The organism is Pseudoselenomonas caprae, assembly GCF_008271345.1.
GTDB lineage: Bacteria > Bacillota > Negativicutes > Selenomonadales > Selenomonadaceae > Selenomonas_A > Selenomonas_A caprae.
Window position 1 is genome coordinate 1 of the sequence record NZ_VTOZ01000016.1, and the last position, 57,671, is coordinate 57,671.

Sequence of the window (57,671 nt, forward strand, 5' to 3'; positions counted from 1 at the left end):
ACTGTTGTCCCCATCTTTGCGGCAGGTTGTCTACGCGTTACTCACCCGTTTGCCACTCGACTCATTTTCAACACTCAATGCTCAATCATCCTGCATCCCTAAGTTAATCACTTATTATAAGTGTGGTGATGGCTTCGCCATCACGACGCTCAAAAAGATACATCATTAAGCATTCAGTGTTGAAAACTCGTCTCGTTCGACTTGCATGTGTTAAGCACGCCGCCAGCGTTCGTCCTGAGCCAGGATCAAACTCTCCAATAAATTATATTGAAGAACTCAATCAAGCTCTCAATTATTCTATGGTTCACAAATTACTGAAGTAATTTGCGTAAGCGACTCACAAGCAATTAAAATTGCTGTTCGCTGCTTAAAAGAAATTGCCGATTGCTATGTTGTTCATACCAATCGATGTTTTTTATTATGAAACCGAAGTTTCATCAAACATCTGGCTTGAATCATTTTGCATGATTCATTCTGCATTGTTTAGTTTTCAGAGAACAATCTTGTCATCTTTCGTTCCAGCAATAAGTGCTGTGCGCTGATGACTTGTATTATATTACACGTCTTCAGCGCACTTGTCAACACCTATTTTAAACTTTTTATATATTTTTTTAGTTTTACCAGATTTCTTTCATCAGCGGGCGATATGCCTCATTAAGGAAGTTGATCAACACATCAAACATACCGTAGATTTCATCACCCAAACCGGCAAAATCGTCACCCGGCGTCAACAGGCAAACGTCAAGGATCAATGAACCCGCTGCATCAAAATACAATTTGAATGGTTTGTATTTGAGATTCTGCTCATTAGCCAAACGCAAAACAGCCAGTTCATTCTCTTCCGTTCTTGCCTGCGGCGAGATCTGCACGCGGATCATCGAAAAGACACTGTCATCTAAAAGCACCAGTGTCGGCAGCTGCTGCCCCTCGATCAGGACATGCGAACGGAATACCACCGTATGCTGAGCATCCTCTTTGACTTCTTCCACCTGGAACACTGCCTGTTTGTTCTCATCCTCTGCCAAGTACTGTTTAAAAGCTTCTGCCTTCTTATTCATCTTATCCTCCTTCATTTCAATCCTGAAAAATATTCTGCTTCACACACTATACTAGAATTCTTCATAAATGCCCATACTCCTTTTTTTCTCTTGGCAGGAATTTTCTCCCGCCATCGCGAATTCTATCTCGAATCACTAAGTACGCTTTTGTCTATTGTCTGTTTTCATACTTTCAGGTGGTACATAATGATAGATAAGAATCGACGAACACTTTCCCATAGTCTCATGCTTTGTTTGTTCTGCTTGTTCACTACACTGGTCATCCAAGCAGCGACGACCTATGCCTTATACCGGAGCGCACTTTCCTTTCAGCAGGCCTATATCCAGCACACAGTCGACAACATCCTGCTGAATATCGACGTCCTGCGTGACAACATCAAAAAACGCCACGCAGCAAAGAACCAGCCTGTTACCGATGAGGAAATCCGTAACGAGGTGGAAGATATCCTGCGCAGCGTATTCTACGAAGCCAGCAATGAAGACGGCAGCTATGTCTGGATCAACGAGGTCATCGATTACGCTGGCGGCGACAACTACGCCCGCCGCTTGATACATCCAAACCTGCGCGACACCGAGGGCATATGGCTCTCCACCAAGACGCCCGATGCCGAGGGGAATCTCCCCTACCTCACCGAGCTCGAGGGCGTCCGCGACCACGGTTCGCTGTTCTACAGCTACTATTTCAAAGATCTCGGTGCCGATACGATATCGCAGAAGCTCAGCTATGCCCGGCTATATCCTGACTACAACTGGATCGTCTGCATGGGGATTCCCTATCATGCAGTCTGGGAAAACATCTACACAGGCTCTACCAAGCTGAAGATCATCATGCTCTGCGGCTATCTGTTTTCCCTCTTCGGCATCATCGCCACCGCACTTTATGCCCTGCGTCTCTATCGCCAGCAGCATCGTCTCCAGCAGGATGAACTCAATATCTTGCAGCATGCTATTGCCACCGATAGCCTCACCCAGGCCCGCAGCCGTCATTACGGAGCCGAACGTTTGAAAGAACTTTTCTCTATCTACCACCACAACGGATCAAATACGATAATCGCAATGTTCGATATCGATCATTTCAAGACCGTCAACGATACCTACGGCCATGACTTTGGCGACATCGTCCTGCGCGATACCGTCCAGCAGATCAAGCAAAACGTCCGGCAAGAGGATTGTCTCATCCGCTGGGGCGGCGATGAATTTATCCTGATCCTTTCAATGATGACACATACGGAACTTGAGCATCATCTGCAACGTCTCAACACCTGCATACGCACACATAGTTTCATCACGCCTGACGGTGCAAAGCATCCAGTCACGATTTCGCTGGGCGCAACCTGTTTCCAGAAAGATGACACCTCTTCCGATGATGTGATAAAGCGCGTAGACCACGCACTCTATCAAGCAAAAAAGATCCGCGATACCTTTTGTATCAGCGATTCCTTTTGAATATCCGTTTTCATGATAAAAACAGCCGGGCAGCTGCAAAAGCACTGTCCGGCTGTTTCTTCATTCTATCATTCAACTTTGACTTGCAGCCACAAACTCGTATATAGCTTGTCGAGCTCTTTCCCCAAATAGCTATAAGTTTCCTGTCCATGGTAGACTTCCTCCGGCGGAAATGCCACCTCCAGGTATCCTTCCATGTCTTCGTTTTCTTCTTCCTGTTCCCGTACCGCAAGATTTGGTGTGGAATAGCCCAAGCTCTCAAAATTCTTGGCCGCAATATCCGGACGGCAGATGAAATCAATGAACTTGTGAGCATTTTCCACATGCCGCGCATTCTTGGGGATGACCCAGGAATCGATGAAGAGGTTCGTCCCCTCTTTGGGTGCCGGGCAGAACCGCAGATCCGGATTGGCTTTCATCAGATTGATGGCCTCCCCCGAGAAAATGACCCCGAGAGCCGCCTCCCCGGAGCTCAGCTTGTCACGGATATCATCGACACCATACGCCTGCACCAGCGGTTTCTGCGCGATAAGCATATCCCGCGCTGCCTGCAGCTGCTGCGGATCCTTCGTATTCATCGAATGCCCCTGCAAGCGCAGCGGAATCATGAACGCGTCGCGGGCAGAATCCTGCATGAGTATCTCGCCCTTGTACTTGGGATTCCAAAGGATCGACCAGCTGTCAACGGGTTCATCGACCATGCGGATATTGTACATGATGCCGACAGTTCCCCAGCAATAGGGAACATTATGGATATGTCCCTTATCGAAGGCCTCCGACTGGCGGAAGAAATCCTCGCCTATATACTCCGTGGCATTCGGCAGCTGGCTGAAATCCAAAGGCTGCAGCAGATTGTTCTCGATAAGCTTCTGGATCATATAATCCGACGGACAGAGCACATCGTAGTTCTCTGCCCCCTCAGCTACCCGCGGATACATGCTCTCATTCGTGTCGAACTCATCGAGGATCACATGGATCCCCGTCTCCTCCTCGAACTGCTCCAGCACCTCCGGCGAGAGATAGTCGCCCCAGCTGTATACATAGAGGACATCATCGCCCTCCTCCTGCTCCTCGGCAAACATGTCACAGCCAGCCAGAAGCATGCTTGCGCCAAACAGCGCGACCAGCAGCAGGCTGCGCCAATACTTCGTCATACGCCCGCCTCCCTTTTCTCAGCCTTGCGATACCGGCGGATCATGCGGTAATTGAACAACAGCAAGGTAACCAGCACGATGACCGCCACAAAGAACAAGGTCGACAGGGCATACATCTCCGGATGGATGCCGAGCTTGATCTCCGCATAGATTTCCGTCGTCAATGTTTCGATGCCCGCTCCCTTGGTGAAATACGTGACGATGAAGTCGTCCGCCGACATCGCAAAGGACAGCAGGAAAGCCGCCATGATGCCAGGCCTCAACTCCGGCAGGATGACCTTGCGGAAAGCCTGCAGCGGTGTAGCTCCCAGATCCAGAGCCGCCTCATAACAAACACGATCCATGCTGAGTACCTGCGGCAGGATGCAGAGCATCGCATAAGGAAGATTGATGACCACATGCGCCATGAGTATCGTATCATAGCCAAGGCGCAGGCCAAGGCCCAAGAACAACAACATGAGGGATATACCCGTGACGATATCCGCATTGAGCAGCGGGATGTTTGCCAGCCCGCGGAAGAAAATACGGCCGTGGCTCCCCATGCGGCGCAGGCCCAAAGCTGTCACCAAAGCCAGCAGGGTGGCCAGCGACGCCGACAGCACACCGATGGACAGGGTATTCAAGAAGGCATTCACGATGTCCTTGTTCGCAAATAGGGCGATATACCAATCCCAGGTAAAGCCTGTCCAATGGCCACGATAGCGGCTGGCGTTGAAGGACTGGGCGATCAGCACGGCAATCGGCGCATACATGAACAGGACAACCAGTCCCAGATAGAGCTTCTTCCCTTTCGCCATCATGCCTTCACCTTCTTTCGCTGGTCTTCCGTATCCGTAAAGGCCTCAAGCAGGATATTCAGGATGATGAAGACCATCAGGACCATCGACAGTGCACTGCCGAGCTGCCAATCGTAAGCAGCCGTGAACTCCTGCTCGATGATATTGCCCACGAGCAGGATCTTGTTGCCGCCCAGCAAGGCACTTATCACAAACGTCGTAAGCGCAGGGATGAATACCATCGTACAGCCGCTCACGATTCCCGGCATAGATAACGGCAGCATGACATGACGGAATGTCTGCCAGCGATTTGCGCCCAAATCCCAAGCCGCTTCAATGACGCTGTGATCAATGCGCGAAATCGCCACATAGAGCGGCAGCACCATGTACGGCAGGAAATTGTAGACCATGCCGATGACAATGGCCAGCGGCGTATTGATAATCGTCATATCGGGCAGGCCGCAGAAACGCAAAAACATATTGAGAATCCCGTTCTTTTCAAGGATGGTCTGCCAGGCCATCGTCGTCAGCAGGGAATTCATCCACAGGGGCAGCAGGAACAGCAGGAAGATCATGATTCCCTTCATCCGCCGCAATTGCTGCAAGATCAAGCAAAGCGGATAAGCCATGACCAGGCAGATCACCGTGCTGATCAAGGCCAGCTCCGCCGATAAGCCCAGCGCCTTCAGATATTCCCACTGCAAGACCACCTGCAGATTCGCCAGCGTGAAAACACCCGCCTCATCCGTCAGTCCATGCCAGAGCACGAAAAAGAGTGGCAGGATGATGAACAGCGCCGCCCAGATGCCAAACGGCACAGTGAACAAACGCTGCAAGGATTTGGAATTATTCATCAGACACGGCCTCCTCATCTTCCGAGGCCGGTTTCGCCATGATCTGGATATTAGCCGGAGCCAAGCGGATGCCGACCTCCGCCCCCTGCTCGTGACCGGTGATGGTCTGCACGAGCCAGGAGAAGCCGCCCGCCTCGATCGTGATGTCGTAGACAGTGCCCTTGAACACCACCTGGCGGATGATTCCGCGGAACTGCCCGTCTGCCGGTGCACAGATCTGGATGTCCTCCGGACGGATCTGCACATCGACCGGCACATTCTCGCCAAAGCCCGTATTGATGCAGGGGATATCCTTGCCGAGCAGATGCACGAGCTTATCGCGCACCATGACACCGTCGATGATATTGCTGTCACCGATGAAGTCCGCCACAAAGGCGTTCTCCGGCTCGTTGTAGACGCTCTCCGGCGTACCGATCTGCTGGATCCAGCCCTGGTTCATGACCACGACAGTATCGGACATCGACAAAGCCTCCTGCTGGTCGTGCGTGACAAAGATGAACGTGATGCCGAGCTCTTTCTTGAGCTTGACGATCTCACGCTGCATATTCTGGCGCAGCTTGAGATCGAGCGCAGAAAACGGCTCATCCAGCAAAAGCACCTTCGGCTCGTTGACCACAGCCCGCGCTATGGCAATGCGCTGCTGCTGGCCCCCTGACATCTGCGTGACCCGCGCGTGCTCATAGCCGTCAAGATTGACAAGTTTCAGTGCGTATTTTATCTTATCCTTGATGTAGCTGGCACTCTTGCCCTTGAGCTTGAGGCCGAAGGCGATATTTTCCGCTACATCCATATGGGAAAACAGCGAATACTTCTGAAAGACCGTGTTGACCTGACGCTTCTCCGGCTGCAGCCGCGTGATGTCCTGTCCATCGAACAGGATGCGGCCACTGTCCGGCGTCTCAAAGCCGCCGATCATGCGCAGGATTGTCGTCTTGCCACAGCCTGACGGCCCCAACAAGGTAAGGAATTCGTTCTCATGTACCGTGAGATTGAGATCTTCCAGGATCTGCCGGTCTTCATAAGATTTATTGATATGTTCAAGTTTCAGTAATTCTCTTGCCAATTCTTCTCATTTACCCTCCTGTACTGCCAAAAGTGAACGCCTTCTATTTTATCACGAAACCGTTCAATACAAAAGAATCTTTTCCGACGAAAAAAATCCCGTCCGTATCCACGATACGAACGGGATTCTATGCTTGACCGGTCAAAAGGTTTGACCCGTCAGATTACTCAACCGTAACCGATTTTGCAAGGTTGCGCGGTTTATCAACATCACAGCCGCGCGTAATAGCGGCATAATAAGCCAGGAGCTGCAGCGGTACGACCGTGAGGATCGGGATCAGGAGCTCATCCGTCTCCGGAACCTTCATGACATGATCGACATACTTCTCGAGCTCCTCGTCCCCCTCGGCAGCGATACCGATGACGACAGCATCACGGGCTTTGACCTCTTTGATGTTCGACAGCGTCTTCTCATAAACGCTCTTCTGCGTAGCCAGCGCAATGACCGGTACACCTTCGACAATCAGGGCCAGCGTGCCGTGCTTGAGCTCACCAGCTGCATAAGCCTCGGCATGGATGTAGGAGATTTCCTTGAGCTTCAGCGACCCCTCGAGGGCTACATCGTAGTCAAGGGAACGGCCGATATAGAAGACATCTTCGTTGAAGCCATACTGTTTCGCAAAGGTCTTGATTGGCTCGACATCCTCCAGCGTGCGGCTGACCTGCGTCGGAATCTGATGGAGCATATCGATGAGTTCAGCTACGCGCTCCGGCTTCAGCGTCTGTTTGATCTGGGCCATGTAAAGCGCCAGCATGAAGAACAGGACGATCTGCGTCGTATAAGCCTTGGTCGAAGCAACGGCGATCTCCGGGCCAGCCCAGGTGTAGAGCACCTGATCTGCCTCGCGGGCAATCGACGAACCGACAACATTCGTAAGTGCCAGCGTCTTCGCCCCCAAGCGTTTGGATTCCTTCATAGCAGCGAGCGTATCGCTCGTCTCGCCCGACTGAGAAACTGCAATGAACAGCGTGTTCTCATCGACGATCGGCTCACGATAACGGAACTCCGAAGCCACATCGACTTCGACAACCGTACGGGCAAGTTTCTCGATATAATATTTACCTACCAGGCCAGCATGATAAGCCGTGCCGCAGGCAACGATATAAATCTTGTTGAACGAGTTCAGATAGTCAGCGTCCCATTTGAGCTCATCCATGATGATGCTCTTGCCGTCTTTGGCAATGCGCTGGCTCATGGTGTCACGGACAGCCTTCGGCTGCTCGTGGATCTCCTTGAGCATGAAGTGCTCATAGCCGCCCTTCTCAGCAGCTTCGGCATTCCAGTTGACCTCGAAGACTTTCTTGGTCACCGGCTCACCCTGACGGTTGGAGATCTTGATGGAATCCTTCGTGAGGACAGCCATCTCACCGTCGTTGAGGATGTAAGTACGGCGCGTGTACTGGATGATAGCCGGGATATCCGAAGCGATGAAGTTCTCGCCCTCGCCCAGACCGATAACCAGCGGGTTATCCTGCTTGGCGCAGATCAGCATCCCCGGATGCTTGCTGCTCATGAATACGAGGGAGTACGAACCCTCGATGCGGCGCAGTACCTCGCGTACAGACGAAACGAAGTCGCCATTATAGACCTCTTCGATGAGATGCGCAACGACTTCCGTATCCGTCTCGGACTTGAAGACATGGCCCTTCTCGATAAGATCTTCCTTGAGTGTCAGGTAGTTCTCGATGATGCCGTTATGGACGACAACGAAATCACCCGAGCAGTCCGTATGCGGATGGGAGTTGCGATCCGACGGACGGCCATGGGTAGCCCAACGGGTATGACCGATACCCATAACGCCCTGCGGCATATCGTCCTTGATCTTGTCCTTCAAGGACGCCAGGCGGCCGACGCTCTTCTCGACACGGATGCTCTCGCCATTGAACACAGCGATGCCAGCCGAGTCGTAACCACGATACTCCAGCTTGGCAAGACCATCGAGCAAGAAGCTTGCTGCCTGCTTGTCACCGACATAACCTACGATACCACACATAATAGTACCTCCTATGAAATTGTACTATTCCTGTTGTGTCCTCCATCCGCTCTTCCCCCAGGCTCACACCTGGGCTTTAACAGATCTCTATCGACCGGACCGGCCGGAAGGCATCCGCTGACTGTTCGACAACCTTCTCCTCGTCTTCTCCTAAGCAAACCGTCCGCTTAGGAGAACTTGCGCTAGGAATCATTTTCCTTTCATTACACCAGAACAACAGGATATTCTTTTCTGGATTTTCCTCTATTTTTGTGCATCGATGAATTTATCAATGCTCGCTTATTATAACCAATCCGCCTATATAAGTCAATACTTTGCCCCGAGTACTTCCGCAAGGATGTCCCTTTGGGCAAGGGACATCCCTTGAGAAGTCATTCAGGTCGCCAGCACTACCTGGTCTTTTTCGTTATGCTTCGCTGCATACAGCGCTTTATCCAACCGCTGATAGAAATCCTGGAAATCATCCTCTGTAAAGATCTGACCGGCACCAATGCTGACTGTTATGCAGCCACTATCTGGCAGTACAGGCGTCTGTTGCAGGGACGCCCGGATGCGATTCCCTACCTGCACGGCATAATCCGCCTCAGCATCAGGCAGCAAGACCAGGAATTCATCACCACCCCAGCGTCCGACGAAATCATGGCCGCGCACGCAGCCCCGCAATACCTCTGCCAGGCTTACCAGCACATGATCACCCACATCATGACCATACGAATCATTGATTTTCTTGAAATTATCGATATCGAGCAGAAGGCCGGAAAAAACGCGCTGCCGCTTCGTCCAGTGCTGAACCAGTTCCTGCAGATGATGTTCCACTTCCCCGCGATTCAGCAGCTGTGTAAGCCGATCCATGCTGGCAAGCGCCTGCAGTTTCTTGTTCGCCGTAGCAAGTTTCGCATTGGCCTCAGCCAACTGAGCCGCCAGTCTTTCCTGCTCCTGTGAACTTACGGTGACAAAATGGGCCAGGCGATGAACCATCGACAAATACTCCTGGAAATCCTGATTTTCCAGGGCATCAACAGCAGGAGTCTCTGCCTGCACAGACCGATTGCCTTCACGGAAGGCCACAGCCACAAACGTGATGGTCAGCGTATTGATATTGCTGCCCTGCCGCAGATATTCGCCATAGGTATAACAGACAGATACCGGAGCAATTTTCCGATACCATTCTATTTCTGGTTTCTCCGCCTCTCCGACATAGAAATGGCGGCCAATACAGCTGATCAACACGATTCCTTCCGGCTGGAACGATTGGATCTTGCGGCTCATGTGCAGCGCCTGATTGATGATTGTTTGCGGATCGCCGTAGGAAAGGCGCACCTTCTCCCCTGCCTGCAGGTCAGCCGCAAAAGTCAGGGCATCATCTTCGGTCCGCCCCATCGGCGGCCGTGCCAGCAGGTTGCCATCCCGCTCGACCAGCAGTGGGAACTCTGAAACATTGAAACTCCGAAACTCCTCACGAGTAACACCCAAATATTTCTCATAAACCAGCGCCGCAGGCTTATGATCAAGCTCAGCTATGGTGTAGTCATCGATCATCTTCGTGATCGTCATCGTCTTCCCCAACGGCCGCCAGCCCATACTGTCAGCCACCAGCAGCTGGAGCCGACAGCTGCTGAAAGCAACCACTAAGATTCCCTGACTGACAATGCCATCAGCAGAAAAGATAAATGGCACTTCTCCTTTCACTGCTGCATATGCACCACCGCCAAAAACAGGCACATCATGGACTTTATGCGCCAGCGCCTTCAAAAAGGGACGAACGTCTACAGAACGTGCTGTAATCAACAGTTCCAATCCTGCCAGATGCTGCGTTTCCTGGCAGCATTCGGCAAGCTCCAGCCCCACCTTCCGCTGCCACGCATGCTCCACCTCCTGCTCACCTCGCGAAAATGCATGGATCTTTACCTGCGTGTCTTGAAACACCATGATGCAGAGCTGGGTTCTCCGCTTTTCCCATTCCTCAATGAGTGGCAGCTCCGACGTAACCGTCCCCACCACTTTTGCCAGCGGGATAGCAGCTGAAATCTGCTCCACCATGGAACTGACGATAGACTGCTCACTGATACAAGTAAACACCTGTACCAAGATATCCGAATACTTCTGCGGGCATTTCGCCTGAAAATCCTTTAAGGCCTCATCAAGGCCTGTCAGGCCATGAAAATCATACGAAAACTGTTTCATACAAGCACCTTCTTCCTATTGCGTAATCTATGAGTCATCTCTATTATAACTTTTTGGCAAAAAGAAAAACAGACTATGAATCACATTAATCCATAGTCTGTTCCCTATCAAATCACATATACACGCTGTGATCTATATTACATCATGCCTGGCATCCCCATGCCCGGTGCAGCTGCCGGAGCAGCCGGTTTCTCTTCCGGTTTGTCAGCGACGAGAGTCTCCGTCGTGAGGACCATGGAAGCAATCGAAGCAGCATTCTGCAGAGCAGAACGCGTAACCTTAGCCGGATCGACAATACCAGCTTTGATCATGTCAACATACTCGTTCTTCAGTGCGTTGAAACCGATGCCGTCGCCAGCTTTCTTGACGTTCTCGACAACGACCGAGCCCTCGAGGCCTGCGTTGTTGGCAATCTGGCGAACCGGCTCTTCGATGGCACGGCGAACGATGTTCACGCCGACTTTCTCATCACCCTCGACCTGGATCTTATCCAGTGCCGGCAGGATATCGATGAAGGTCGTGCCGCCACCTGCGACGATACCTTCCTCAACTGCAGCGCGCGTAGCGTTGAGTGCATCCTCGATGCGGTATTTCTGGTCTTTCATCTCAACTTCCGTTGCAGCGCCGATTTCGATGACAGCTACGCCGCCAGCGAGTTTAGCCAGACGCTCCTGGAGTTTCTCTTTATCGAAGTCAGACGTCGTCTCAGCAATCTGTTTCTTGATCTGAGCAACGCGAGCAGCGATAGCATCCTTATCGCCAACGCCATCAACAATCGTCGTCTCCTCTTTCGTGGAGCGGATCTGACGAGCACGGCCCAGGTCCTCAAGCGTAACGCTGTCGAGCTTGCGGCCGAGTTCCTCGCTGATGACATTACCGCCCGTCAGGATAGCGATATCCTCGAGCATAGCCTTGCGGCGGTCACCAAAGCCCGGAGCTTTGACAGCCAGTGCTTTGAACGTGCCGCGGAGCTTATTGACAACAATCGTCGTCAGAGCTTCACCGTCAACATCCTCAGCGATGATAGCAAGCTGTTTGCCCTGTTTCACAACCTGCTCGAGAATCGGCAGGATATCAGCGATAGCGGAAATCTTGCGGTCCGTGATGAGGATATACGGATCGTCAAGGATTGCTTCCATCTTGTCCGTATCCGTTACGAGGTACGGGGAGATATAGCCGCGGTCGAACTGCATGCCCTCAACAACGGAAAGGTTCGTCGTCATGGACTTGGACTCCTCAACCGTGATAACGCCGTCCTTGCCGACCTTCTCCATAGCCTCAGCAATCAGCTCGCCCGTCTCTTCGTTAGCCGAAGAAATGGAAGCGACCTGAGCGATATCAGCCTTGCCATCAACCTTCTTAGCCTTCGTCTTGATTTCCTCGACGAGAGCTTTGACCGCCGTATCGATACCCTTCTTGATGATCATCGGGTTAGCACCTGCAACAACGTTGCGCATGCCTTCCTGAATCATAGCCTGAGCCAACAGCGTTGCCGTCGTCGTACCATCACCAGCGATATCGTTGGTCTTCGTAGCAACTTCTTTGACAAGCTGTGCGCCCATGTTCTCGAACGGATCCTCGAGCTCGATGTCGCGGGCAATCGTCACACCATCGTTCGTAATCGTCGGTGCGCCAAATTTTTTCTGCAGAACAACGTTGCGGCCTTTCGGTCCAAGCGTAACTTTTACGGCGTTAGCCAGTGCATCAACACCGCGGCCCAGTGCGCGGCGTGCATCTTCATCAAACAGAATCTGTTTAGCCATTTATATTACCTCCAAAAAGTCTATCTTACAGTACAGCCAGGATGTCGCTCTCGCGGACAATCAGGTACTCTTTGTCGTCAACCTTGACTTCCGAGCCGGAATATTTGGAGAAGACAACAACGTCGCCAGCTTTGACTTCCATAGCAGCGCGCTCACCATTCTCGAGCAGCTTGCCAGTGCCTACAGCAACAACCGTTCCCTTCTGCGGCTTCTCTTTGGCCGTATCCGGCAGTACAATGCCGCTGGCGGTCTTTACATCGCCCTCAGAAACTTCAATGACAACTCTTTCGCCCAATGGCTTAATCATAGGTATCTTCCTCCTATATAATGGAATAACAAAGTTATCTTGTTAGCACTCACTAAACCCGAGTGCTAACTACAATTCTTATAGTAACCGTTCTTAGTCAAAATGTCAATAAGCAAACGAAAAATAGTCAAAAAATCAAAAAGGCCTTCCCGCTTGGAAAGGCCTTTGATTTCCCTTAGAATCCTGCCGTTTTGTTCTCCACCATGCGGAAGAGTTCCGAGTTCTCCGGGATTTCGGTATAGTTATGGATGGCGCGGTGCAGTCCCTCGCGCTGGATGCCCTGCTGTACTTCCTGCGCCTCCTTATCGCCCTCATAGTCAAAATGGAAGGCTGCGCCGATGACCGTCGCCAAGGCCGAGGGTTTCTGCCCCTGCGCTAAAAGCTGCGACGCCGGGCTCACAAGACGATCCTTGGCGCCGAGCTTGCGCTTGGGCCCGCGGGCAACCCGCGTGACCTCGTCAGAAAGATGAGGATTGCGGAAACGCCGCTCCGTTGTCTCGATATACTGCTTATGCGTTTCAGGATTGAACCCAAACTTCTTGATGAGCAGGCTGCCGGTCTCTGCCCATACCTGACGGGCCATGTCGACGATGCTCTTATCCTGCATGGCCGTGTAGATATCCTTGATGCCTTTGCGATAAGCAAGATATGCAATCGATGCATGCCCCGTGTTGACTGTGAACAGCTTGCGCTCGATATAGGCCTCGAGATTCTCCACCCAGGTAAGCCCCTCAATCGCCGGCGGTTCTCCCTTGGCCTGGGTCACATCGGCATCCCATTCGGCATAGGGCTCGACCTTCACAAGCAACGGATCTTCATTTTTCTGCAAGGGGACGATGCGATCGACAGCAGCATCCGGAAAGCCGATCCAGGCATCACACATCGCCCGTTCCTCCGGCGTAAGGTGCTCGTAGACATAGCTTTTGAGCAGCGACGAACCGCCCACCATATTCTCACAGGCAATGATATTGAGTGGTGCCTGGGTGCGTTTCAAGCGGCGTGCCAAGCCCTTGGCCAGATTCGGCGCAATGAATTTCAGGATATTGGGCCCGATGGCTGTCGTGATGATATCGGCCTGCTCGATAGCCTGCATGAGTTCCTCAGGGTTTTCTGCGCTGTTGATAGCCCGCACATGCTCCACATGAATCTTCTGCGGCTCATCCCCGACGATTTCGATATCATATCCTCGGCGCTCATTGATAAGGTCAACGAGCTCTTTGTTCACATCGACAAATGCCACCTCATAACCAGAACGGACCAGCAGCTCGCCGATAAATCCTCTGCCGATATTGCCAGCGCCAAAATGTACTGCCTGTTTCATCTTGAATTCCTCCATAAAAAAAGTCCCCTCTCCGTCAGCAGAAAAGCCATGGGCTTTCCAAGCTGACGAAAAAGGGACATGTCAGTGTTCGTATTTATTTATGCCAGCGCAAAGCGCTCATAAAGAACTTTAGGGTCTTTCGTATGATAGAGTGTATCGAGCTCAGCCTCCGAGCACTCATCCAGCGTTGCGGCAATGTTTGCCAGGATGGATAAGTGGTCGTTGTCCTTGCCAGCGATGCCGACCAGCAGATAGGCCGTATCCTTGCCGAACTTGATGCCTTGGGGATACTGCAGGACGACGATGCCTGACTCGCGGATCGAATCCTTGACACTGTTCTCGCCATGCGGGATGGCGATGCCGCGCCCGACGTAGGTGCTGATGTCCTTCTCGCGGTTCAGCATGCCTTCGATGTAGGGCTCATCGACATAACCAGCAGCAGCCAATGCCTCGCCGGCCTGCCGGATAGCCTCTTCCTTGGTAACGCTGGTGAGCCCGAGCTGGATGTTCGTCATATCGAGGATATGGCGCTCCTTGGCACCATGCTGCCCAGCTACCATCACGCCAGCTGATACTGCACTCTGCGCCTTTTTTTCCGTCAGGCGGGCCATTACTTGCTCAAACACATCATTCTGGGTGAAGTTGCGGACAAAGATATGCTCTGCCTGCGGCGAATCCTCCACGGCCCGCTGTGCCAGTTTCTCATGCGTGACCACAAGCTGCGCATCCTTCGGGATGCTGCCAATGGCGGCGTTGGTAACCGAGATATTATCATAGCCGGCCTTGCGGAGTTTCTTGCGCAGGCTGGCTGCCCCCAGGGCACTAGACCCCATGCCGGCATCGCAGGCATAGACGATGGTGCGCAGCTCAGCGCCGCTTACCTTGACCTCCGTTACCAGGCCGCGATTCTTCAAAGCGGCCATACCAGCCTTTGCCTCTTCGAGGGAATCATCGCTCTCTTCGCTGGCCGAAGCCTTGACGAATACCGATGCCACCGCACAGGATACCGTCGTGGCTACCAGGAAGTCAGCGATATTCGCCAGGAATGCCCCCTTCGGCGTCATGGCCAGCACTGCAAGGATCGAGCCCGGCGATGCCGGTGCAATGAGGCCGCCGCCCAGGAACTGCAGCGTGGCGACACCGGCCATGCCGCCAGCGATGACTGCCAGCAGCAGCACAGGTTTCATCAGCACATACGGGAAATAGATCTCATGGATGCCGCCCAGTACATGGATGATGATAGCACCCGGCGTCGAATCCTTGGCCATCCCCTTGCCGAAGAACCAGTAAGCCAGCAGGACACCAAGGCCTGGGCCAGGATTAGCCTCCAGCAGGAAGAACATCGACTTGCCGAACTCCTCAGCCTGCTGAATGCCCAGCGGCGACAGGACACCGTGATTGATGGCATTGTTGAGGAACAGGATCTTCGCCGGTTCGATGATGATCGATGCCAGCGGCAACAGTCCCACAGCGACAATGCCCTCAACACCTGCACGCAGGACGCCATTGGCAGCCAGCACCACTGGTCCGACACCGACGAAGGCCAGTACCGCAAGAATACCGCCGATGATGCCGGCTGAGAAGTTGTTCACCAGCATCTCAAAGCCCGTAGGAATCTGATCCTCGATTGCCTTGTCGAACTTCTTGATGACGAAACCACCGAGCGGTCCCATGATCATGGCCCCAAGGAACATCGGAATGTCCGCACCCGCGATGACTCCCGATGTAGCAATGGCGCCGAGAACGCCACCGCGATGACCATAGACCGCCGCACCACCGCTATAACCGAGCAGCAGTGGGATGAGCCACTTGCTCATGGGGCCGCCCACCTGGGCAAGGTATTCATTCGGCAGCCAGCCGGTCGGAATGAACAGGGCTGTCAATAAGCCCCAGGCAATGAATGCTCCGATATTCGGCAACACCATCCCCGATAGGAAACGTCCGAATTTCTGCATGACTTCTTGGAAGCCATGTTTTGAGCTCTTGTTATTGCTCATGGATTATCCCCCCAATAATTCCCGATATTTCTTTGCATGGAACTCACGGAATATATGCGTGAGCTCGTCTTTTATCAGTTGCTGATTCCCTTCGTGCAGGACCTCGATAAGACCCCAGCGCTCCAAAAGGATCGACGATATATGACCGATGGTCTCGAGTTCATAGCAGCTGCCCTGCTCCGGCGCCAGCATGACGATTGCCGTCCTTATCTTCTCCGTCGGGTCAGCCGGATACAGGAACCAGCTGCCGAGATGGACGATACCGAACTGCAAATGCGTGACAACAGCACTGCGGCAATGCAGCAGGATCATGTTACTGCCAGTAATCGCGGTACTCCCCTGATCTTCGCGAGTCAGCAGTGCCCTGCAGATGCCATCAGCCTGGCGCTCATCGCGCCCCACCATCCTGCCGATATCAGCAGCCACCTCCTGGACAGTCATTGACTTGTCATCTTCCCAGAAAAAGAAGTTGTCCAGCAGGCTGAGGATAGCAGCATCGTAGGCCTGCATGATGCGCAGCGCCGCCGCAAAATCCGGCTTAGCCTTGTCCTTGCCAGCTGCCCGCGATTCCACCTGGGCCTCCTCGCATTGCAGCAGCATCTGGTCCACCCTTTGCTGATCCTCTTTAGATAGCAGAGCACTTACCACAGCCACGGGCAGCGGCACGTGCGGGATTGGCACAGTGGCCACGATGAATTCCGCCTCATGACTGGCAAAATACTCAGGCGTCAGCTGCAGCGTCGACACCTGGTCGGCAATGACCAGATTGTCATACTGTTGCCGCAGGCGGCTGGCCAGCAGCCGACTCGTGCCCATCCCCGTCGGGCAGGCAACGATGACCGTATGCTCCAGCTTCTGCAGCATATTGCTGTCAGTAAGTGCCGCGCTAAGATGCATGGCGATAAAAGCGATCTCAGATTCGGGAAAGGTAAGCTCCAGCTCCTTTTCCACCTCGTGCACGCTTTTTTTCGCCAGCTGCATGAGCTCAGGAAACTTCATCTTCATCTCATCAAGCAGCGGATTGCGGATATCCATCTGCATCTGCAGACGGCTTATCGACGGGCCAAGATGATTGACAAGACCAGTGAGCAGCTCCGGATTGCGGTACAGGCTCGTGCCTGTCTCCTCCTCAGCGGCCTTCATGATGGCCTTGGCCAGACGCACCAGATGAAAGTTATCCAGTACAGCCCCTGCCGCCTCATTTTCCCGATAGCGGCTGCGCGCCCCTAAAAGATGCATCGTGATGTACCCGATCTCATCTTCGGTGATTGGCAGCTCAAACTCCTTGGCGATCTCGGCCGCAATATGCCCGGCCGTCCTGAATTCCTGTTTCTGCTTCAGCTCCGCCAGGAATCCCGGCCGGATATGGATGCGCTCCTGCTTGCGGATGCGCTGGACAGCCAGCGCCAGATGCACCGTCAGGCCGATGAAGGCCTGATCGGACATCCTTGTCCCGAGCTCTTTTTCCGCCTGACGGATCAAGCGCTCCAGACGATGGATGATTTCCTTGTCCACCAAGTCCAGCAGATAGCCTGCTGCCTGATTGACTTTTTCCTGCTCGTCCGCGAGATTCGCATGGACCAGCGTCAACAACTCATTTTCTTCAATATTGTCATAAATGTATGCGACGATTGCCTGCCGGATACTCTGCTCCTCGCCCTCGACGTAGACACCCAGCCCCGGCTTGCGTACAAGCTGCAGCCCATGTCCCTTAAACCAGCCTTCCAGCTTGTCCAGGTCGTTGCTGATGGTACTGTCTGTCACTCCGAGAAGTGATGATAAGGCAAAGAGCTTTACCGGCTCATGACTTGGCAGCAGACGGCTCACGATAATCGATTGCCGCTCCTGCGGTGTATAATTGTGGTCATTCACCTGCCCCAAAGATTCCTTCAAAGACGCAATGGCATCCTCGGCACCAGCGATGGCAAATCCTGCCCCTTTCTTCTTGTTCAAGGCAAGGCCATATTTCTCCAACGCACCTGCCACCCCCGGCAGTTCGCGCGAAATGGTCTTCGCACTGACCCCGAGATTCTCCGCCAGCTCTCCTGCTGTCGTGAACGGACGCTGTCCATCCACGAGCAGCTTGAGGATTGCCGCGGTACGTTCTTTTACATTCATCCTGCTGCCTCCTATGATCACTCAGAAGCGAGTAGACTCCGAAACAAGATTTTCTTTTTTCTTGTTTCGATGGTTTTATTATAACGTTCGACTGCATGCCGCACAAGTCAAAGACATTCACCGTTGTCCAATACAAAACGAGACAAAAATGGAGAGCCTTGTCTATCAGGCTCTCCACAAACATTCCTATAAAAAATTTTATGCTTTTATACCTTGCCGCCAGCTGCCTTGACAATCGCCTCAGCCACTTCCTTGATGCTCAGGCGCTTCATCATCGCATAGCGCTGGATCCGCCGATAGGCTTCCTGCTCCCCGAGCTTATGAGCTGCCATCAGGATGCCTTTGGCACGGTCGACCAGCTTGCGCGTCTCCAGCGAGTCCTTGAGCTTGCCAAGCTCCAGCTCCATGCCCTGCATCTCCTCCCAGCGGGAGAGCGCGATCTCGATGGCAGGAAAAAGATTGCTCTCCTGCACCGGCTTGACCAGGTAGCCAAGCACGCCCGAGTCCTTGGCCTTCTCGACGATATCCGCCTGGCTGAACGCCGTGAGCAGCAGCACCGGCGCCAATTTCTCATCGGCAATCTTGCGGGCCGCCGTGATGCCATCCATCTCTGGCATCTTGATATCCATGATGACAAGATCCGGACGATGCATGCGCGTGAGTTCCACGGCCTTGCGCCCATTGATGGCCTCCCCGACCACCTCATGCCCTGCATCTTCGAGCATCTCTCTAAGGTCCAGACGAATAATCGACTCATTGTCGGCAACGACAAGCCGCAGTGACTTCTTTTTCATTCCTATCATTCCTCCAGGCTTTGTACTACATCACTTGTAATTTCCTGCTCCGGCTTGGGCAGGCGGATATAGGCATGCGTACCATAGCCGCTGCCCCGTTCATCATTTTCCAAGGCAAAAGTCCCCTCAAGGTCACCCTCGACCAGCGTGCGGACAATCGACAAGCCGAGTGACCGCGTGCGCTGCGGGCGGAAATCTTCTGGCAGGCCACAGCCATCGTCATAGAGATCTAAGTGCCAGTGGTCGTCATCCTCGCGGACGGAAAGACCGATAAGCCCGGAACTGCGTCCTGCAAAAGCATGCTCCATCGCATTGAGCACCAGCTCATTGAGCACGAGAGCCAGAGAGCTCGCGTATTTCGACGGCAGTACGACATCAGGCCCCGTATACTCGGTGCGGATCAAGAACTCGCTGTCGGCCATATTGCGGCCGACCAGATCAAAGATCTGCTGCATGACCTGCTGGACATGGATGGCCTCCTCGCCCTGCTGGGACAAGAATTCATGCACGACCGAAATCGACAGCACGCGATTGACACTCTCCTGCAAGGCCTGCCTGACTTCCTCCGACTGACTGCGCCGGGCCTGCAAGCGCAACAGGCTCGCAATGGTCTGCAAGTTGTTCTTGACCCGATGATGGATTTCCTGGATGACCGCTGACTTGATGCGGATTTCCTTGTCCTTGGCCCGCGTCTCAGTCACGTCAGACAAAATGACGATGCGCCTTACGAGCTGGCCTCCCTCCTGCAGATCGATCTGCCGCCGGATCAGCGTGAGATCGCCAGCGACAAGTTCCTTCTGCCAAGGCCGCTCGCGCTCCATCGTTTCCCGCCGGACATGACGCGTCAGCTGGCGGTCAAACAAGTGGCAGCCCCGCAGGCTGCCGACCCCCAGCACGCGATAGATGCGCTGGGCCGCTGCATTGGCAAATACGATGCGGCTGTACTGATCCGTGATCAAGATGCCATCGCTTGATGACAAAGGCTGATATTGCTGGGCCTCTACGCTCTTGCGCGCATTGTTGAGGACATCGACAGCTGTCGCCAGCAAGCAGGGATAACCATCGATCTGCAGCTGGTCGCCATCGACTTCAAAGCTTATCACGCCAATGACTTTCGTGCCATCGTGGATCGCATAGGTGTACATATCAATGAGCGAACCATACGTCCACTCCCGCTTCCCCTTGCCCGGCATCCCCGTGGCCAGGGTATCCTGCACCAGCGGTTCCTCGATGGCTGGCTGCAGCCGCCCATACTCCGAGTCACGCTTGGACATGTAGATCGTATGCGGCCGCTCCTGCGCGATAATCACAAGCTTGCCCGCCACCTTGGCCGGCACATAGACCTTGAGTTGTCCATGCGCCAGATCTGCCAGAAAGGGAAACACCGTCCGCATGCACTCCAACCGTCCGATCTCACGCGTCGAAAGATCCGTATACTGCCGGCAAAGCTCTGCCATGTTCATCCATCAACGACCTCCATCCTTGTCTCTCCTGAACAGTCCTTCTGCTGAAAGTCCATAGAAAAAAAGAGACTGCTCCCGCGTTCATCTCTCCGTTGAGCAATCTCTTTTCTTATTATACACTTATTCTTCTTTATCTTCCAGTCCCAATCCTGGCACAGCATTAAGATACAGATCGCTGAAGCGTCCCGACAGCGACTGGTAATAGCCGCGGCAGCCGATCATGGCCGCGTTGTCCGTGCAAAGGATCTTGCTCGGATACAGGAATCTCACGCCGCGCTTGGCCGCCTCTTCACGCAGCCTGGCCTCCAGGCCGCTGTTGGCAGCCACGCCGCCTGCAAGCACCAGCGTATCACGGCCGGCTTCTTCGACGGCCTGGAACGCCTTGGCCACCAGCACTTCGATGACCGAACGCTGGAAGGAAGCCGCAATATCCGGCTTATTGAGCTCATGCCCCTTCATCTTCTCACTGTTGATGTAATTGAGCACGGCAGACTTGAGACCGCTGAAGCTGAACTCATAATTGCCTTTCTCGTTGAGAGCCTGCGGGAAATCGATAGCCAGCGGATTTCCCTCCTTCGCCAACGCGTCGATGCGCGGGCCACCCGGATACGGCAGCCCCATGACACGGGCGATCTTGTCAAACGCCTCGCCAGCCGCATCATCCCGCGTCTGTCCCATCATATGGAAATGATTGTAGCCACGGACATCCACAAGAGCCGTATGGCCGCCTGAGACGACCAAGGCCATGAACGGCGGCTCCAAGTCTGGCGTCGACAGGAAATTGGCAAAGATATGCCCTTCCAGATGGTTGACCCCAATGAGCGGTACCCCCAGCGAGAACGCCAGCGATTTAGCCGCCGATACGCCGACCAGCAGCGCACCAACCAATCCCGGCCCATAGGTGACAGCCACCTGATCGATATCCGCAAGCTTCACGCCTGCCTTCTGCAAGCACTCATCGATGACTGGCATGATGTTGACGATATGCTTGCGCGATGCGATTTCCGGCACGACCCCGCCAAACTTCTGATGGACGGGGATCTGTGTCGAGATGATATTGGAAAGTATCGTGCGGCCGCCGCGAAGTACAGCTGCCGATGTCTCATCGCAGCTCGACTCGATAGCCAGCGTCAACAATTCTTCTTTGTTTTCCTTCTCCATACATACTCTCCATCCATCAAAGTTTCGTATTCCACATGATGATCGCATCTTCGCCATCATCTTGGTAATAATGGGGACGCCGCCCGGCATCCTTGAACCCATAGCGTGCATAAAGCGCTCTTGCAGGGGCATTAGACGGACGGACTTCCAGCGTCATCGCGGTCACGCCCTTTGCCTTGACCGCCTCGATGATGGCACCGAACAATTTCGTCCCAATGCCCTGCCCGCGGTATTCCGGCAGGATAGCTACGTTGGTGATCTGGCACTCCTCAAAGGAGATCCAGCAGCCAGCATAGCCAATGACCCTCTCGCCGTCAAGTGCCAGCAGATACAGCGTATTCTCATTGGCCGCTTCTTTCCAGAACGAATCGCGCGACCACGGAATCGAGAAGCAGGCCTTCTCCACGACTTCTACAGCGTCGGCATCCTCTGGTGCCATCTCGCGAAAATCCAGCTCTTTCACTTCCATCACATGGCCTCCGTCGGCAAAGTCTTCTGCGCCTCTTCCGGATGACGTTTCTCCCAAAGCACCTCAGCCTCACTGCGGCGGATATAGACAGGCTCCAGATTCATGACATTATCGGTATGGCCTGCGGCCAGTTCATCAAGGCCAAGCATCGCCACACAGGCAGCGCGTGGCATCAGCAGATGTGCTGGTGCCACCGTCACACCTGCCGGCAGATCCACTTTGCCGGCAATCTTCTTCTGCACAGCATCGCCCAGCAGGACTACCGGCTCATCCATACGGCCGCACCACTCGATGATCTCGCTGATCGGTGCTACCCGTACCGCATCAACAGTCTGCAGTTTCCCCTGCTCCCAACGGTAAGTCTCTGCGTACGCATTGCCCTTCTGGGCATCCAGCAGGCAGACGATGCGGACACCTGCCACCGGATAGTGATATGCCAGAGCCGCCAGCGTCGAAACGCCGACCAATGGCACATCCAGTGCATACGACATCGCCTTGGCAGCCGCCAGGCCAATGCGCAGTCCCGTAAACGAGCCCGGCCCGATGCTTACGGCAATCCCCTCGATTTTATCCTTGGGCACGGCGGCCATCTTCAGCACCTGCTCGATATGCGGCATAAGCGTCTCCGAATGGGTAAGCTTTGCCTGCATCGTCAACTCTGCCGACAGTCTCCCCGGTGATGCCACCGCTACACTTGATACCTGCGTAGCCGTATCAATGGCTAGTATGGACAAATGATTCCAACTCCTTTATGAATTCCTGATTCCTCTCACCGACACACGAGAACGTCAAGCGACGTCCCTCTTCCGTAACGCCGGTCCGCTGAATGCATACCTTCACATAATCCTCTGGCAATGACTCTGGGAATTTATCTGGCCACTCGATGACCACGATCCCCTCTGGCTCTTCCGTGTACTCATAAAAGCCAATGTCATCCAGCTCTGCTTCTGTTTCCAGCCGGTAAAGATCAAAATGGTAGATGCGGCAAATCCCTTCATATACATTCATCAGATTGAATGTCGGGCTTGTCACCTCTCCCTCGACGCCCAAGGTACGAGCAAGGCTCTGCACAAACAAAGTCTTGCCGGCCCCCAGGTCGCCCTCCAGGCAAAGCACGGTTCCCTCCCGGATCTTCTGACCTACCAGCTCGGCTAGGTGTACAGTCTCTTCGGGAGAATTCGTCATACAGGTAAACATTTGTTATTTACTCTCCTATAAATCGTGTTTAAAAAACATCATTCAAATCCTTATTATAGCACGAACCGGACACATGGTAAACCAACATCGCCTCCGCCTAATCAATAATTATTATTTGTTAATATTTTATTTTGAAAATATGCGATAACCATCGTTATCGAAAGTATATGATCGTATCCGTAAGATAATCTTGATTTTTGACGCTTTTTGGCTATTTCTATTTCCGGAAGGATAGCATATAATTGAAGCATACCAAGTGAGTTGCACCAATAACAAATGATTATTGGTTTGTGTGTATAATTTTTAGGAGGTCTTTTATTATGAAAAAATTCGTTTGCACCGTCTGTGGTTATGTCTATGAGGGCGAGCAGGCTCCGGAGCTGTGCCCGATCTGCAAGGCTCCTGCCAGCAAGTTCGTAGAGCAGAGCGGCGAGATGACCTATGCGGATGAGCATCATGTCGGTACGGCCAAGGATGTCGATCCGCGCATCATCGAGGGTCTCCGCCAGAATTTCACCGGCGAGTGCTCTGAGGTCGGTATGTACCTCGCTATGTCGCGCCAGGCTGACCGTGAAGGTTACCCGGAGATTGCCGAAGCCTTCAAGCGCTATGCGTTCGAAGAAGCTGAGCATGCTGCAAAATTCGCTGAGCTCCTCGGCGAAGTCCTGACCGACAGCACGAAGAAGAACCTTTCCATGCGCATCGACGCCGAGCATGGTGCTTGCGCTGGCAAGAAAGAACTGGCTACGCTGGCTAAGCAGCTGAACCTCGACGCTGTCCATGACACGGTTCATGAGATGGCCAAAGACGAAGCTCGCCATGGCCGTGGGTTCAAAGGCTTGTTCGACCGCTACTTCGGCAACTGATTCCCTGCTTCCAAATCAAACACAATATAAAGCCAGAAGGGCCTGCATCTTCAATCAGATGCAGGCCCTTCTGGCTTTATAGGTCTATCAGATGATTTTCGTCGACCATTTCTCGATGTTCCAAACCGAGTCGACAATGTCCTCATAGAAATCCGGCTCATGGGAAACAAGCAGGACCGTGCCCTTATATTCCTTGATAGCACGCTTGAGCTCTTTCTTGGCCTCGACATCCAGATGGTTTGTCGGCTCATCGAGTACCAGCAGGTTGACCGGCTTCTGCATGATCTTGCAGAGCCGTACCTTGGCCGCCTCGCCGCCCGATAGGGCGAGCATCTTCGTCGTGATATGCTCATTCGTCAGGCCGCAGGCTGCCAGTGCTGCCCGCACCTCAAAATTGCTCATCCCTGGATATTCCTGCCAAAGCTCCTCCAGGGCAGTGTTCTGATTGCCTGCCGCGCTTTCCTGCTCGAAATAGCCAGCAGAGACAAACTCACCGAGCTCTACCTTGCCCGAAATCGGCGGTATCATGCCGAGCATCGTCTTCAAAAGGGTCGATTTGCCCAATCCATTCGTGCCGCGGATGGCAATCTTCTTATTGCGCTCCACCTGGATGTCCACCGGATTCGTCAATGGCATGTCATAGCCCAGCACCAGGCGCTTGCCTTCGATGACAAAGCGCGACGGCGTGCGGTCGGACTGGAAATGGAAATGCGGTTTTGGTTTCTCCTGACGCTTCGTCAGCACCTCCATCTTGTCGAGGCGCTTCTGCCGGCTGTTGGCCATGCCGCGCGTGGCGACACGGGCCTTATTGCGCTGGATGAAGTCCTGCTCCTTCTTAATCTCCGCCTGCTGGCGCTCATATGCCGCCTCTTCCTGACGGCGTTTCAAGGCTGCCATCTCCTCGAATTTCTCATAGCTGCCCGTATAGCGGTCAAGACTCAGATTATCCACATGATAGATGACATTCGTGACCGCGTTGAGGAATGGCACATCATGCGACACAAGGATGAAGGCATTCTCATAATTCTGCAGATACGTGGTCAGCCACTGGATATGCTCAGCATCCAGATAATTCGTCGGCTCATCAAGAATCAGGATCTCCGGATTCTGCAACAGCAGTTTCGTCAGCAATACCTTCGTGCGCTGGCCGCCTGAAAGCTCGTCAACCTTGCGGTCAAGGCCGATATCGCGGAGTCCGAGACCGCCAGATACCTCCTCGATGCGCGCATCGATGGTATAGTAGCTGCCAGCCTCAAGCATATCCTGGATATCGCCCACATCCTTCATAAGCTGATCGACTTCCTCCGGCGTAGCGTCCCCCATCTTATCGTAGGCCGCGAGCATTTCCTGCTCAGCCTTGACCATATCATCAAAGGCTGTGCGCAATACATCACGAATGGTCATGCCCGCCTGCAGCACAGCATGCTGGTCGAGATAGCCGACCTTGACACGCTTCGCCCACTCGATCGTACCGGCATCTGGTGTCAGCTGCCCCGTGATGATTGACAGGAACGTCGATTTACCCTCACCATTGGCGCCCACCAGCGCAACATGCTCGCCCTTCAGCAGGCGGAAACTCACATCCTCAAAGATTTCCCGTCCACCGTAGCTATGGGATAAATGAGATACGTTCAAAATGCTCATGTATTACTTCCTTTCATGCCAGCCTAGCTATCCTGATTGAAAAAAAGTGATCCAGCCGAAGCTGAATCACTTTAACGATCATATAATGGTCGGAACGACGGGATTTGAACCCACGACCTCTTCCACCCCAAGGAAGCGCGCTACCAAACTGCGCTACGTCCCGAACAAAATATATTATACGGTATTTTCTTTTATTTGTAAAGACTTATCCGCACATCGTATCAATGTTATTATAAGATCTATCTTTTTCTATATACCAGCAGTTCGGGATTCTTCCCTCCTTCTTCATAAGTGCAGACCAGCAGGAACTCCTTGTCTGCCAGTACCCCAAAGCACCGACTGCTGCCAGCCGCACCTGGCAGTTGATTTCCCCAGTAGGTTTTATCATCATCCAGGAATTTCACCCGTTCGCCGCTGGGCAAGCCATAGGCCAGATTCACATAGCTTCCCACCAGCGGATGCACTGCCTCCACTTTTGGCATTCCCTCGATGGAAAGCCCATTCAACTCTTCTACCAAGCGGTCTTTGAATGCGGCAAGCCCGCCGCCATCGCAAAACTCCTCATGCCGCCGCCAGTAAGCGAGTGTCGGCAGCTTCTCTTCCATATACTCTCTGGCCTGCTGCTCCGAAAAGCCTTGTTTCCTAAGTTCCCCGACACAGACCGCCAATAGCTCTTCCTTATTGCTATAAGTGAAGATCCCATCCGCATAGCACCATTTGCAATAGTCTTCATTGAGTGACCCATCTTTGTTCCTGCCAATCAGCGGATCCTCCAGCGGCATCCCGCAACATTGGCAGATCAGCTTGCGGGGCGATCCCAGCAGGGTATTGATTGAAACATCAAACACCTGGGATAACCGCTTCAATGTTTCGGTATTGGGAACTGTTTCGCCCTGCTCCCACCGGGATACTGCCTGCCTGGTCACGAAAATCTTCTGCGCCAACTCTTCTTGCGAAAGGCCTGCCTTGTTCCGCAGTGCTAAAATCACCTCATGCGTTTTCATGTTTCATCCCTCCACTTTCATTATAAAACAGGCGGCCGCAGATTTCACGCAACTGCTGGTTGCCATAGCCCCAAGAGCCAGTTCCTGAAAACAAAAACAGCAGGAATCCCTCCTGCTGGATTCCTGCTGTCTTTTCTTTATGGATTATTCAAACTCAATCGTTGCTGGCGGTTTGCCCGTGCAGTCGTACATGACGCGATTGACGCCTTTTACCTCATTGACGATACGGGTCGTGGTCTTCTGCAGGACTTCCCAAGGAAGCTGCGCACTCTCTGCTGTCATGAAGTCGCTGGTCATGACAGCCCGCAGGGCAATCGCATAGTCATAGGTACGGCCATCGCCCATGACACCGACGCTGCGCATATTCGTAAGGGCAGCAAAGTACTGGCCAAGATTCTTGTCGGCACCTGCTTTAGCCACCTCTTCGCGATAGATAGCATCCGCCTCCTGGACGATCTTGACCTTCTCCTCTGTCACCTCGCCGATGATGCGGATGCCAAGACCCGGACCTGGGAAGGGCTGGCGGTTGACGAGATACTCGGGAATGCCGAGCTCGCGGCCAGCCGCACGGACCTCATCCTTGAACAGCAGGCGCAGCGGCTCGACGATTTCCTTGAAATCGACGAAGTCCGGCAGGCCGCCCACGTTGTGATGGGATTTGATGACCGCCGATTTCCCCAAACCGCTCTCGATGACATCAGGGTAAATCGTGCCCTGTACCAGATAATCGACAGCGCCGATCTTCTTCGCCTCTTCCTCGAATACGCGGATGAACTCCTCGCCGATGATCTTGCGCTTCTGCTCCGGTTCCGTGACGCCAGCCAGTTTTGCATAGAAGCGGTCCTTGGCATTGACGCGAATGAAGTTGACATCATAGGAACCATTGGGACCGAATACTGCCTCGACCTGATCGCCTTCATCCTTGCGCAGCAGGCCGTGATCGACGAATACGCAGGTCAGCTGCTTACCGATAGCCTTCGAGAGGAGAACGGCTGCCACCGAGGAATCCACACCGCCCGACAGGGCACAAAGCGCACGGCCCTTGCCGATTTTAGCCTTGAGCTCTTCTACGGTTCTCTTGACGAAGGAATCCATCTTCCATTCGCCAGCACAGCCGCAAACTTCATAGACAAAGTTCTTGAGCATCGTCTTGCCCTGTACTGTATGCATGACTTCGGGGTGGAACTGAGTTGCATAGAGCTTCTTAGCTGCATTTTCCATAGCCGCCACCGGGCATACCGGCGTCGAAGCCGTTACCACAAAGTCTGCCGGTGCCTCTGCAATGTAGTCGGTATGGCTCATCCAGCAGATCGTCTTCTCATCGACGCCCTGGAAAAGCTTCGAGCCCTGCTCCGCAATCGTGACTTCCGTTTTGCCATACTCGCTCGTCGGTGCCGTGGCGACCTTGCCGCCCAGCAGATGCGACATGAGCTGGGAACCATAGCAGATGCCCATGACCGGGATGCCGAGCTCGAAGAGTTCCGGGCTGCAGCTGGCCGAGTCTTCTTTGTAGACACTGTTCGGGCCACCGGTCAGGATGATGCCCTTCGGTGCCATCTCACGAATCTTGTCCAGGCTCAGCGTATGCGGATGTACCTCGCAATAGACATGGTTCTCACGGACGCGGCGTGCAATCAGCTGGTTGTACTGGCCACCAAAATCCAGAACCAGAATCATTTCATTGGCAGGCTTGCTCAAAATTTGTTCCTCCTCTAAGTACAGTAACGTGTAAAGCTTTTTAACGATTATATCATAAGAAATGCTATTTTAAAAGCCTTGCGCATCACTGCGCAAGGCTCTTGCCTGGCTATTCATCTTCCTCTGCCTGTTGGAATTCTTCGACTGCAGCCCGTATCGCCGACGAATCGAACCCCTTGCTGTAAAGATTGGCCATCATCTTCTGCCGGTCAGCTGCCGGCTTGAACTTGAGCGCCAGCACGCGCAAGGCAGCCGCTTTCTCACGCGCAAACGTGTCAGCGGGAATGCAGGCCTTCACCAGCGACGATCCGAACCCGCGCTGCATGAGCTTGACGCAGATCTGCCGCACCGAACTGCGGCTCTCATGATAGAGGAATTCGAACTGGCGGGCACAGGCATCCGCATCGTTCAGATAATGCTTTTCCACCAGACGGCCGATGGCCTGCTGCACCTCGTCGTCAGCATACCCTTTGCGCAGCAGCTTTTCCCGCAGCTTCTTTTCGCTGTGCTCCTGTCTGGCCAGCAGATCAACAGCCGTCATCAAGGCCGTCTTTTTCGGCTTGCGCGGACGGCGTGTTGGCTCTGCCGTCATATCCTCCTCAGATCGCTGATACTTCCACATCGCTATTTATGCCTCGGCTTCCGGCTCAGCACCAGCTGGTGCCTGTACCTCAGCGATTTCCTCACTCGCCAGCAGCTTGGCACGGATCTTGGCCTCAATCTCTGCACAGAGCTCCGGCTGCTCCTTGAGGGCCTGCTTGGCATTTTCCTTGCCCTGCCCCAGACGGGTCCCCTCATAGGAGAACCAGGCACCACTCTTGTCGACGATATCCATCTCAACGCCCATATCGATAATGCTGGACATCTTCGATACGCCCTCACCGTACATGATATCGAACTCAGCCATCTTGAATGGCGGTGCCACCTTGTTCTTCACAACCTTGATGCGCGTGCGGCTGCCGATGACATCCTGCCCCTGGGTGATCTTGTCGATCTTGCGCACGTCCAGGCGAACCGAGGAATAGAACTTCAAGGCACGACCACCCGTCGTCGTCTCCGGATTGCCGAACATGACACCGACCTTCTCACGGATCTGGTTGATGAAGATTGCAACGGTCTGGCTCTTGCTGATGATACCCGTGAGCTTGCGCATAGCCTGGCTCATGAGACGCGCGTGCAGACCGACATGGCTGTCGCCCATCTCGCCCTCGATCTCAGCCTTCGGCACCAGCGCGGCAACTGAGTCGACGACGATGATGTCAATGGCACCACTGCGCACCAGCGCATCGACGATATCCAGCGCCTGCTCGCCCGTATCCGGCTGCGAGATCAGCAGGTCATCGATGTTGACGCCAAGCTTCTGGGCATAGACAGGATCGAGCGCATGCTCGGCATCGATGAAAGCCGCAATGCCGCCAGCCTTCTGGGCCTCTGCGATCATATGCAGCGTGACCGTCGTCTTACCCGAAGACTCCGGGCCATAGACCTCGATGATACGGCCACGCGGCACGCCGCCCACGCCCAGTGCAATATCGAGCGGCAGGATGCCCGTCGAGATGACCTCCACGTTCATATTCGCCTTGGCGTCGCCCAAGCGCATGATCGAGCCCTTGCCGAAATCCTTCTCAATCTGTTTCAGCGCACTGGCTAAAGCCTCTTTTTTATCCGTTGCCATTCTTACTAACAGCTCCTTTCGAACTCACGATTTTATCTGTAGATATTATATAAAACAATTGTTCTTTTTGCAAGGTTTATTTTCAAACCACCACATGCAAAAACTTCCCTTCTCCAACGAGAAGGGAAGTTTTATTCCGGAATCACATGTAATCCGAGGATGTTCTCTTTTTCTGCTGCTTGAGCAAGCCAAGCTTGGCAGCCATCCACTCCATCGCTACAAAGAACACAGGAATCAAGAAGATTCCCAATGCCGTAGCGAAGAGCATACCGCCAACTACAGCCACGCCCATGCCGTTACGCGCAGCAGCACCAGCGCCACTGGCTATAGCCAGCGGCAGGCAGCCGATGATGAACGCGAACGAAGTCATGAGGATTGGGCGCAGGCGCAAGCCTGCCGCCTCGATAGCCGCCTTGACCGGCTCCATGCCGCGGTCGACACGGACCTTCGCAAACTCGACGATCAGGATGGCGTTCTTCGCCGCCAGACCGATGATCATGATGATACCGATCTGCATGTAAACACTGTTCTGGAAACCAGCATTCGGGTGACCGGACAGTGCCCCCAACATGTAAAGGCCGTACTCAGAGACCAGCGCACCCATGATACCAGTCGGCACTGTCAGCAGTACCGCAAATGGTACGTTCCAGCTTTCATAGAGTGCCGCCAGGCAAAGGAATACGAATGCCAAAGCCAGGACGAGAACCTGCAGCGTCGAGCTCGAGGCCTTCGATTCCTCACGGCTCTGGCCAGACCACTCGATGTTGAAGCCGTTGTCTGTGTTCTCATGAACAACTTCCTGGATGGCCTGCATGGCCTGGCCAGACGAGTAGCCCTGCGCCGCATTGCCCTGGATAGCAATGGAACGCGTACCATTGAAGCGGGAAATCGATGTCGGTGCCGAGCTGAGTTTCGGCTTCAGCAGCGTATCCAGCGGAACCATCGTCCCCGTGCTGCTCTTGACAAAGATAAACTTCGTCGACTCTGCCTCACTGCGATAACGCGTATCTGCCTGCAGCATGACCTTGTACGAGCGGCCGAACTGGTTGAAGTCATTGACCTGCGAGCCACCATAGTTGACCTGCATAGCCGTGAATACATCCGAGAGCTGTACGCCAAGCTGTTTGACGCGCTCACGGTCAATCTCGAATTCATAGGTCGGCGACGTCATCTTGAACGTTGAGCGCACACCCTGCAACTCAGGACGCTGGTTAGCAGCCGCGACGATCTTGTTCGTGACCTCAGCCAGCTCCTGATCCGTATGGCCGGACATATCCTGCAGCTGCAGCGACCAGCCGCCCACAGCCCCCAGGCCCGGCAGAGCCGGCGGATTCATCGCGATGACCGTAGCTTCCGGCGTGACTTTGGCCCCCAGGCCGAACATCATGCCAACAGCTGAATCGACAGACATCGCACGATCTGTACGCTGCGTCCAGTCCTTCATGCCGAGGACAACCATGCCTGCGCTCGGTTTCGCACCGCTTGACAGAATATCAAAACCTGTGATGGCCATGACATTCTCAACCCCCGGAACATTTTCCATCGCTGCCTTCGCAAGCTTATCGATGGATTTCTGCGTCTGATTCATCGAGGTACCCTCAGGCAGCTGGACAGCAGCAAAGAGATACCCCTGATCCTCATTCGGTACGAAAGTCGATGGCAGTACCTTAAAGACTGCCCCCGCAATGATGCAGACGATAATCATGAACAGGAAGGCCAAGCGCGTACGGCGGATGAACTGCGCCACGATACCCATATAACCACGTTTCGTACGCTCGAACCAACGGTTGAATGCCAGGAAGAACTGGCCCAGCTTTCCTTCATCATCCTTGGCCTCATGTTTTTTGAGGATCATCGCGCAGAGAGCCGGCGTAAGCGTAAGTGCCACAAACGCCGACAAAGCCATAGACACGGCAATCGTCAAGGCAAACTGACGGTAAAGAATACCCGTCATGCCGCCGAGGAATGCAACCGGTACAAATACAGCTGCCAGTACAAAGGCAATAGCAACGACCGGTCCCTGTACCTCATCCATTGCCCGCTCCGTTGCATCGATTGGCTCTAAGCCTTCTTCCATGTGCTTCTCGACATTCTCAATGACGACGATAGCATCATCGACGACAAGACCGATAGCCAGCACCATGGCAAACAATGTCAAGGTGTTGATAGAAAAGCCCAACACGACGAATGCTGCCAACGTACCGATAAGGGATACCGGCACAGCCAGCAAAGGAATCAATGTTGCCCGCCAATTCTGCAAGAACAAGAAGATGACCAATACAACCAGAACCAATGCCTCAAAGAACGTTTCAAGCACTTCCTTGATGGACGCATTGATATAATTCGTCGAGTCAAAAATCTGGGCCATCTTGAGGTTTGGCGGCAGATTCGGCTTCGCCTTGTCAAGGATTGCACGAACGCCGGCAACCGTCTGCATGGCATTGGCATCACTGGTCAGATTGATACCGAAACCAACGGACGGATACCCATTGAACTTCGAGATAATCGAGCTGGATTTCTCTCCCGTCTCAATGCGGGCAACATCCTTCAACCGGACGAACTGGCCATCCGAAGAACGCAGGATGACATTGCCGAACTCCTCCGGTGTTACCAAACGGCCGGAAATCTTGCCTGTGTACTGCTTTTCCTGGCCATTAGCCACAGGCATAGCGCCAACAGTACCAGCCGGAGCCTGCACATTCTGCTCCTTGATAGCCGCTGTCACGTCTGCTACTGTAAGGCCCAGCTCCGCAAGCTTATCCGGATTGAGCCAGACACGCATCGCATAGTCTGCACCGAAGATCTGGACATTACCGACACCCGGTACACGCTGGAGCTGATCCAGCAGATAGATGTCCGCATAGTTTTTCATGAATGCACGGTCATACGTGCCATCTGGCGAATAAAGCGACAGCATGTAGGCCATGTCGTTCGAGGATTTTCGCGTCGTGAGGCCGACCGTCTGTACATCAGTTGGCAGGCTCGCAGTTGCCGTCGCCGCATTGTTCTGTACCTTGACGGAGTCCATATCGCCATCCGTGCCATTCTCAAATACAACGGAAAGGCTGTAACGGCCTGTATCATCGGAGTTTGAGGACATATAGTCCATGCCCTGCGTACCGTTGATCTGCTGCTCGACGACCTGTGCGACCGTCTCATTGACGACCGCAGCATTCGCGCCAGTATAGGTCGTGCTGACCGAAACCGTCGGCGGAGAAATCTGCGGATACTGCGCAATAGGCAGCTGCACTGCCGCGAGCACACCAACAATCACGATGATAATCGAGATGACGATAGCGAATATCGGCCGGTGTATAAAGAATTTTGACAAAATGCTGCCTCCTTACTTCTTCGAATCAGCAGCTGCAATCGTATTCGAATCAAACAGCGTCGGATCGGACGTCAACGAGAAGCCCATATCATCAGCAGTTACCATCGTAACCGTCAGATCAACACCTTCCTGCAGATTCGAAAGGCCTTCAACAACCACCACATCAGCCGCCGTCAGGCCATCTTTGATGATGTAATAGCTGCCGACCTTGTCACCAAGTGTTACTGCCTGCGCCTTGGACTTGCCATCTTCGCCTACTACCATGACGAAGGATTTGCCCAAAAGCTGCTGGACGGCACGCTGCGGAACGAGGATCGCATTCGGGACAACCTCGCCCGAAAGGCGCACGCGGGCAAACATGCCCGGCAGCAGCAGTCCGTCCGGATTGTCGAACAGCGCCTTGACCGTCAGCGTACCCGTGTTGTTCGAAAGCGCGCGGTCTGACTGGACAATCTGGCCATCAATCGGATAGACCGTGCCATCAGACAGCGTGATCGACACCGTCGGCGACATGCCATTGCCTCCCTGCATAGCCGCATTGTTCATGAATTTCAGATAATCCGACTCCGAAATGCTGAACTGCGCAAATACCGGGTTCGATGAACCAATCGTGACCAGATTAGTATTGCCCGCAGCAGCAAATGTGCCTACTGCCACATCATCGACCGACAACTGGCCGCTCATCGGTGCATAGATGACCGTATCAGCCAAATCCTGCTGCGCCTTGCGGAGCAGTGCTGCATTCGCCGAAGCCTGCGCACTGTAGGAATTCACCTGTGCTTGCTGCGTTGCAACCGTCTGCTCGGCAATCGCCTGCGACGAAAGCAGCTGGCGATAGCGGTTGAGGTCGGTTTCCGCATTGCTCAGCGTCGCTTCCGACTGCGCAAGATTTGCCTGGGCCTGCAGAACTGCCGATTCATACTGGCGTGAATCGATCTTGTAAAGCGGCTGGCCCGCCTGTACAAACTGACCACCCGTCACATACTTTTCGACGACATTGCCGGATACTTTGGACTGAACTTTTACCTCGTCCTTACCCACAATCTGGCCGGCAAACTCACTGGTCAACGGCGTGTCCTGCTGGATGACCTGCATGGCCTTGACCTGGGCGCCTTGGTGCTGTGCCTGCTGTCCGTTAGAACCGCAGCCAGCAACGGCAAAGCTTGCGGAGATAGCCAGCGAAATGCCGATTACCAGCGCCTTTGTCTTTTTGTTTTTCGTCAAAAACAATCGTTAAACCTCCTTATAACATTCCATTCCCATTTCTATCAGCTTCAAGCTGGGCTGAAATAGTAAATAAATGTTTACTATTGATGAAATATATAGTATATTATATTTAAATAAAAGTCAAGATAATGCCGCTTATGCAGGATTAAATGCTTGATATTTAATCACACTCTAATAAAAGGGGTAATCCGTATCTATGAACAATCTATCAACGCCAAATGTCTCACAAAAATTCATCGAAACGTTGATTCTGATTCACAACAATTTCTACCGCCAGACAAAGCTGCCGATCCCGCTGAATCAATTCGGTGCCTTGATGGTCATATTCACAGAAGAATCCGTATCCATTACGGATATCAGCCATATCTTGAATATTTCCAAACAGCAGATGACCACCGTCATCGACAAGCTCGTCTGCAACGGGATGGTACAGAAAGCGCCGGATCCTCATGACCGCCGCCGCAGCGTCATCACGCTCACCCCAGCTGGCCAGAAGATCCTCGACGATCAGAACGAACGCGTCCGGCAGCTATTCAACCAGCATATACAGCAGCTGAACGAGGATGAAACCGCTCAACTCAGCGACTCGATCCTGACTTTCAATCAACTGCTCGAGAAAATGTTCATCAACTGAAGAAAGGAGTGTTTCGCACGCGGAACACTCCTTTTCCTTGTCATCAGCCAAGCTCGATGACATCCAGATCATCTGGCACAAAGACATTGCCCTGATAATATTGTCTGGCCTCAGCCGCATATTCCTGCTTGCGCGTCGCCAGATGCTTGTCCTCCGTATGGTAGAGCACGAGATTCTTGGCTCGTAAGAGCTCAGCAAGCTCGCTGGCCTCCTTGACCGTACTGTGATTCTTCTCGTAGGGCTTGAACACCTCACGGTCCTTGTACTGGCAGAAAGCCTCCGCGAGCAGCCAGTCCGCCTGCTCAGCATATGCCCGGTCATGCTCATTGTACGGCTCATCCCCCAGGCAGGTGAACTTCATCCCATCGGCGAACTGCAGGCAGTAGCCAAACTGTTTGGCCTTCGTCGACAGGATGTCGAAAGCCGTAAGCCTGAACTGCGGCAATTCCACGGCTTCCCCATCCTTGACCTCATGGATCAGGATGTCGCTGCCCACGCGGGCAAAGTCCTTCTTCTTGAGCGTCATCTCCGTCATCTTCAGCAGCATTTCCCTGACGACATCATGGCAATAGATATGGAACTGTCCCTCATACTTGCCCTTGTTCATCAGGTCTGCTACCTTGCGGATCACCCAGATTACCCCCAGTACATGATCGGTATGCCCGTGCGTCACAAACATGTGCTGGCATTTCTGGTAATCAAACCCTGTCACTTCCAACTGGCGCAGAATGCCATTGCCGCCACCAGCATCCGTCAAGAACAGGCTTCCATCCTCAAGCTCGAGAAAAAAGCATGTGTTGAAGCATTTGGTCGCCATCGCAAACCCTGTCCCGAGAATCACCAACTTGCGCATATCGCTCTCCCCTTTCTTTTGTCTACATTATAAAACAAGGCGCTGGCATTTGCCAGCGCCTTTGCCTATTTCTGATTGAGTCTTGCAAGTGCCTCGCGTGCTGCATGCTGCTCAGCTTCCTTCTTGCTATGCCCCGTCCCCTGTCCCATCACTTTGCCAGTGATGCGGACCTGGAACGTGAACCGCTTGTCATGGTCAGGGCCCTCTTCGGCCACCAGCTCGTAAGACACATTCTGTCCCTCATGCTGGTAGACTTCCTCCTGCAGGATTGTCTTGTAATCCTTGAGGATCGCACCGCTCTTGGCGCGCTCAAACTCCGGCATGAGCTGGCGGATGACATAGTCTTTTGCCGTCTCCCAGCCCTGGTCAAGGTAAATCGCACCAATGACCGACTCGAACACATCCTCCAGATTCGTCTGCCGCGTCCGGCCGCCGCCCATCTCCTCACCACGGCCCAGCAGCAGATAATCACCAAGATGCAGCCTGGCCGCCAGCTTTGCCAGCGTCGCCGAACAGACGATGCTCGCTCTTGTCTTTGTCAGCTGCCCCTCCGGCATCTGCGGAAAGTGCTGATAAAGATAAGTGCTGGAGGCAAGCTCCAGCACAGCATCTCCTAAAAATTCGAGACGTTCATTATGGACGATGTTCCCCTTGGATTCATTCGCATAGGAAGTATGCGTCAACGCCTGTTGCAGGAAGTTCAGATTCGTAAACTCCACACCCAGAGCCGCTGCCAGTCCGCAAAGCTCTTGCTCACGTTTCTCCGACAGGATCTTTTCCATCGTCAGCCTCCATTACTCTGCGTACTTCTTGAGCAGCAGGCAGGCATTGTGGCCGCCAAAACCGAAGTTGTTGGACATAGCCGCACGGACCGTCTTGGCCTTGGCCTTATTCGGAACGTAGTCGAGATCGAGGCCTTCATCCGGCGTCTCATAATTCATCGTCGGCGGCAGCATGTCATTCTCGATAGCCATTGCCGTAGCGATGCACTCGACACCACCAGCAGCGCCGAGCAGATGACCAGTCATCGACTTGATCGAGGAAACCGAAACGTCCTTAGCGGCTTCGCCCCAGACTGCCTTGATTGCCAGCGTCTCACCTTCATCATTCATATGCGTGGACGTGCCATGCGCATTGACATAATCGACATCTTCTGCCTTCATGCCAGCGTCATCGAGCGCTGCCTGCATGCATTTTGCCTGGAACTCGCCACCCGGAGCCGGGCTCGTCATATGATATGCGTCGGAGTTCGCACCATAGCCGACAACCTCAGCATAGATATGCGCACCGCGGGCTTTTGCATGCTCAAGGCTCTCGAGAACAACAAGGCCTGCACCCTCGCCCATGACGAAACCGCTGCGGTTCTTGTCGAACGGACGGGAAGCATGAGCCGGGTCATCGTTATGATCCATGCAGAGAGCCTTCATAGCGGCAAAGCCAGCCACAGCAGCCTCAGAGACAGCAGCCTCAGTACCGCCGGCAATCATGACATCCGCATCACCGCGCTGGATGACACGGAAAGCATCGCCGATGCAGTTGGAACCCGTAGCGCAAGCCGTAACGATGCAGCTGGACGGGCCATGCAGCTTGTACGTGATGGATACCTGGCCGGCAGCCATGTTCGCGATCATCATCGGGATGAAGAACGGGCTGATGCGGCCTGGGCCCTTGGCAAACAGCTTCTCATACTGCGAATGCATCGTCTCAATACCGCCGATGCCAGCACCAACGAACGTGCCGATGCGATCGAGGTTCTCTTTCTCAAGATCCAGCTTCGCATCCTCGATGGCCATGCCAGCAGCAGCTACCGCGAACTGCGTGTAACGATCCATGCGCTTGGACTCTTTCTTATCGATGTATGCCGTCGGCTCGAAGTCCTTGACCTCACCAGCAATCTGCGCACCATACTCAGACGCATCAAAGCGGCTGATCTTATCGATTCCATTGCGGCCCTCCATCAGGCCTTTCCAGAATTCATCTTTACCCGTACCAATCGGGGTAATGGCACCCAGACCAGTGATTACTACACGATTACTCAAAACGAATGACTCCTCTCAATTATCTTAGTCGTCCTCTAGAACGTCTGCTCAGTCCGCAGCTTCGGCTTCCGCCTTGAGCTGCGCAAAGATATCATGCACCGACATGATCTTATCGATCTTCGGCATGTATTCACCCGTGAAGACCAGGCCGGTCTCCACATCGCCCTGCTGCGCCCGTGTGAGCGCGCGGATGATGCAGAAGTTGTGCTTGCATGCCTTGAGGCAGGCATCGCACTGCTTCGGCGGTACAGGGCCTTCCATGACTTTTGCCGAGAACGGCGTGCGTACAGCGCGACCCGGAAGACCTACAGGGCTGTGGATTACCACGATATCCTCTGGTTTCGATTTCAGATAGTATTCCTTGAGGGCCGGTGCGGCATTGGATTCCTCACAAGCAGCGAAACGCGACCCCATCTGGACGCCAGCAGCGCCCATCTTTATCAAATCAACGATGTCCTGGCCGTGCAGTACGCCACCGGCTGCAATAACCGGGATATTCACAGCTGCGCTGACATCTGCGATGAGATCACGTACCGACGTGTCCGTGCCGAGATGTCCACCTGCCTCTTTGCCCTCAAGGACAATGGCAGCCGCGCCAAGACGCTCTGAAATTTTAGCTAATTTAACGGAAGAAACAATCGGAACGATCGGCGTTCCGGATTCCTTGCCGAGCGCAAACATATCACGGGAAAAACCTGCACCAGCAACTACGAGGTCGATGCCCTCATCAATCGCTGTCTTGACAACCTCAGCAAAATCTGCGGCTGCTACCATGATATTGATGCCGATGATACCAGATGTAAGCGAACGTGCGAGCCGGATTTCATAACGCAGTTCGTCATGGCTCATACCAGATGCGGCAATGAGGCCGATACCGCCCTCGTTAGCTACAGCTGCCGCCAGACGGGCCGTTGACAAACGAATCGCCATACCACCCTGCTGGATTGGAACTTTTGCGATCTTATTGCCAATTTTCAGCTCTGGAAGTTTCAATGTTACTCCTCCAATCAATCCTACCTTGAGAAAATCCCGCGAAACAAGTTTCACGGGATTTTCAAACAGGTAAGACGCTCAAACTTATTTGTTCTGGTCTATGTAGGTAACTACATCCTGAACGCTCTTGATCTTCTCAGCAGCCTCGTCCGGGATCTCAATATTGAATTCCTCTTCGAAAGCCATGATCAGCTCAACAATGTCCAGGGAATCAGCACCCAGATCATCGATGAAAGTGGACTCGAGGGCAACCTCGTCAGCCTCAACACCTAACTGCTCAACAACGATATCTCTTACTTTATCAAAAGTCATGAAGTTTCACCTCCTTAAAATAAAAGTTCCTATATAGTTATATCACATAACCATGCCGCCGTCTACATTGACGATCTGGCCCGTGATATAGGATGCATAATCCGATGCAAGGAAAAGCACAGCATTAGCTACATCTTCCGGCTGGCCCATGCGCTTAAGCGGGATACCTGCCAGCGTAGCCTCTTTCGCCTTGTCCGTCATGGCAGCCGTCATATCCGTGGCGATGAAGCCCGGTGCGACCACGTTGACATTGATGCCGCGTGCGGCAAGCTCTTTAGCTGCCGACTTCGAGAAGCCTATGACACCAGCTTTGGCTGCGGCATAGTTTGCCTGACCAGCATTGCCCATGAGACCGACAACCGATGCCATGTTGATGATGCGGCCGCTACGTTTTTTCATCATGAGTTTGGAAACAGCCTTCGTGCAGTAGAACACGCCCTTGAGGTTCGTGTTGATGACTGCGTCGAAGTCCTCATCCTTCATACGCATGAGCAGGCCGTCACGCGTGATGCCTGCATTGTTGACCAGGATATCGATTTGCCCGAAAGCCTCAACAACTTTCTCGACCATTGCGTCAACAGCTTCGGTACTCGAGATATCTGCCTGGACCAGAATGGCCTCGCCGCCATTCTTCTCGATCTCCGCCTTGACCTCTTCTGCCTTAGCCGTGTTGCCGGCGTAATTGATGGCAACCTTGGCTCCCTCGCTGGCCAGGCGGATGGCAATGGCACGGCCAATGCCTCGCGATGCGCCAGTTACCAGCGCAACCTTTCCGTCTAAAAGCATATTAGCGAACCTCCTTGAAATAGTCAAGCGTTTTTTGCAAACTTTCGAGATTTTCTACGTTCATGCTCGTGAGCGCCTTGTCGATACGGCGGTTGAAGCCGCAGAGCGTCTTGCCCGGGCCAGCCTCGACAAAGGTATCAGCACCAAACGCCTTCATCGTATTGACACAGTCGATCCATTTGACCGGATGATCCGCCTGCGCAACGAGGTTTGCCTTGATTTCCTCAGCTTTGGTCTCCAGTTCGCCCGTAAAGTTCGAGACAACCGGGATCTTCGCATCGCGGATCGTGACCTTGTCGAGTTCAGCAGCAAGTTTCTCAGCCGCCGGTTTCATCAGCGTGGAATGGAACGGTGCCGATACTGGCAGGATCACAGCCTTTTTCGCACCAGCTTCCTTGAGCAGTTCAACAGCAGCCTCAACGCCAGCCGTCGTACCAGCGATGACCGTCTGGCCTGGGCAGTTGAAGTTGACTGCCTGGACTTCCCCTGCATTTTCCGTAGCTTTCGCGCAGGCATCCACGATGACCTCATCAGCCAAACCGATGATAGCAGCCATGCCGCCCTGACCAACAGGAACGGCTTCCTGCATGAACTGGCCGCGTTTGTGCACGAGCAGTACAGCATCTTGGAAGTCCAGTACATCAGCTGCAACAAGTGCCGAATACTCACCAAGGCTATGACCGCCCGTCACATCCGGCTGGATGCCATGCTCCTTGAGGATTTCATTAGCGATGACGCTCATCGTAAGGATTGCCGGCTGCGTATTAGCCGTCAGCTTCAGATCCTCAGCCGGACCCTCAAAGCACATCTCCCTGATGGAATAGCCAAGCGCCTCATCGGCCTGCTGGAAGAGCTTCTTCGCTACATCATACTGCTCGCAGAAATCCTTGCCCATACCAACAGCCTGAGCACCCTGACCTGGAAATACAAATGCAAGTTTATTCACTATGAACTACCTCCAATTATTTGCAATCCTGCTGGATCGTGTCGATGACACCTGGCAGACCAGCGACGATGTCTTCAATAATCTGTTTTACCGGTTTGATATCGTTAAGCATGCCAGAGATTTCGCCAATCATTACGGAACCATTCTGGACATCGCCCTCATGGGTGGCACGATGCAGCGAACCAACGCCAAGCTGCTCCAGTTCTTCGTTAGATGCACCAGCTGCCTCCAGCTCCTCAAATTTACGCGTGAGCTTGTTGGCAAGTACACGAGCCGGATGACCGAGCTTGCGGCCCGTAACCACCGTCGAACGATCCTTGGCATGCAATACCATCTTCTTATAATCCGGATGTGCGATGCATTCCTCACTCATAACAAAACGCGAGCCCATCTGCACAGCCTTGGCCCCCAGCGCAAAAGCTGCCGTCATACCGCGGGAATCACCAATACCACCAGCACCGATGACCGGTACATCAACAGCATCGACAACCTGCGGCAGCAGAGCCATCGTCGTGATCTCACCGATATGGCCACCGGACTCCGTGCCCTCGGCAATAACCGCATCAGCACCACTACGGACCAATCGTTTTGCCAAGGCTACCGAAGCAACGACCGGAATTACTTTCGTGCCGATTTCCTTGAGGGCCGGAACATACTCGCCCGGATTGCCAGCACCAGTCGTAACGACCGGAACGCGCTCGTCGATAACCACCTGCATGACTTCTTTGACAAACGGGCTCATAAGCATGATGTTGACGCCGAACGGCTTATCCGTCCAGCCCTTGCACTTCTGGATCTCCGCGCGCAGAATATCCGGCGGCATATGGCCAGCACCGATGATGCCAAGGCCACCGGCATTCGATACAGCCGAAGCCAGCTCTGCCGTACCAATCCAGGCCATACCACCTTGCAGGATCGGGTACCTTATGTTCAGCAACTTACAGATTTCATTATTCTCAAACATTAAAATTAGTCCTCCTTAGCCCATTTCGCGGTGCAGGATATGTCCTCACTTCTTCTCGCTGTCGTTTGTCAAGACCTCTTCCTGACTCAAAGCCTCCTGGATATGCTCCATGACATTGCCGTTGACATAGTCATTGGCCACGCCGATTGCACTGCAGATTGACTTTGCATTTGACGAACCATGACTGATGATGCAGACACCATTGACCCCCAATAGCGGTGCACCTCCATACTCCGAAGCATCCAGCCGTTTGCCGAGTTTCTTGAGTGTCGGCATCAGCAGCAACGCACCGAGCTTCGCCAAAATACCGCCATCCTTGATGGCCTCTTTTATCAGTTTCATGATGGTCTTGGCCAGGCCCTCTGCAAATTTTAGCACAACATTGCCAACAAATCCATCACAAATTACCACATCGAAATTGCCCTTGGGGACATCACGCCCTTCCGCATTGCCACCAAAATTGATGGTATGCATCTCTTTAAGCAAGGCATAAGTCTCCTTTGCCTGCTCATTGCCCTTCGTCTCCTCCTCACCGATATTGAGGAGTCCGACCCTCGGATTCTTGATGCCAAATACATACTCAGCATAGATAGAGCCCATCAGGCCGCTCTGTATCAGATGCACCGGCTTGGAATCCACATTGGCGCCAGAATCCAGAAGCAAAGTGACGCCCTTCGACGTCGGCATCGGCGTAGCGATTGTCGGCCGTCCAATGCCGCGAATGCGCTTGAGGATCAGCTGGGCAGCCGTGACCGCTGCGCCAGTACTGCCGGCAGACAGCACTGCATCACATTTTCCTTCCTTCACGAGCTGCGTCGCTACTACGACAGAAGAATCCTTCTTGGTACGGACCGCATCTGCTGGATGTTCGTCCATACCGATGACCTCTGTCGTATGATGAATCGTTATGCCGAGTTTCTCCCAGCCTGTCTCGCGGCTGAGTACTTCCCGGATACGCGGCTCATCGCCGACCAGCACAATCTCACATTTATATTTCTTTGCCGCACGGACGGCACCGAACACGATCTGTTCCGGTGCATAGTCACCGCCCATTGCGTCAACTGCAATCTTCACGAAGTTTTACCCCCTAACTTATCTCCCCACGAAACTACGATAAACTTCGCACGGAAAACTTCCTGGGTTTCATTATGGGTCTTCACCCATACAAAGAATTTATTGCCTCTGACTTTCACCACTTCAGCCTTAGCGATAAGCTTCTCGCCCACATGAACCGGTACCTTGTACTTGACATTGGCCACACCGGTGACAGCCATCGGCGCATCAATGATTGCGATTGCCAGTGAGTCAGCCTGCGAGAACATGTAGTGTCCCTTGGCGATCTGCGTCTTGGCAAAAACCATATCTTCCGTTATGCGGAGCAAGGAAATGCCCGAACGCCCCAGCTCCAGATCGATAAGTTCGCCGACGACCTCACCGCTTTGGATGGATTTGACCTTGTTCTGCGCCTTTTCCGCCATATTGCGGATGCGTCCCCGAAGCTCGGGTATGCCAAGCTCCAAACGGTCAAGGCGAATCGTCTGGACGCTGACCTCCAGGTTCTTGGCCAACTCCTCATCGGTCAGGAACGGCTTCTCCCGTACCTGTGCCAGCAACATCTCCTGCCGCTCCTTCTTCTTCACCCTTGCCATTCGAACACCTCCCTTCGCTTCAATCTTTAGTACCTGCTACTACAGTCTCATATAATGGTCTATTATAAATGGTATGTACTAAAAATGCAAGGGTCAGTTGTCTGAAAACAATAAAATAAGCAGGACAACACTCGTCCTGCTTATACAGCTTCTATTACTCTGCTGCCTTGACAACCTCTTTGCCATCATAGTAGCCGCATTCCGGGCATACATGATGAGGCATCTTCGGCTCGTGGCACTGCGGGCAAGAAACGAAACCCGGAGCCTCTAATTTCCAGTTAGCACGGCGCTGATCGCGACGAGCCTTGGAAGTTTTACGCTTTGGTACTGCCATGTCGGATACACCTCCTTAAGCCTTTGTGTTCCTACGGGGAACTCAGTCCTTTTTCAATAATTGCTGTAATGCTGCCATGCGCGGATCTGGAACGAAACGATCACAGCCGCAATCGCCCTCATTCAGATTCTGCCCGCACACCGGACAAAGCCCTTTGCAGTCGGGCTTGCAGATATTACTGAGCGGCTGGGCCGCAAGCAGGGTATCCCGGATCATATCCTGGATATCCAGCATATCTCCCTCAAACACATTGACTAAGTCTTCTGTTTCCGCTGCCTCCCGGCTGAAATCCTCTGAAAAATCATGGACCTGATCCTCACGGCATTCAGCCAGGCACCGACCACAGACAAAGGTCTTCACATCCTCAATCTTTCCGGCCACACGCCAGCACGATCCCGTATAGACCACCGTTCCTGTGACCTTGATTGGCCCCTCGAACTGGTAATCATCGCTTACGGCATCAAGTTCCGCGGCAGTCGTTGTAAAGGAAAAGGGAAGCTCCCTGCCTAAATCGGTTTTCAATTCAGCAATATTAACATTCATCATTCAGCATCAACCTCAATCCATTATAGCGACCGTCATTTCGTTTGTCAAGAAAATCTCCTTTACCGGCCAGCGCGGTATTCACTTCACTGGCACGCAATGTTTGTCGTTGATTTCCTTGACCTTCTGGACGCGGCGCACATATTTCTCCGCCGTCAGCGGGTCCGTATGCATCCAGGTCTTGACCGTCTCCATCGCGATGGCACCGCCGATGATCTTGCCGCCCAGGCACAGGACATTGCTGTCGTTATGCTGACGAGCCAGCTGGGCACAGAACGGATCCTGGCAGACTACGGCATAAATGCCGTTTAACTTGTTGGCAATCATCGCGCTTCCGTAACCAACGCCATCGACAAATATGCCACGCTCACACTCTCCTTTGGCTACCGCCATTGCCGCCGGATAGACAAAATCCGACAGGTCGCAGGACTCTGCATCATACGTGCCGAAATCCTTGACCTCATGGCCTTCGCTCTCCAGATAGGCTTTGATCTCATTTTTCAGGCTCGTGCCTGCGTGATCGTTTGCCATTGCTATTTTCATGAAAAAACCTCCCGTTTCCATCATTAAATAATACTTTGATTTTAACGAGCGGCTTCCTATTTGTCAACAGGGCAGCCAGCAAGCTGTGCTCATTCCCCCAGCCGCTCCTTGAATGCCTCTATTGCCTCCTGCTGCACCACCTTGAGCGGTACGGACTTCTCCTCAGCCAGCCGGCGGCAGTCTTCATACTCCGGCGACAGGCTGCAGAGCTTGCCATCCCAGGCGCTTACTTTGCAGTCCACCACGCCATACTTTGTCTCGACCTTCGCGGTGTGGCGCGACGCCTCCAAGCGTTTGGCGACAGGCATGACGCGCAGGCCGATGCTGGTCGTCTCCGAAAAGATGAGGTTCACGCATCCAGGCTTCGCCGCTTCATCGACGAGCACCGACAGCTTCTGCGCTGGCCGGTTCTTCTTCATGAAGATCGGCGTCGTCCAGACATCCAGTGCACCAGCTGCCAATAATTTATCAAACAGGTAGCCATAGATCTGGGGATTCATATCGTCGATATTGGCTTCAAGGATTGTCAACGGTCCGCTGGCCGCCCCCTGATACTCCCCCAGATAAACCCGCAGGACATTCGGGATCTCCAGCTCGTGGCTGCCCGCACCATAGCCGATGCATTCTGCCGTGAACCCCTGCGGGATTCCCTCACTGTACACCCCCAAGGTCTTGACGATGCCTGCACCAGTCGGAGTCACCAGCTCCTTCTTCTCCGAGCCCTGCTCAGACGGCCAGCCCAGCAAGAGTTCCGCAACTGCCGGTGCGGGGATCGGCATGAGCCCATGGGCACAGGAAACGAACCCACTGCCCAGCGTCAGCTTCGAAGCAAAGACGCGCTCTATGCCTAAGTAATCCAGGCAGATTGCCGCCCCGACGATATCCACGATGGAATCGACGGCTCCCACTTCATGGAAGGCCACCTCATCTGCCGGCTTGCCATGCACCTTGCCTTCAGCCTTGGCGATTTCCGTGAAGATAGACAGGGCCTGCTGCTTGACAGGCATTGCCAGGGAGGACTGCTCCAGCATCCCACGGATATCACGCATCGTCCGATGCACATGCTGGTGCGCATGATGATGTCCATGATGATGCTCCTGATGATGTCCAGGCTGCGCCTGCCGCAGCTTTACCTCCACGAACTCTGCATGGATGCCATTCTTCACGACCGAAGAGACTTCCAGCTGGAATTCATCCTGCAGCGGCAGCTTCGCCAATTCCTTTTCCAGTACAGCCACTGGCACACCAGCCTGCAGCAAAGCGCCTAAAAACATGTTGCCGCTGATTCCGGCAAAGCAATCCAAATATATCGCCCGCATCGTTTCACCTCAATTTATTTATCTTGCTGGCCAGAGCTCCCGCCCCAAAGCCATTATCAATATTCACGACAGATACGCCCATGGCACAGCTGTTGAGCATCGACAGCAGCGCTGCCACCCCATGGAATGACGCCCCATAGCCTACACTTGTCGGCACGGCAATCACGGGTTTATCGGTAAGCCCGCCGACCACGCTTGCCAGCGCCCCCTCCATGCCTGCAATGACCACGATGACATTCGCCGCCTTTATCGCTGGCAGATGGGCAAACAACCGGTGTATGCCGGCCACCCCGCAGTCATAGCAGGTCTCCACGCAGTTGCCGAACAGATAGGCCGTCAGCCGAGCCTCTTCCGCCACGGGAATATCGCTGGTCCCAGCCGTCAGGATGAGGATTTTGTGGGCCGCATCACGCGTGATGCGTGTATCACGGTCAAGGTAAATGAGCCGCGCTGTCTCGTCGTATACGGCGGCAGGTACTTTTTCCTGTACCCTCTCGTAATGCGACCGATCGGCCCGGGTAGCCAGCAGATTCCCCTTGCTGTGCGTATATAACGAATAAAAAATATCCCGCACCTGCTCAGGCGTCTTGCCAGCCGCATAGATCACCTCGGGCATTCCCTGCCGCAATTCGCGATGATGATCCACTTCTGCGAACCGCATCTCTTCGAAGGGCGCCTCTGCGATTGCCTTCACAGCTTCCGCCTCAGCGACATTCCCCTCTTTATACTCGCGCAACAGGCGCGCGATCTCCTCCTCAGTCATCTGGCCACCTCAATTCTATATCCAACCAATTTAATGTATTCGCGCTGAAAGGAAAAATTCCTCTTAACGAAAAAACCTTCCCCGCAGGGAAGGCTTGCGCCGATCGATCAGATGTTGAAGAATCCGCGCATGAAGATTGCTGCTGCCGCAGCACCAAAGAACGGAGCAATGCCCGGCACCAGGATGCCGTATTGCCAATCGTTGTCCGCCTTGTTCTCGATCGGCAGCACGGCATGCGCCAGACGCGGGCCCATGTCGCGGGCAAGGTTCATAGCAAATCCCGTAGTACCGCCCATGCCCATGCCGATGGCCCAGACCAGCAGGCCGATGGCTATCGGTGCCAGCATGGCAGCAGGGCCCTGGCAGGCACGCAGGATGCCCAAGATGCCCGAAATGAAGACAAACGTCGCAAAAAACTCGCAGAAGAAATTGCGTGGCAGATTGCGGATGCCCGGCGTCGTGGAAAAGATATTGCGGATCCGCACCGGATCGATCTTGCCCACCGAAGCCTTGAAATGGTCCGCATAGCAGAACCACATGATTGCCGCGCCGAAGAAGCCGCCGGCAAGCTCTGCCAGCGAGATCGGCAGCACCATCCCCCAGGAAATATTCCCCAGCACAGCCTGCGCCACCACCATGGCCGGGTTGATGCAGACATCGCCAAACAGATACAGGGATACCGTGATGCCAAACGACCAGGTCGTTATCGCAAAGATGTGCCCCGTGCCATTGTATTTCGTGTTCACCAGCGTATCATCACAGTGCACGCCGATACCAAAGATGATCATCAGGGCGGTGCCCATGAACTCTGCCAACAATTGATGTTCCATTGAATTCGTTCTCCTATCTTTCTTCTCTTATTCCTTTATTCCTCAGCCGACGATGACTGCCAAGCCATCGGGCACGACAGCCACCTTCGCATCGCGGCCCTCATAGCCATAGGCTTTCTGCAGGGCTTCGTCAAAACTCTTGGCCAGCTCCATATGCATATCGGTGATGAGCTGCGGCTCAACCAGATCTGATACCATGATGACGCGATGATGGGCAAGGATTCTCGCCAAAATCTGCGACGTCCACTGATCCGGGATTGTCTCCAGGCGCGGCGTATTGATTGCCTTCTGCAGGAACTCCTGCGGTGTTTTGGCATCTGCTAGATTGTGATAGAAGCCCTCGCCGCCATGACCATCCGCGCAGCCAGCCACCATGATGATAGTGCCTCCTTCTTTGTTGGCCGCCTCGGCTGCCGTCATACCTTTGACTGCCTGGTAGATGTTTTGGTCGAGCGGATAGCCGCCATTGGTCGACACCGTGATATCCGCCTGCACCTGCGGCACATGCGCCAGATCTGCGACAAACTCGCAGCCCTTCTCATGGGCGCGTTCCAGCTCACCAGCAAAGGAGCCGATGATTTCTTTGTCCTCATTGAGCACGACATTGAGGATGAACTTCAGGCCGGCAGTACGAGCCGCATAGACCATATCACGATGGATCGGGTTGTCGAGCAGATTGCCAGTGCGCGCATGGTGCGAATTGATGAATTCGCCGCAATGATTGGCCATGATGGTCTTGTATGAGGCCACCCCCGGCAGTACCGCTTTGCGGCCGCCCGAGAAACCAGCAAAGAAATGCGATTCGATGAACCCCTCAGCAATCAGCAGGTCTGCCTCGACCGCAGTACGGTTCACGATGCATTCGCCGCCGCTTGGCAGCGTGCCGATCTTGACCATCGAAGCATCATCCGTCGAAACATGCATGACGATGTTCTCCTTGTTGACGATCTCTTCGCCGTATTTGGCCACCAGTTCCTCATGCGTTGACGGACGATGGAAGCCCGTCGCTACCAGGATGCTGATATTTGCCTCCGGTTCCGCCGAACGGATGCGGCGCAGCAAGATTGGCATCGTGATATGCGAGGGTACCGGCCGCGTGTGATCTGAGCTGATGATGGTGATGTTCTTCTTGCCCTTCACCAGTTCCTCCAGGCGCGGTGAGCCGATAGGATTATCCAGTGACGCCTCGACCAGCTCCTGCTGCCCCTTGTCTGCCTTATAGCCTGCCGCCTTGGATTCCAGTACAGCCAGCAGATTCTCATCAGCCACCTCAGCAGCCATAGTTCCCTTGTCATAAGGTAAAGAAAACTTCATGTCAAAAACCTCTCTTTCCAAATCCTCCTATTTCCAGTACAATAAACCATAACAATATCGCCTTCCACAAGACGCATATAGCGTAACATAAACACACCAGCTTATTGCATCAAATCCTGCCGTCAAATACGGCAAAAACTGCGAAACAAAACGAAGCCAGAAAGAAGGATATCCATTGCTCCCCATTCTCGACAAATCCCTGCAAAAAGAATACGCGCTGCTTAGCCTGCTCGATTCTGATGACCGTTGCTTTTCCTGCCAGGAACTCGCAGCCGGTCTCCAGCTCTCAGAGCGAACCATCCATAAATACCTGCAAAGCCTCACGATGCATCTTGAGGAGCGTTTCCCTCAGGCTTTTGTCATCGAGCGCAATACTGCCCTCGGCATCCGTCTGAGCCGGGCTCCCTGGCTCAACATCCATGTGGTCTACACACAGTTTGCCCAGGAGTCGCTGACCTATTCCTTTTTCCATGCCATGTTCCTCGAAACCGTGGATACGACCACGTCATTCTGCCTGACCCACTATCTGAGCCAGGCTTCACTGTACCGTGCGCTTGCCCCGATGCGTGATGCTGTGGCAGCCTTCTCCCTGACCCTTGATGCCGCCGATATGAAACTTTCCGGCGATGAGATGCAGCTCCGCTATTTCTTCAATAACTTCTACCTGCAGATCTACCGCGGCTACGATTGGCCATTTCCTGATATCTCGCGCCAGCGCATCATGAATGCCATCGAAGATATCCTCGGCGCGCTCGACTTTCCGATGTCCATCAGCGACCGCAAGCACTTCTCCTATTGGCTCGCCATCATTGTCCACCGCATGAGCCTGCGCCATAGCCTGTCTTCGCCTCTGCCCGCTGAGCTCGGCCTCGACAATGAAGCGTATCACGCCGGCCTTCCCGCCATCGAGCGATTCTTCCAGCGCTTCCGCCTTCCCATCCTGACCGCAGAATGCCAATTTGTCTTCTATCTGCTGCATGCCTTCCCCTTTGGCGCCAATGTGCAGCAACGCCTGTTTGCAGCCGCCCGCGATGCCCGTGGCTTCGACTGCCTGCCCCTCACAGCCACCGATCACTTCATGGCCGTCTTTGCCCGCTATTTCCCGAGCTGGATCGGCATGGGGGCCCCGAGCTTCCGCCAGAAGCTGCACCGCCTGCACTTCCACGGCGCATTGCTGAGCGGCAGTTCCGACCTGCTGGAGCGCTATCCTTTCCTCAAGACATACCAGACGACATATCCCCGCTTCGCCCGCCACATGCAGAAGCTCTACGAAGCCCTCGCGCCCCATCCCTGTGGTCGCTGCTTCACCGATACCTGTTATCTGCTTCCCCATTACATCCTGCTTTGCAGCCAATACTTTGACCTTGCAGCAGCCGAGCCGGTCATCCATCTCGCCCTGCTGACCGACTATGGCCCGATCTATGAAGAAAAGATCAAGCAGGAAATCATCTCCCGGTTCCGCGATGACTTCCATCTGCAATTCGTCTCTACGCATGTCGACTATGACCTGCTGATCACCAATCTGCCAGCCCCCATCCAGCCCCCCGGACATCTTTCCCTGTCCATCCACACGGCCTTCAATCCCCGCGAATGGGAGCTGTTGCAGGAGCTTTTGACCCGGCTACGTACCAGGCAGGCACAATCCTGCTGAAGCAGGGACAATATAAAAGGAAAGCAGCCTTGTCCACTGGACAAGGCTGCTTTCCTTTTATATTGTCTTATTCGTTTTCCTGCTGCTCGGCCAGCTGTGCTGCCGTCACGGCAGCGGCCTGCTGTGCCTGGCGTGCAGCCTGCTGGTTCATCTGCGTCTTTGCCTGCTGCAGGACATTGAGTGCCTGCTGCAAGCCCTGTTCAGCCTGGCGTACCCCCTGGAAGGTTCCTGTCACATGGGCGATCAGCTGCTCAAACACCTGGTTGGCATAAGCATCCGCATCATTCTGCAGCTGCGTAGCATTCTGCTGCGTGCGCTCCATGATCTCACGCTCCTGCTGCTGCGTCTGCTGCAGGATGGTCTTGGCCTTTTCCTTGGCCTGCTGGACGATCTCATTATCGTCCGTGATGCGCTCTGCATATTCCTTGGCCTCCCGCTTGATCTGCTCGGCCTCCTTGCGTGCATCCTCCAGGATCTGCTCGCGATTGCGCATGATCTCATCGGCCCGGTTGAGCTCTTTGGGCAGATCATTACGCAGCTCATCTACATAATGGATGAGTTCATTATCATTGATCAGGGTCTTCTCCGTAAACGGGAAATGCGAAGCTCCCACCACCATATTCTCGAGTTTATCCAAGGTATCGCGTACTGACATATACCGCTTACTTCCTTTCTCTCTGCTCTAATTCTATCATCGCCTGCTCCACGCAGTCCGGAACCAGCCCATGGACACTGCCATGGAACCGGAACAGTTCCCGGACACCGGATGAACTCACATAGGAGTAATCCGGCCGCGTCAGCAGAAACACTGTATCAATCTCTGGCGCGATATGACGGATCATATACGCTTCATTCTCTTCATATTCCAAGTCTTTCACCGACCGGATGCCACGGACGATGACCTGTGCATCATGCGCGCGCATGAACTCGGTTATGAGCCCCGCGAATGACATGACCTGCACGTTCTCCAAATGGCTGACCGCCTGACGCAGCAGATCCACCCGCTGCTCCACCGGCAAGAATCCCTTTTTGCTGGCATTCTGGAACACACAGATGATCAGCTCATCAAACATCCTGCTGGCCCGCTCGAAGACGTCAACATGACCGTTGGTCACCGGGTCGAAACTGCCGGAACACACTGCCCGCGTCACAGCTCCACCTCCTCGACATACGCCCGCCACTGGAAAAAAGTCAGCTGCGTGGTATGTCCATACCGCCGGTTCATGACTGCTATCAAGTGCTCAAGCTCGGGAATATCATTCTCATCAGCACCATGCTCGACGACCAGGATACCATTGCGTGCCATAATGCCCGCTGACTGGTCGATCTGCTTGAGTGCCCGCTCCCAGAGCCCCTTGTGGTAGGGCGGATCGCAGAAAATCAGATCGAAATCTGGCTGGCTGCGGTCCAGCTGGCCGAGCTCGGCAAAAACATCGCCGCCGCGCACCGTAACCTTGTCCTGCAGCCGTGTCAACCGTGCGTTTTCCTGCATGAGCTGAGCCGTGGCCTTATCCACGAGCATACCACTTTTCGCCCCACGCGACAACGCTTCCAAGCCCAGATTGCCCGTACCGGCAAAAATATCCAGCACCTTGCGATCCAGTACTTTCTGCCCCAGGATATTGAACAGCGACTCTTTGATGCGGTCAGCTGTGGGCCGCGTGTCCTGCCCTTTCGGTGTCTTCAATCGGCATCCCCGGGCTGTCCCCGTGATGATTCTCATATCATCCACTCCATCCTGTGCTGTTATTTACCTCACAGTAAACAAATTCATTTTACCATATTTTATTCAAATAGTGAACTGCCCGTATGGTATAATATGCAAAGAATCTTTACTGTATAGGAGTTTACCGTGAAACAACGTCATCACTATATCATTCCGCTCATCATCCTCGTCCTCATGCTCGGGCTCTGGCATATGCTGCGCCCTGCCCGGCCAGCAGTACCGCTCACGCCTGAACGGCCGCTGGCCGATACGGTACTGCTCGTCCCGCTCGACGGACGCCCCCCGTGCCGCCAGTTCGTCATTGATGCAGGACGCATCGCTGGCACACGCGTCGAAGCACCGCCCACCAGCATACAAGACTATTACTCACAGCCCGGGGATACGCAAGGCATGCGGCAATGGCTCAGCCAGAACCTCGGCAACAGCCAGGCCGCCATCCTGTCCATCGACCAGCTGCTCTACGGCGGGCTGCTGGCCGCCCGTGAGAAGGAAGCCTCCCCCGCGGAAATCAATAGCCTGCTCCAATACCTGCGCGGACTCCACACTGCTCATCCCGACATCCCCCTCTACGCCTTCAGCATCCTGCCGCGCCAGACGCCCCAAGACACCATCGACGGCTATCAGGAACGCAAAGACCTGTTGGCCTACTCGCGGCTGAAAGGCCGGCAAGCAGAAGGCCTGCCCATCGACGAGCAGGAGCTTTCCCGCCTTGAACAGGCTATTCCCGCCGAAAGCATGACGCGCTACCTTGCGCACTTTGCCGAGAACAAGCAGCTCAACGAAGCGCTGATCCGGCTGGTACACGAAGGTGTCCTGGCCCAGCTCGTCCTCGGACAGGACGACGGCGAGCCCTTCAGCATCCCCAACATCGAAAAGAACGAGCTGAAGAAATACATCGCCCACCAAAACCTTCCGGCGGACAAAGTCTTTTTGACCCATGGCGCCGATGAGATCGCCCTCTCGCTGCTGACCACCATCAAAAACCGGCAGGCAGGCTTCCGCCCGCGCATCTTCGTGCACTACAACTCGCCAGCCACACCGGACCGCGTCATGCCCTATATGGCGATCAACACCGCGGAGACTGTCCGCGAAAAGATTGCCCTGCTAGGCGGCCAGGAAAGTGACACCCCCGGTGAGGCCGATTTCACACTGCTTGTCTCCACCTGCAATAGCGATGAAGATGACTTAGCCAGCCGCCAGCAGACGGCAGCGTATCTGCAAACGGCGCGCGAAAACAACCAACCCGTCGCCCTCGTCGACCTCAGCAAGCATTTCACGGCCCAGGAAACCGTCCTGCCTTTGCTGCTCAATAGCGATTATCCCGTGAATACGCTTATCGCCTATGCTGGCTGGAACACTACGAGCAACAGTATCGGCACCGCGCTGGCTCAGGCCAGCCTTTACGAGGTTTCCCGCCAGCAGGCTGCCAGCCTTGAGGAAACGATTGGCCTGACAGCTGCCAATATCACCTTCCTGCAGGATCGGCTGCTCGAAGATTACTTCTATCTGAAAGAGGACATCGACCTCATCAACCTGGAGCTCCAGAAGGCCGGCTACACCAACACCGCCGACCTCGACCTTGAACACAACCATCGCTGGGCCAACCGCATGCTGCAGCGTGCCATGAAAGATCATCTGGCAGCCTACAAGAATACCCGCGCCTTCCGCCAGCCTGTGACCTTCCACTCGCCCTATGGCCAGTTCTCCCTACTGCTGCAAGACATGACCGTCGACCTCAGCTATCCCTGGCCGCGCACCTTCGAGATCTGGCTGCAGGCCACTCCCTATTTTGCCATGCTCCCAACCGGAAAAATTAAATGATTAGCAAAAAAAGTTCTTGACATCTCCCTACCATCTCTATATAATATATAAATGTCGATGGCTCACTGAGTCAGAAACCTTACAGGGGTATCGCCAAGTTGGTAAGGCACGGGTCTCTGAATCCCGCATGCGTTGGTTCGAGTCCAGCTACCCCTGCCATTGCATATTTCACCGCTATCTGTTAGGATAGCGGTTTTTTTGTTGTGTCGTTGCCAAACAAAAGACGCGCAGCCAGCTCCTTCGCTGGTTGCGCGTCTTTTCGTCTATTTTACTGGCTGGATTGGCGGCAGCTCTACCGTCTGTGCCTTGCTGGCCGTTGCCGCAGGCACCTTCTCGATAGGCGGAAGCTCCACCACAGGCTTTGCCGCGGCTGGTCTTGCCACAGCTGGCAGCTTGACCTCCACCGCCTGGATTGGCGGCAGTTCCACGACATTTCCTGCGGGCAGCGCCGCTTTTGCCGGAGCCACAACCGGAGCCGGCTGCGGCTGGACAGCTGGCGCAGGCGGAGCAACAGGAGGCTGCGGCAATACTGCCGGCTGGACTTCTGCCGGAGATTTTTTCCCTGCCTTCTTCTGCGCATCAATGTCTGCGGCCGTGATGATGATAGGCACAGCCTTCGGTTCCTGCGTGGCTGCTACCTTACCGGCCTCAGCATCAGCTTTCGGTGCCGTTCCGACGGCATCCCAATGCAACCTTGCATTCCTGCCCGGCAACCCGCTATAATCTACCTCGCCCATTCCGGCATTGGCAATCCCCATGCTCTGCACCATCAGCAAAGCGGCAGCCGCCAAGGCCACCCCTTGTTTCTTGCTACGCTTCATCCCGCAATCCCCCAATGTATTCTTAGCTGCAATCACATATCATTATATGTAATTCTGCACCACACAGGAAAATCCTGCTTTATTTCTCCTGGAAACTTGCCACACCCTGTTGGAACAGCTTGATGGCACTGTCACGCAGCACAGGATTATCGATCAGCTGCAGCGAATAGCAGCCACCCTTCGCCCCACGGAAAAAGGTCACTGCCATCTGCGTGTCAGCCGTGGCCTTGGCATCGAACTTGCCATCCCCATTGGTATCGACCTCGATCTCTTTTGCCGTTACCGCATAGACCGCCTTGTTCGTCGCGCTGAGATTCACCAGCATGATGCCTTCATAACCATTGCTGTTCATCAGGTCATTGAGATATTTCTTGGCCTCTTCTTCGTTGATCTTGTTGAAGTCCGGCGTCTTCTTCCCATCAAAGGCATCCATCAGGACAACCCAGGCATTCTTGATGTTGTACCCATCGTTGTCAAAGACAAGCACTTCGCCTTTCTTGCCCTCATAAAGCAGGCTAGCGGGGATAACATTCGGACGCTGCGGGCACTGGATGGTAAAACCATACTCCTTGCTCGTGTAAGTATAGCCAAGCTTTGCCGGCTGCGCCTGAGCCGTCTCAGCTGCCGGAGCCGGCTCAGCTGCGAAAACCGTTGCCGGAGCAGCACTTCCAAGCAGGATTGCCGCCATAACGCCCATTGCCATGTTCTTGTTCCAATTCATCAGGATACCTTCTTTCCTAATCAACCGAGCTTCAGCGCTTGCGTGCTGGCTCTACATTAACCTTATAACCCTTGACCGTATTGCGGTGCATGATATTCATGACACGCTCCGCCACATCCTCTGGTACTTCCACAAAGGTGAACCGGTCATAGATATTGATGACGCCGATCGTATCGCCTGGGATATCTGCCTCACCGGCAATCGCCCGGACAATGTCGGACGGACGTATCTTTTGATTGCGGCCGATGTTGAGGAACAGGCGCACCATGCCCGGTGCACCGCCCGTATCCCCGAAGCTGTCGGTTGCACTCTTCGGCTCCTCTTGGTAGCCTTCAAGGGAGAGCTTGAGAGCTGCAGCAGCGATATCGACAAGATCGAAGCCCTCCGCAACCACATCCGAAATGATGGTATGGTAATCGTCGTAATGATTCTGCTGCAGAGTCTTGATCAGCCGCTCCTGGACGAGGTCCTTCTGCCGCTCGAGGATATCCGAAGCCGTCGGCAGCTCGCGACGCTGGATCTTCGTATGTGCCAGCTTCATGATGAGGCGCAGCTGGCGATACTCCTTCGGCTCGATGAACGTCATCGCTACACCCGTACGGCCCGCACGGCCCGTGCGGCCGATGCGGTGGACATAGGACTCATGATCCTGCGGGATATCATAGTTGATGACATGCGTGATATCATCGATATCGATGCCGCGCGCCGCTACATCGGTCGCAATCAGCACATCGATGCGCCCCTCACGGAATTTCTTCATCACACGGTCGCGCTGGATCTGCGACAGATCGCCATGCAGGCCGCCCGCCGAATAGCCACGCGCATCGAGAGACGCAGAAAGGTCATCGACAGCACGCTTCGTCCGGCAGAAAATGATGAGCTTGCCAGTCTCTTCGACATCGAGCACACGGCAAAGGCCTTCGAATTTCTGGCGCGTCTCATAGTATACCTGATCGATGAGCGGCACAGTCAGATTCTCCCGCGTGATCGTCACGCGCTGTGGATGATCCATATAGCGCAGCGAGAGCTTTTCGATGGGCGCTGGCATCGTGGCCGAGAACAGCAAAGTCTGGCGCTCAGCCGGTATCATCTCCAGGATGCTTTCAATATCGTCGATGAAGCCCATATCGAGCATCTCATCAGCCTCATCAAGCACCAGCGTCTGTACATGCTCGAGCTTGATCGTCCCGCGATGCAGATGATCGAGCAGACGTCCCGGCGTGCCGACGATGATCTGCACCCCACGTCCCAGTGCCCGGATCTGGCGCTCAATCGACTGGCCGCCGTAGACCGGCAGCGTACGCACGCGCTTGAACTTGCCGATTTTGTTGAGTTCCTCGGCTGTCTGGATAGCCAGCTCACGGGTCGGCGTCAGCACCAGCGCCTGGATATGGCGCGACTTCTCGGCAGTCTTTTCCACCGTCGGGATGCCAAAGGCTGCTGTCTTGCCCGTACCGGTCTGTGCCTGGCCGATGACATCATGGCCCTCCAGGGCCAACGGAATCGTCTGCGCCTGGATAGGCGACGGCTCCTCAAAGCCCATCTC

Annotated in this window: 54 protein-coding genes, 2 tRNA genes and 1 rRNA gene (1 of these 57 running past the window's edge); 6 read left to right on the forward strand and 51 right to left on the reverse strand. The window is 54.0% G+C overall.

Features of this window, described 5'->3' with window-relative positions; translation table 11 throughout:
• Together FZ041_RS08485 and FZ041_RS08490 are read right to left on the reverse strand one after the other, a co-directional pair.
• Window positions 1–261, reverse strand: a 16S ribosomal RNA gene (locus FZ041_RS08485); the annotation flags it as partial.
• A gap of 356 nt (window positions 262–617) precedes the next feature.
• Window positions 618–1,058 (reverse strand): hypothetical protein, encoded by a 441-nt coding sequence (locus FZ041_RS08490; RefSeq protein ID WP_149189272.1) that lies wholly within the window; start codon window positions 1,056–1,058, stop codon window positions 618–620.
• 186 nt (window positions 1,059–1,244) lie between these two features.
• On the opposite strand from FZ041_RS08490, the gene FZ041_RS08495 reads away from it, so the two are divergent.
• Entirely contained in the window at window positions 1,245–2,504 is a 1,260-nt protein-coding gene (locus FZ041_RS08495) for a sensor domain-containing diguanylate cyclase (RefSeq protein ID WP_187626349.1), read from the forward strand.
• A gap of 68 nt (window positions 2,505–2,572) precedes the next feature.
• Here FZ041_RS08495 and FZ041_RS08500 read toward each other — a convergent pair whose 3' ends face one another.
• The 17 genes from FZ041_RS08500 to tsaE all read right to left on the reverse strand — a co-directional run bounded on the left by FZ041_RS08500 (window position 2,573) and on the right by tsaE (window position 23,118).
• Window positions 2,573–3,658 (reverse strand): ABC transporter substrate-binding protein, encoded by a 1,086-nt coding sequence (locus tag FZ041_RS08500; RefSeq protein ID WP_149189274.1) that lies wholly within the window; start codon window positions 3,656–3,658, stop codon window positions 2,573–2,575.
• Window positions 3,655–4,458, reverse strand: coding sequence for an ABC transporter permease (locus FZ041_RS08505; protein ID WP_255449317.1), 804 nt, complete (start codon window positions 4,456–4,458; stop codon window positions 3,655–3,657). The genes FZ041_RS08500 and FZ041_RS08505 overlap by 4 nt, the downstream gene beginning before the upstream one ends.
• Window positions 4,455–5,288, reverse strand: a complete 834-nt coding sequence (locus FZ041_RS08510; RefSeq protein ID WP_075444515.1) for an ABC transporter permease — start codon at window positions 5,286–5,288, stop codon at window positions 4,455–4,457. The genes FZ041_RS08505 and FZ041_RS08510 overlap by 4 nt, the downstream gene beginning before the upstream one ends.
• Complete coding sequence (locus FZ041_RS08515) at window positions 5,281–6,351, reverse strand: ABC transporter ATP-binding protein (RefSeq protein ID WP_075444513.1); 1,071 nt, start codon at window positions 6,349–6,351, stop codon at window positions 5,281–5,283. Before FZ041_RS08515 ends, FZ041_RS08510 begins: the two co-directional genes overlap by 8 nt.
• Window positions 6,352–6,514: 163 nt before the next feature.
• Window positions 6,515–8,344, reverse strand: a complete 1,830-nt coding sequence (gene glmS, locus FZ041_RS08520; RefSeq protein ID WP_149189275.1) for a glutamine--fructose-6-phosphate transaminase (isomerizing) — start codon at window positions 8,342–8,344, stop codon at window positions 6,515–6,517.
• Window positions 8,345–8,719: 375 nt separating this feature from the next.
• On the reverse strand, window positions 8,720–10,528 hold the full coding sequence (locus FZ041_RS08525) for a sensor domain-containing diguanylate cyclase (RefSeq protein WP_149189276.1): 1,809 nt from the start codon (window positions 10,526–10,528) through the stop codon (window positions 8,720–8,722).
• A 137-nt stretch (window positions 10,529–10,665) separates the two neighbouring features.
• Window positions 10,666–12,291 (reverse strand): chaperonin GroEL, encoded by a 1,626-nt coding sequence (gene groL, locus FZ041_RS08530; protein ID WP_149189277.1) that lies wholly within the window; start codon window positions 12,289–12,291, stop codon window positions 10,666–10,668.
• 25 nt (window positions 12,292–12,316) lie between these two features.
• The gene (gene groES / locus FZ041_RS08535; protein WP_075430000.1) at window positions 12,317–12,598 is read right to left on the reverse strand and encodes a co-chaperone GroES; all 282 of its coding nucleotides are present in this window, start codon (window positions 12,596–12,598) and stop codon (window positions 12,317–12,319) included.
• 175 nt (window positions 12,599–12,773) lie between these two features.
• Entirely contained in the window at window positions 12,774–13,919 is a 1,146-nt protein-coding gene (locus FZ041_RS08540) for a mannitol-1-phosphate 5-dehydrogenase (RefSeq protein ID WP_149189278.1), read from the reverse strand.
• A gap of 98 nt (window positions 13,920–14,017) precedes the next feature.
• Window positions 14,018–15,916, reverse strand: a complete 1,899-nt coding sequence (locus tag FZ041_RS08545) for a PTS mannitol transporter subunit IICBA (RefSeq protein WP_149189279.1) — start codon at window positions 15,914–15,916, stop codon at window positions 14,018–14,020.
• A 3-nt stretch (window positions 15,917–15,919) separates the two neighbouring features.
• A complete protein-coding gene (locus FZ041_RS08550) occupies window positions 15,920–18,034 on the reverse strand; it encodes a BglG family transcription antiterminator (protein WP_149189280.1) in 2,115 nt (704 codons plus the stop codon).
• Between the two features lie 206 nt (window positions 18,035–18,240).
• The gene (locus FZ041_RS08555; protein ID WP_075444501.1) at window positions 18,241–18,828 is read right to left on the reverse strand and encodes an ANTAR domain-containing response regulator; all 588 of its coding nucleotides are present in this window, start codon (window positions 18,826–18,828) and stop codon (window positions 18,241–18,243) included.
• 5 nt (window positions 18,829–18,833) lie between these two features.
• On the reverse strand, window positions 18,834–20,291 hold the full coding sequence (locus FZ041_RS08560; RefSeq protein WP_149189281.1) for a sensor histidine kinase: 1,458 nt from the start codon (window positions 20,289–20,291) through the stop codon (window positions 18,834–18,836).
• Between the two features lie 120 nt (window positions 20,292–20,411).
• Window positions 20,412–21,452: a tRNA (adenosine(37)-N6)-threonylcarbamoyltransferase complex transferase subunit TsaD gene (gene tsaD, locus FZ041_RS08565; protein ID WP_149189282.1), complete on the reverse strand. Its 1,041-nt coding sequence runs from the start codon at window positions 21,450–21,452 to the stop codon at window positions 20,412–20,414.
• Between the two features lie 16 nt (window positions 21,453–21,468).
• Window positions 21,469–21,921: a ribosomal protein S18-alanine N-acetyltransferase gene (gene rimI, locus FZ041_RS08570; RefSeq protein ID WP_075444495.1), complete on the reverse strand. Its 453-nt coding sequence runs from the start codon at window positions 21,919–21,921 to the stop codon at window positions 21,469–21,471.
• Window positions 21,921–22,655 (reverse strand): tRNA (adenosine(37)-N6)-threonylcarbamoyltransferase complex dimerization subunit type 1 TsaB, encoded by a 735-nt coding sequence (gene tsaB, locus FZ041_RS08575; RefSeq protein ID WP_075444493.1) that lies wholly within the window; start codon window positions 22,653–22,655, stop codon window positions 21,921–21,923. Before tsaB ends, rimI begins: the two co-directional genes overlap by 1 nt.
• Window positions 22,636–23,118, reverse strand: coding sequence for a tRNA (adenosine(37)-N6)-threonylcarbamoyltransferase complex ATPase subunit type 1 TsaE (tsaE, locus tag FZ041_RS08580; RefSeq protein ID WP_075444491.1), 483 nt, complete (start codon window positions 23,116–23,118; stop codon window positions 22,636–22,638). The genes tsaB and tsaE overlap by 20 nt, the downstream gene beginning before the upstream one ends.
• Window positions 23,119–23,438: 320 nt before the next feature.
• Here tsaE and FZ041_RS08585 point away from each other — a divergent pair, with 320 nt between their 5' ends.
• Complete coding sequence (locus FZ041_RS08585) at window positions 23,439–23,984, forward strand: NADH peroxidase (protein WP_075444489.1); 546 nt, start codon at window positions 23,439–23,441, stop codon at window positions 23,982–23,984.
• An 87-nt stretch (window positions 23,985–24,071) separates the two neighbouring features.
• Here the strand turns inward: FZ041_RS08585 and FZ041_RS08590 are convergent, their stop codons facing one another.
• From FZ041_RS08590 to FZ041_RS08625, 8 genes are all read right to left on the reverse strand, one after another.
• A complete protein-coding gene (locus tag FZ041_RS08590) occupies window positions 24,072–25,628 on the reverse strand; it encodes an ABC-F family ATP-binding cassette domain-containing protein (protein ID WP_149189283.1) in 1,557 nt (518 codons plus the stop codon).
• A gap of 86 nt (window positions 25,629–25,714) precedes the next feature.
• Window positions 25,715–25,791 (reverse strand) — tRNA-Pro (locus tag FZ041_RS08595).
• Window positions 25,792–25,867: 76 nt separating this feature from the next.
• The gene (locus tag FZ041_RS08600) at window positions 25,868–26,632 is read right to left on the reverse strand and encodes a zinc ribbon domain-containing protein (RefSeq protein WP_075429981.1); all 765 of its coding nucleotides are present in this window, start codon (window positions 26,630–26,632) and stop codon (window positions 25,868–25,870) included.
• Window positions 26,633–26,776: 144 nt separating this feature from the next.
• Entirely contained in the window at window positions 26,777–28,309 is a 1,533-nt protein-coding gene (gene guaA, locus FZ041_RS08605; protein WP_149189303.1) for a glutamine-hydrolyzing GMP synthase, read from the reverse strand.
• 130 nt (window positions 28,310–28,439) lie between these two features.
• Window positions 28,440–28,922, reverse strand: coding sequence for a regulatory protein RecX (locus FZ041_RS08610; RefSeq protein WP_149189284.1), 483 nt, complete (start codon window positions 28,920–28,922; stop codon window positions 28,440–28,442).
• A 36-nt stretch (window positions 28,923–28,958) separates the two neighbouring features.
• Window positions 28,959–30,005, reverse strand: coding sequence for a recombinase RecA (recA, locus tag FZ041_RS08615; RefSeq protein ID WP_075444479.1), 1,047 nt, complete (start codon window positions 30,003–30,005; stop codon window positions 28,959–28,961).
• A 142-nt stretch (window positions 30,006–30,147) separates the two neighbouring features.
• Window positions 30,148–33,336 carry an efflux RND transporter permease subunit gene (locus FZ041_RS08620; RefSeq protein ID WP_149189285.1) on the reverse strand — a complete coding sequence of 1,063 codons (3,189 nt, stop codon included), beginning with the start codon at window positions 33,334–33,336 and terminating at the stop codon, window positions 30,148–30,150.
• Between the two features lie 12 nt (window positions 33,337–33,348).
• Entirely contained in the window at window positions 33,349–34,566 is a 1,218-nt protein-coding gene (locus FZ041_RS08625; RefSeq protein WP_187626350.1) for an efflux RND transporter periplasmic adaptor subunit, read from the reverse strand.
• A gap of 193 nt (window positions 34,567–34,759) precedes the next feature.
• On the opposite strand from FZ041_RS08625, the gene FZ041_RS08630 reads away from it, so the two are divergent.
• Window positions 34,760–35,197 (forward strand): MarR family winged helix-turn-helix transcriptional regulator, encoded by a 438-nt coding sequence (locus tag FZ041_RS08630; protein WP_149189286.1) that lies wholly within the window; start codon window positions 34,760–34,762, stop codon window positions 35,195–35,197.
• A gap of 43 nt (window positions 35,198–35,240) precedes the next feature.
• On the opposite strand, the gene FZ041_RS08635 is transcribed toward FZ041_RS08630, so the two are convergent.
• The 17 genes from FZ041_RS08635 to larA all read right to left on the reverse strand — a co-directional run bounded on the left by FZ041_RS08635 (window position 35,241) and on the right by larA (window position 49,385).
• A complete protein-coding gene (locus FZ041_RS08635; RefSeq protein ID WP_149189287.1) occupies window positions 35,241–36,050 on the reverse strand; it encodes an MBL fold metallo-hydrolase in 810 nt (269 codons plus the stop codon).
• Window positions 36,051–36,115: 65 nt separating this feature from the next.
• Entirely contained in the window at window positions 36,116–36,832 is a 717-nt protein-coding gene (gene rnc, locus FZ041_RS08640) for a ribonuclease III (protein WP_075444471.1), read from the reverse strand.
• A gap of 12 nt (window positions 36,833–36,844) precedes the next feature.
• Complete coding sequence (fabF, locus tag FZ041_RS08645; protein ID WP_149189288.1) at window positions 36,845–38,089, reverse strand: beta-ketoacyl-ACP synthase II; 1,245 nt, start codon at window positions 38,087–38,089, stop codon at window positions 36,845–36,847.
• 48 nt (window positions 38,090–38,137) lie between these two features.
• Complete coding sequence (locus tag FZ041_RS08650) at window positions 38,138–39,082, reverse strand: NAD(P)H-dependent flavin oxidoreductase (protein ID WP_075444467.1); 945 nt, start codon at window positions 39,080–39,082, stop codon at window positions 38,138–38,140.
• 84 nt (window positions 39,083–39,166) lie between these two features.
• Complete coding sequence (locus FZ041_RS08655; RefSeq protein ID WP_014423880.1) at window positions 39,167–39,394, reverse strand: acyl carrier protein; 228 nt, start codon at window positions 39,392–39,394, stop codon at window positions 39,167–39,169.
• Between the two features lie 42 nt (window positions 39,395–39,436).
• Window positions 39,437–40,180, reverse strand: coding sequence for a 3-oxoacyl-[acyl-carrier-protein] reductase (gene fabG / locus FZ041_RS08660; RefSeq protein WP_075444465.1), 744 nt, complete (start codon window positions 40,178–40,180; stop codon window positions 39,437–39,439).
• 1 nt (window position 40,181) lies between these two features.
• A complete protein-coding gene (gene fabD, locus FZ041_RS08665) occupies window positions 40,182–41,126 on the reverse strand; it encodes an ACP S-malonyltransferase (RefSeq protein ID WP_149189289.1) in 945 nt (314 codons plus the stop codon).
• Window positions 41,127–41,142: 16 nt separating this feature from the next.
• The gene (gene fabK, locus FZ041_RS08670; RefSeq protein WP_149189290.1) at window positions 41,143–42,090 is read right to left on the reverse strand and encodes an enoyl-[acyl-carrier-protein] reductase FabK; all 948 of its coding nucleotides are present in this window, start codon (window positions 42,088–42,090) and stop codon (window positions 41,143–41,145) included.
• A gap of 45 nt (window positions 42,091–42,135) precedes the next feature.
• A complete protein-coding gene (gene plsX / locus FZ041_RS08675; protein ID WP_149189291.1) occupies window positions 42,136–43,164 on the reverse strand; it encodes a phosphate acyltransferase PlsX in 1,029 nt (342 codons plus the stop codon).
• The gene (fapR, locus tag FZ041_RS08680) at window positions 43,161–43,739 is read right to left on the reverse strand and encodes a transcription factor FapR (protein ID WP_075444457.1); all 579 of its coding nucleotides are present in this window, start codon (window positions 43,737–43,739) and stop codon (window positions 43,161–43,163) included. The genes plsX and fapR overlap by 4 nt, the downstream gene beginning before the upstream one ends.
• A 154-nt stretch (window positions 43,740–43,893) precedes the next feature.
• Window positions 43,894–44,073, reverse strand: a complete 180-nt coding sequence (rpmF, locus tag FZ041_RS08685) for a 50S ribosomal protein L32 (RefSeq protein ID WP_033170368.1) — start codon at window positions 44,071–44,073, stop codon at window positions 43,894–43,896.
• 42 nt (window positions 44,074–44,115) lie between these two features.
• Window positions 44,116–44,619, reverse strand: coding sequence for a YceD family protein (locus FZ041_RS08690; RefSeq protein WP_075444455.1), 504 nt, complete (start codon window positions 44,617–44,619; stop codon window positions 44,116–44,118).
• Between the two features lie 78 nt (window positions 44,620–44,697).
• Window positions 44,698–45,159 (reverse strand): RpiB/LacA/LacB family sugar-phosphate isomerase, encoded by a 462-nt coding sequence (locus tag FZ041_RS08695; RefSeq protein ID WP_075444453.1) that lies wholly within the window; start codon window positions 45,157–45,159, stop codon window positions 44,698–44,700.
• Window positions 45,160–45,248: 89 nt separating this feature from the next.
• A complete protein-coding gene (gene larC / locus FZ041_RS08700; RefSeq protein WP_149189292.1) occupies window positions 45,249–46,478 on the reverse strand; it encodes a nickel pincer cofactor biosynthesis protein LarC in 1,230 nt (409 codons plus the stop codon).
• A gap of 4 nt (window positions 46,479–46,482) precedes the next feature.
• Window positions 46,483–47,241: a nickel pincer cofactor biosynthesis protein LarB gene (larB, locus tag FZ041_RS08705; RefSeq protein ID WP_075444449.1), complete on the reverse strand. Its 759-nt coding sequence runs from the start codon at window positions 47,239–47,241 to the stop codon at window positions 46,483–46,485.
• 107 nt (window positions 47,242–47,348) lie between these two features.
• On the reverse strand, window positions 47,349–48,071 hold the full coding sequence (larD, locus tag FZ041_RS08710) for a D/L-lactic acid transporter LarD (protein WP_075444447.1): 723 nt from the start codon (window positions 48,069–48,071) through the stop codon (window positions 47,349–47,351).
• Window positions 48,072–48,113: 42 nt separating this feature from the next.
• On the reverse strand, window positions 48,114–49,385 hold the full coding sequence (gene larA / locus FZ041_RS08715; protein ID WP_149189293.1) for a nickel-dependent lactate racemase: 1,272 nt from the start codon (window positions 49,383–49,385) through the stop codon (window positions 48,114–48,116).
• Between the two features lie 175 nt (window positions 49,386–49,560).
• On the opposite strand from larA, the gene FZ041_RS08720 reads away from it, so the two are divergent.
• The gene (locus FZ041_RS08720) at window positions 49,561–51,036 is read left to right on the forward strand and encodes an AcpB/EbpR/MafR family transcriptional regulator (protein WP_149189294.1); all 1,476 of its coding nucleotides are present in this window, start codon (window positions 49,561–49,563) and stop codon (window positions 51,034–51,036) included.
• A 67-nt stretch (window positions 51,037–51,103) separates the two neighbouring features.
• On the opposite strand, the gene FZ041_RS08725 is transcribed toward FZ041_RS08720, so the two are convergent.
• The 4 genes from FZ041_RS08725 to FZ041_RS14820 form a co-directional block, all read right to left on the reverse strand.
• Window positions 51,104–51,691: an ATPase gene (locus FZ041_RS08725; RefSeq protein ID WP_075444441.1), complete on the reverse strand. Its 588-nt coding sequence runs from the start codon at window positions 51,689–51,691 to the stop codon at window positions 51,104–51,106.
• A gap of 7 nt (window positions 51,692–51,698) precedes the next feature.
• Window positions 51,699–52,187: a pantetheine-phosphate adenylyltransferase gene (gene coaD / locus FZ041_RS08730; RefSeq protein ID WP_075444439.1), complete on the reverse strand. Its 489-nt coding sequence runs from the start codon at window positions 52,185–52,187 to the stop codon at window positions 51,699–51,701.
• A complete protein-coding gene (gene rsmD, locus FZ041_RS08735) occupies window positions 52,184–52,759 on the reverse strand; it encodes a 16S rRNA (guanine(966)-N(2))-methyltransferase RsmD (protein WP_075444437.1) in 576 nt (191 codons plus the stop codon). The genes coaD and rsmD overlap by 4 nt, the downstream gene beginning before the upstream one ends.
• Before the next feature lie 66 nt (window positions 52,760–52,825).
• Window positions 52,826–53,119 carry a hypothetical protein gene (locus FZ041_RS14820; protein ID WP_255449321.1) on the reverse strand — a complete coding sequence of 98 codons (294 nt, stop codon included), beginning with the start codon at window positions 53,117–53,119 and terminating at the stop codon, window positions 52,826–52,828.
• Between FZ041_RS14820 and FZ041_RS08740 the strand changes: the two genes are divergently transcribed.
• A complete protein-coding gene (locus tag FZ041_RS08740; RefSeq protein WP_255449320.1) occupies window positions 53,063–54,583 on the forward strand; it encodes a DUF4127 family protein in 1,521 nt (506 codons plus the stop codon). The genes FZ041_RS14820 and FZ041_RS08740 overlap by 57 nt on opposite strands.
• 83 nt (window positions 54,584–54,666) lie before the next feature.
• Window positions 54,667–54,742, forward strand: a tRNA-Gln gene (locus FZ041_RS08745).
• 104 nt (window positions 54,743–54,846) lie between these two features.
• Here the strand turns inward: FZ041_RS08745 and FZ041_RS08750 are convergent.
• The 3 genes from FZ041_RS08750 to FZ041_RS08760 form a co-directional block, all read right to left on the reverse strand.
• Complete coding sequence (locus FZ041_RS08750; RefSeq protein WP_149189295.1) at window positions 54,847–55,404, reverse strand: hypothetical protein; 558 nt, start codon at window positions 55,402–55,404, stop codon at window positions 54,847–54,849.
• A gap of 79 nt (window positions 55,405–55,483) precedes the next feature.
• Complete coding sequence (locus FZ041_RS08755) at window positions 55,484–56,125, reverse strand: hypothetical protein (RefSeq protein ID WP_143092159.1); 642 nt, start codon at window positions 56,123–56,125, stop codon at window positions 55,484–55,486.
• Between the two features lie 31 nt (window positions 56,126–56,156).
• A protein-coding gene (locus FZ041_RS08760; RefSeq protein WP_149189306.1) for a DEAD/DEAH box helicase crosses the window boundary here: on the reverse strand, window positions 56,157–57,671 show its 3' portion. It continues 54 nt past the right edge of the window; the window shows 1,515 of its 1,569 coding nt (coding positions 55–1,569); its start codon lies off the right edge, out of view — the gene reads right to left on this strand; it ends in the stop codon at window positions 56,157–56,159.

What these genes read in the sequence shown, in the direction of transcription:
- FZ041_RS08755 (WP_143092159.1), bottom strand. Translation starts at nt 56,125, where the DNA reads ATGAATTGGAACAAGAACATGGCAATGGGCGTTATGGCGGCAATCCTG.
- larC (WP_149189292.1), bottom strand. Translation starts at nt 46,478, where the DNA reads ATGCGGGCGATATATTTGGATTGCTTTGCCGGAATCAGCGGCAACATG.
- rimI (WP_075444495.1), bottom strand. Translation starts at nt 21,921, where the DNA reads ATGGAAGTGAAAGAGCTGGATTTTCGCGAGATGGCACCAGAGGATGCC.
- FZ041_RS08690 (WP_075444455.1), bottom strand. Translation starts at nt 44,619, where the DNA reads ATGATGAATGTTAATATTGCTGAATTGAAAACCGATTTAGGCAGGGAG.
- larA (WP_149189293.1), bottom strand. Translation starts at nt 49,385, where the DNA reads ATGAAGTTTTCTTTACCTTATGACAAGGGAACTATGGCTGCTGAGGTG.
- FZ041_RS08600 (WP_075429981.1), bottom strand. Translation starts at nt 26,632, where the DNA reads ATGAAAACGCATGAGGTGATTTTAGCACTGCGGAACAAGGCAGGCCTT.
- FZ041_RS08585 (WP_075444489.1), top strand. Translation starts at nt 23,439, where the DNA reads ATGAAAAAATTCGTTTGCACCGTCTGTGGTTATGTCTATGAGGGCGAG.
- rpmF (WP_033170368.1), bottom strand. Translation starts at nt 44,073, where the DNA reads ATGGCAGTACCAAAGCGTAAAACTTCCAAGGCTCGTCGCGATCAGCGC.
- rnc (WP_075444471.1), bottom strand. Translation starts at nt 36,832, where the DNA reads ATGGAAAAGATCCTGTCGGAGAAACGTGAGCAAGAGCTTTGCGGACTG.
- FZ041_RS08550 (WP_149189280.1), bottom strand. Translation starts at nt 18,034, where the DNA reads ATGAATGTAAAAGAACGTACCGCGGCAATCCTCAAGCTGCTCGTGGAT.
- FZ041_RS08630 (WP_149189286.1), top strand. Translation starts at nt 34,760, where the DNA reads ATGAACAATCTATCAACGCCAAATGTCTCACAAAAATTCATCGAAACG.
- FZ041_RS08540 (WP_149189278.1), bottom strand. Translation starts at nt 13,919, where the DNA reads ATGAAACAGGCAGTACATTTTGGCGCTGGCAATATCGGCAGAGGATTT.
- groES (WP_075430000.1), bottom strand. Translation starts at nt 12,598, where the DNA reads ATGATTAAGCCATTGGGCGAAAGAGTTGTCATTGAAGTTTCTGAGGGC.
- FZ041_RS08590 (WP_149189283.1), bottom strand. Translation starts at nt 25,628, where the DNA reads ATGAGCATTTTGAACGTATCTCATTTATCCCATAGCTACGGTGGACGG.
- FZ041_RS08695 (WP_075444453.1), bottom strand. Translation starts at nt 45,159, where the DNA reads ATGAAAATAGCAATGGCAAACGATCACGCAGGCACGAGCCTGAAAAAT.
- FZ041_RS08510 (WP_075444515.1), bottom strand. Translation starts at nt 5,288, where the DNA reads ATGAATAATTCCAAATCCTTGCAGCGTTTGTTCACTGTGCCGTTTGGC.
- FZ041_RS08560 (WP_149189281.1), bottom strand. Translation starts at nt 20,291, where the DNA reads ATGAACATGGCAGAGCTTTGCCGGCAGTATACGGATCTTTCGACGCGT.
- glmS (WP_149189275.1), bottom strand. Translation starts at nt 8,344, where the DNA reads ATGTGTGGTATCGTAGGTTATGTCGGTGACAAGCAGGCAGCAAGCTTC.
- FZ041_RS08750 (WP_149189295.1), bottom strand. Translation starts at nt 55,404, where the DNA reads ATGAAGCGTAGCAAGAAACAAGGGGTGGCCTTGGCGGCTGCCGCTTTG.
- rsmD (WP_075444437.1), bottom strand. Translation starts at nt 52,759, where the DNA reads ATGAGAATCATCACGGGGACAGCCCGGGGATGCCGATTGAAGACACCG.
- FZ041_RS08655 (WP_014423880.1), bottom strand. Translation starts at nt 39,394, where the DNA reads ATGACTTTTGATAAAGTAAGAGATATCGTTGTTGAGCAGTTAGGTGTT.
- FZ041_RS08490 (WP_149189272.1), bottom strand. Translation starts at nt 1,058, where the DNA reads ATGAATAAGAAGGCAGAAGCTTTTAAACAGTACTTGGCAGAGGATGAG.
- larD (WP_075444447.1), bottom strand. Translation starts at nt 48,071, where the DNA reads ATGGAACATCAATTGTTGGCAGAGTTCATGGGCACCGCCCTGATGATC.
- fabK (WP_149189290.1), bottom strand. Translation starts at nt 42,090, where the DNA reads ATGTTTGAGAATAATGAAATCTGTAAGTTGCTGAACATAAGGTACCCG.
- tsaD (WP_149189282.1), bottom strand. Translation starts at nt 21,452, where the DNA reads ATGGAGAAGGAAAACAAAGAAGAATTGTTGACGCTGGCTATCGAGTCG.
- tsaE (WP_075444491.1), bottom strand. Translation starts at nt 23,118, where the DNA reads ATGTTTACCTGTATGACGAATTCTCCCGAAGAGACTGTACACCTAGCC.
- FZ041_RS08635 (WP_149189287.1), bottom strand. Translation starts at nt 36,050, where the DNA reads ATGCGCAAGTTGGTGATTCTCGGGACAGGGTTTGCGATGGCGACCAAA.
- FZ041_RS08505 (WP_255449317.1), bottom strand. Translation starts at nt 4,458, where the DNA reads ATGATGGCGAAAGGGAAGAAGCTCTATCTGGGACTGGTTGTCCTGTTC.
- FZ041_RS08500 (WP_149189274.1), bottom strand. Translation starts at nt 3,658, where the DNA reads ATGACGAAGTATTGGCGCAGCCTGCTGCTGGTCGCGCTGTTTGGCGCA.
- recA (WP_075444479.1), bottom strand. Translation starts at nt 30,005, where the DNA reads ATGGCAACGGATAAAAAAGAGGCTTTAGCCAGTGCGCTGAAACAGATT.
- fabG (WP_075444465.1), bottom strand. Translation starts at nt 40,180, where the DNA reads ATGCTTTTAGACGGAAAGGTTGCGCTGGTAACTGGCGCATCGCGAGGC.
- fapR (WP_075444457.1), bottom strand. Translation starts at nt 43,739, where the DNA reads ATGGCAAGGGTGAAGAAGAAGGAGCGGCAGGAGATGTTGCTGGCACAG.
- larB (WP_075444449.1), bottom strand. Translation starts at nt 47,241, where the DNA reads ATGACTGAGGAGGAGATCGCGCGCCTGTTGCGCGAGTATAAAGAGGGG.
- FZ041_RS08495 (WP_187626349.1), top strand. Translation starts at nt 1,245, where the DNA reads ATGATAGATAAGAATCGACGAACACTTTCCCATAGTCTCATGCTTTGT.
- FZ041_RS08555 (WP_075444501.1), bottom strand. Translation starts at nt 18,828, where the DNA reads ATGAAAAAGAAGTCACTGCGGCTTGTCGTTGCCGACAATGAGTCGATT.
- FZ041_RS08545 (WP_149189279.1), bottom strand. Translation starts at nt 15,916, where the DNA reads ATGAGCAATAACAAGAGCTCAAAACATGGCTTCCAAGAAGTCATGCAG.
- FZ041_RS08725 (WP_075444441.1), bottom strand. Translation starts at nt 51,691, where the DNA reads ATGTCAGTACGCGATACCTTGGATAAACTCGAGAATATGGTGGTGGGA.
- FZ041_RS08525 (WP_149189276.1), bottom strand. Translation starts at nt 10,528, where the DNA reads ATGAAACAGTTTTCGTATGATTTTCATGGCCTGACAGGCCTTGATGAG.
- FZ041_RS08610 (WP_149189284.1), bottom strand. Translation starts at nt 28,922, where the DNA reads ATGACGGCAGAGCCAACACGCCGTCCGCGCAAGCCGAAAAAGACGGCC.
- guaA (WP_149189303.1), bottom strand. Translation starts at nt 28,309, where the DNA reads ATGATTCTGGTTCTGGATTTTGGTGGCCAGTACAACCAGCTGATTGCA.
- groL (WP_149189277.1), bottom strand. Translation starts at nt 12,291, where the DNA reads ATGGCTAAACAGATTCTGTTTGATGAAGATGCACGCCGCGCACTGGGC.